At 68.6% G+C, this 57,671-nt stretch carries 52 protein-coding genes (2 of these 52 running past the window's edge); 10 read left to right on the top strand and 42 right to left on the bottom strand.

The window, feature by feature from the left end; translation table 11 throughout:
- Window positions 1–1,083 carry the 3' portion of a lycopene cyclase family protein gene (locus tag FS507_RS01355; RefSeq protein WP_260853088.1) on the top strand. The gene continues 189 nt to the left of window position 1, outside the view, so the window shows 1,083 of its 1,272 coding nt (coding positions 190–1,272); its start codon lies off the left edge, out of view; it ends in the stop codon at window positions 1,081–1,083.
- Window positions 1,084–1,182: 99 nt separating this feature from the next.
- Here the strand turns inward: FS507_RS01355 and FS507_RS01350 are convergent, their stop codons facing one another.
- The 7 genes from FS507_RS01350 to FS507_RS01320 are packed head-to-tail and all read right to left on the bottom strand — an operon-like array spanning window position 1,183 to window position 7,494.
- Window positions 1,183–1,632 (bottom strand): metal-sulfur cluster assembly factor, encoded by a 450-nt coding sequence (locus FS507_RS01350; protein WP_145941035.1) that lies wholly within the window; start codon window positions 1,630–1,632, stop codon window positions 1,183–1,185.
- Between the two features lie 9 nt (window positions 1,633–1,641).
- Complete coding sequence (gene sufU / locus FS507_RS01345; protein WP_075815994.1) at window positions 1,642–2,088, bottom strand: Fe-S cluster assembly sulfur transfer protein SufU; 447 nt, start codon at window positions 2,086–2,088, stop codon at window positions 1,642–1,644.
- Window positions 2,085–3,362 (bottom strand): cysteine desulfurase, encoded by a 1,278-nt coding sequence (locus FS507_RS01340; RefSeq protein WP_145941034.1) that lies wholly within the window; start codon window positions 3,360–3,362, stop codon window positions 2,085–2,087. Before FS507_RS01340 ends, sufU begins: the two co-directional genes overlap by 4 nt.
- 6 nt (window positions 3,363–3,368) lie before the next feature.
- On the bottom strand, window positions 3,369–4,133 hold the full coding sequence (gene sufC, locus FS507_RS01335; RefSeq protein ID WP_038548577.1) for a Fe-S cluster assembly ATPase SufC: 765 nt from the start codon (window positions 4,131–4,133) through the stop codon (window positions 3,369–3,371).
- Between the two features lie 48 nt (window positions 4,134–4,181).
- Window positions 4,182–5,375: a Fe-S cluster assembly protein SufD gene (gene sufD / locus FS507_RS01330; protein ID WP_145941033.1), complete on the bottom strand. Its 1,194-nt coding sequence runs from the start codon at window positions 5,373–5,375 to the stop codon at window positions 4,182–4,184.
- A gap of 3 nt (window positions 5,376–5,378) precedes the next feature.
- Entirely contained in the window at window positions 5,379–6,833 is a 1,455-nt protein-coding gene (gene sufB, locus FS507_RS01325; protein ID WP_145941032.1) for a Fe-S cluster assembly protein SufB, read from the bottom strand.
- Between the two features lies 1 nt (window position 6,834).
- Window positions 6,835–7,494 (bottom strand): helix-turn-helix transcriptional regulator, encoded by a 660-nt coding sequence (locus FS507_RS01320; protein WP_145941031.1) that lies wholly within the window; start codon window positions 7,492–7,494, stop codon window positions 6,835–6,837.
- 190 nt (window positions 7,495–7,684) lie between these two features.
- Between FS507_RS01320 and mptB the strand changes: the two genes are divergently transcribed.
- The 4 genes from mptB (at window position 7,685) to FS507_RS01300 (ending at window position 12,303) form a co-directional block, all read left to right on the top strand.
- The gene (gene mptB, locus FS507_RS01315; protein ID WP_313958062.1) at window positions 7,685–9,364 is read left to right on the top strand and encodes a polyprenol phosphomannose-dependent alpha 1,6 mannosyltransferase MptB; all 1,680 of its coding nucleotides are present in this window, start codon (window positions 7,685–7,687) and stop codon (window positions 9,362–9,364) included.
- 26 nt (window positions 9,365–9,390) lie between these two features.
- Window positions 9,391–10,323, top strand: coding sequence for an ABC transporter ATP-binding protein (locus FS507_RS01310; protein WP_145941154.1), 933 nt, complete (start codon window positions 9,391–9,393; stop codon window positions 10,321–10,323).
- A complete protein-coding gene (locus tag FS507_RS01305; RefSeq protein ID WP_186314505.1) occupies window positions 10,320–11,120 on the top strand; it encodes an ABC transporter permease in 801 nt (266 codons plus the stop codon). The genes FS507_RS01310 and FS507_RS01305 overlap by 4 nt, the downstream gene beginning before the upstream one ends.
- A 139-nt stretch (window positions 11,121–11,259) precedes the next feature.
- Window positions 11,260–12,303 carry a COX15/CtaA family protein gene (locus FS507_RS01300; RefSeq protein WP_145941152.1) on the top strand — a complete coding sequence of 348 codons (1,044 nt, stop codon included), beginning with the start codon at window positions 11,260–11,262 and terminating at the stop codon, window positions 12,301–12,303.
- A gap of 246 nt (window positions 12,304–12,549) precedes the next feature.
- Here the strand turns inward: FS507_RS01300 and FS507_RS01295 are convergent, their stop codons facing one another.
- On the bottom strand, window positions 12,550–13,476 hold the full coding sequence (locus FS507_RS01295; protein ID WP_145941030.1) for a heme o synthase: 927 nt from the start codon (window positions 13,474–13,476) through the stop codon (window positions 12,550–12,552).
- Window positions 13,477–13,723: 247 nt separating this feature from the next.
- On the opposite strand from FS507_RS01295, the gene tkt reads away from it, so the two are divergent.
- The 5 genes from tkt to pgl all read left to right on the top strand — a co-directional run bounded on the left by tkt (window position 13,724) and on the right by pgl (window position 20,393).
- Complete coding sequence (tkt, locus tag FS507_RS01290) at window positions 13,724–15,835, top strand: transketolase (RefSeq protein WP_440130326.1); 2,112 nt, start codon at window positions 13,724–13,726, stop codon at window positions 15,833–15,835.
- A gap of 79 nt (window positions 15,836–15,914) precedes the next feature.
- Window positions 15,915–17,009, top strand: coding sequence for a transaldolase (gene tal, locus FS507_RS01285; RefSeq protein ID WP_145941028.1), 1,095 nt, complete (start codon window positions 15,915–15,917; stop codon window positions 17,007–17,009).
- A complete protein-coding gene (gene zwf / locus FS507_RS01280) occupies window positions 17,006–18,541 on the top strand; it encodes a glucose-6-phosphate dehydrogenase (protein ID WP_145941027.1) in 1,536 nt (511 codons plus the stop codon). Before tal ends, zwf begins: the two co-directional genes overlap by 4 nt.
- On the top strand, window positions 18,541–19,593 hold the full coding sequence (locus FS507_RS01275; protein ID WP_260853087.1) for a glucose-6-phosphate dehydrogenase assembly protein OpcA: 1,053 nt from the start codon (window positions 18,541–18,543) through the stop codon (window positions 19,591–19,593). The genes zwf and FS507_RS01275 overlap by 1 nt, the downstream gene beginning before the upstream one ends.
- Window positions 19,590–20,393, top strand: a complete 804-nt coding sequence (gene pgl / locus FS507_RS01270) for a 6-phosphogluconolactonase (protein WP_145941025.1) — start codon at window positions 19,590–19,592, stop codon at window positions 20,391–20,393. Before FS507_RS01275 ends, pgl begins: the two co-directional genes overlap by 4 nt.
- 214 nt (window positions 20,394–20,607) lie before the next feature.
- Here pgl and secG read toward each other — a convergent pair whose 3' ends face one another.
- The 34 genes from secG to aroQ form a co-directional block, all read right to left on the bottom strand.
- Window positions 20,608–20,847 carry a preprotein translocase subunit SecG gene (gene secG / locus FS507_RS01265; protein ID WP_145941024.1) on the bottom strand — a complete coding sequence of 80 codons (240 nt, stop codon included), beginning with the start codon at window positions 20,845–20,847 and terminating at the stop codon, window positions 20,608–20,610.
- Window positions 20,848–20,928: 81 nt separating this feature from the next.
- Entirely contained in the window at window positions 20,929–23,724 is a 2,796-nt protein-coding gene (gene ppc, locus FS507_RS01260) for a phosphoenolpyruvate carboxylase (RefSeq protein WP_186314512.1), read from the bottom strand.
- Between the two features lie 99 nt (window positions 23,725–23,823).
- Window positions 23,824–24,606 carry a triose-phosphate isomerase gene (gene tpiA, locus FS507_RS01255; protein ID WP_145941022.1) on the bottom strand — a complete coding sequence of 261 codons (783 nt, stop codon included), beginning with the start codon at window positions 24,604–24,606 and terminating at the stop codon, window positions 23,824–23,826.
- Window positions 24,607–24,618: 12 nt separating this feature from the next.
- Complete coding sequence (locus FS507_RS01250) at window positions 24,619–25,830, bottom strand: phosphoglycerate kinase (RefSeq protein ID WP_145941021.1); 1,212 nt, start codon at window positions 25,828–25,830, stop codon at window positions 24,619–24,621.
- Window positions 25,831–25,971: 141 nt separating this feature from the next.
- Window positions 25,972–26,979, bottom strand: coding sequence for a type I glyceraldehyde-3-phosphate dehydrogenase (gene gap, locus FS507_RS01245; protein ID WP_145941020.1), 1,008 nt, complete (start codon window positions 26,977–26,979; stop codon window positions 25,972–25,974).
- A 77-nt stretch (window positions 26,980–27,056) separates the two neighbouring features.
- Window positions 27,057–28,130, bottom strand: a complete 1,074-nt coding sequence (whiA, locus tag FS507_RS01240; protein ID WP_145941019.1) for a DNA-binding protein WhiA — start codon at window positions 28,128–28,130, stop codon at window positions 27,057–27,059.
- A complete protein-coding gene (locus FS507_RS01235; RefSeq protein ID WP_145941018.1) occupies window positions 28,114–29,226 on the bottom strand; it encodes a gluconeogenesis factor YvcK family protein in 1,113 nt (370 codons plus the stop codon). Before FS507_RS01235 ends, whiA begins: the two co-directional genes overlap by 17 nt.
- Window positions 29,223–30,167: an RNase adapter RapZ gene (rapZ, locus tag FS507_RS01230; RefSeq protein ID WP_075815979.1), complete on the bottom strand. Its 945-nt coding sequence runs from the start codon at window positions 30,165–30,167 to the stop codon at window positions 29,223–29,225. The genes FS507_RS01235 and rapZ overlap by 4 nt, the downstream gene beginning before the upstream one ends.
- Window positions 30,168–30,176: 9 nt before the next feature.
- Window positions 30,177–32,276 (bottom strand): excinuclease ABC subunit UvrC, encoded by a 2,100-nt coding sequence (uvrC, locus tag FS507_RS01225; RefSeq protein ID WP_145941017.1) that lies wholly within the window; start codon window positions 32,274–32,276, stop codon window positions 30,177–30,179.
- 19 nt (window positions 32,277–32,295) lie between these two features.
- Window positions 32,296–32,778: a PH domain-containing protein gene (locus FS507_RS01220; RefSeq protein ID WP_260853112.1), complete on the bottom strand. Its 483-nt coding sequence runs from the start codon at window positions 32,776–32,778 to the stop codon at window positions 32,296–32,298.
- A gap of 119 nt (window positions 32,779–32,897) precedes the next feature.
- A complete protein-coding gene (gene ribH, locus FS507_RS01215) occupies window positions 32,898–33,380 on the bottom strand; it encodes a 6,7-dimethyl-8-ribityllumazine synthase (RefSeq protein WP_145941016.1) in 483 nt (160 codons plus the stop codon).
- Window positions 33,381–33,392: 12 nt separating this feature from the next.
- Window positions 33,393–34,676, bottom strand: a complete 1,284-nt coding sequence (locus FS507_RS01210) for a bifunctional 3,4-dihydroxy-2-butanone-4-phosphate synthase/GTP cyclohydrolase II (protein ID WP_313958061.1) — start codon at window positions 34,674–34,676, stop codon at window positions 33,393–33,395.
- A complete protein-coding gene (locus tag FS507_RS01205) occupies window positions 34,673–35,341 on the bottom strand; it encodes a riboflavin synthase (RefSeq protein WP_075815975.1) in 669 nt (222 codons plus the stop codon). Before FS507_RS01205 ends, FS507_RS01210 begins: the two co-directional genes overlap by 4 nt.
- A gap of 49 nt (window positions 35,342–35,390) precedes the next feature.
- A complete protein-coding gene (ribD, locus tag FS507_RS01200) occupies window positions 35,391–36,458 on the bottom strand; it encodes a bifunctional diaminohydroxyphosphoribosylaminopyrimidine deaminase/5-amino-6-(5-phosphoribosylamino)uracil reductase RibD (RefSeq protein WP_145941015.1) in 1,068 nt (355 codons plus the stop codon).
- Window positions 36,455–37,132 (bottom strand): ribulose-phosphate 3-epimerase, encoded by a 678-nt coding sequence (gene rpe, locus FS507_RS01195; RefSeq protein ID WP_145941014.1) that lies wholly within the window; start codon window positions 37,130–37,132, stop codon window positions 36,455–36,457. The genes ribD and rpe overlap by 4 nt, the downstream gene beginning before the upstream one ends.
- A gap of 36 nt (window positions 37,133–37,168) precedes the next feature.
- Entirely contained in the window at window positions 37,169–38,665 is a 1,497-nt protein-coding gene (locus FS507_RS01190; protein WP_145941013.1) for an RsmB/NOP family class I SAM-dependent RNA methyltransferase, read from the bottom strand.
- A complete protein-coding gene (fmt, locus tag FS507_RS01185) occupies window positions 38,665–39,669 on the bottom strand; it encodes a methionyl-tRNA formyltransferase (protein WP_145941012.1) in 1,005 nt (334 codons plus the stop codon). Before fmt ends, FS507_RS01190 begins: the two co-directional genes overlap by 1 nt.
- Window positions 39,666–40,169, bottom strand: a complete 504-nt coding sequence (gene def, locus FS507_RS01180; RefSeq protein ID WP_145941011.1) for a peptide deformylase — start codon at window positions 40,167–40,169, stop codon at window positions 39,666–39,668. The genes fmt and def overlap by 4 nt, the downstream gene beginning before the upstream one ends.
- Window positions 40,170–40,405: 236 nt before the next feature.
- Complete coding sequence (locus FS507_RS01175; protein ID WP_145941150.1) at window positions 40,406–42,427, bottom strand: primosomal protein N'; 2,022 nt, start codon at window positions 42,425–42,427, stop codon at window positions 40,406–40,408.
- 90 nt (window positions 42,428–42,517) lie between these two features.
- Entirely contained in the window at window positions 42,518–43,777 is a 1,260-nt protein-coding gene (gene metK, locus FS507_RS01170; protein WP_145941010.1) for a methionine adenosyltransferase, read from the bottom strand.
- 141 nt (window positions 43,778–43,918) lie between these two features.
- The gene (coaBC, locus tag FS507_RS01165) at window positions 43,919–45,175 is read right to left on the bottom strand and encodes a bifunctional phosphopantothenoylcysteine decarboxylase/phosphopantothenate--cysteine ligase CoaBC (RefSeq protein WP_145941009.1); all 1,257 of its coding nucleotides are present in this window, start codon (window positions 45,173–45,175) and stop codon (window positions 43,919–43,921) included.
- A gap of 134 nt (window positions 45,176–45,309) precedes the next feature.
- Window positions 45,310–45,582 carry a DNA-directed RNA polymerase subunit omega gene (rpoZ, locus tag FS507_RS01160; protein ID WP_038548496.1) on the bottom strand — a complete coding sequence of 91 codons (273 nt, stop codon included), beginning with the start codon at window positions 45,580–45,582 and terminating at the stop codon, window positions 45,310–45,312.
- A gap of 26 nt (window positions 45,583–45,608) precedes the next feature.
- Window positions 45,609–46,175 (bottom strand): guanylate kinase, encoded by a 567-nt coding sequence (gene gmk / locus FS507_RS01155; protein WP_145941149.1) that lies wholly within the window; start codon window positions 46,173–46,175, stop codon window positions 45,609–45,611.
- Window positions 46,176–46,219: 44 nt separating this feature from the next.
- The gene (gene mihF / locus FS507_RS01150; RefSeq protein WP_038548495.1) at window positions 46,220–46,540 is read right to left on the bottom strand and encodes an integration host factor, actinobacterial type; all 321 of its coding nucleotides are present in this window, start codon (window positions 46,538–46,540) and stop codon (window positions 46,220–46,222) included.
- A gap of 310 nt (window positions 46,541–46,850) precedes the next feature.
- A complete protein-coding gene (gene pyrF / locus FS507_RS01145) occupies window positions 46,851–47,699 on the bottom strand; it encodes an orotidine-5'-phosphate decarboxylase (RefSeq protein ID WP_145941008.1) in 849 nt (282 codons plus the stop codon).
- Complete coding sequence (gene carB / locus FS507_RS01140; RefSeq protein WP_145941007.1) at window positions 47,686–51,036, bottom strand: carbamoyl-phosphate synthase large subunit; 3,351 nt, start codon at window positions 51,034–51,036, stop codon at window positions 47,686–47,688. Before carB ends, pyrF begins: the two co-directional genes overlap by 14 nt.
- The gene (gene carA, locus FS507_RS01135; protein WP_145941006.1) at window positions 51,037–52,212 is read right to left on the bottom strand and encodes a glutamine-hydrolyzing carbamoyl-phosphate synthase small subunit; all 1,176 of its coding nucleotides are present in this window, start codon (window positions 52,210–52,212) and stop codon (window positions 51,037–51,039) included.
- A complete protein-coding gene (locus tag FS507_RS01130) occupies window positions 52,209–53,612 on the bottom strand; it encodes a dihydroorotase (RefSeq protein WP_145941005.1) in 1,404 nt (467 codons plus the stop codon). The genes carA and FS507_RS01130 overlap by 4 nt, the downstream gene beginning before the upstream one ends.
- The gene (locus FS507_RS01125) at window positions 53,609–54,619 is read right to left on the bottom strand and encodes an aspartate carbamoyltransferase catalytic subunit (RefSeq protein WP_145941004.1); all 1,011 of its coding nucleotides are present in this window, start codon (window positions 54,617–54,619) and stop codon (window positions 53,609–53,611) included. The genes FS507_RS01130 and FS507_RS01125 overlap by 4 nt, the downstream gene beginning before the upstream one ends.
- Window positions 54,616–55,212: a bifunctional pyr operon transcriptional regulator/uracil phosphoribosyltransferase PyrR gene (gene pyrR / locus FS507_RS01120; RefSeq protein ID WP_145941003.1), complete on the bottom strand. Its 597-nt coding sequence runs from the start codon at window positions 55,210–55,212 to the stop codon at window positions 54,616–54,618. The genes FS507_RS01125 and pyrR overlap by 4 nt, the downstream gene beginning before the upstream one ends.
- A 104-nt stretch (window positions 55,213–55,316) precedes the next feature.
- The gene (gene nusB / locus FS507_RS01115) at window positions 55,317–55,931 is read right to left on the bottom strand and encodes a transcription antitermination factor NusB (protein WP_145941002.1); all 615 of its coding nucleotides are present in this window, start codon (window positions 55,929–55,931) and stop codon (window positions 55,317–55,319) included.
- Window positions 55,932–55,936: 5 nt separating this feature from the next.
- Window positions 55,937–56,500: an elongation factor P gene (efp, locus tag FS507_RS01110; protein WP_145941001.1), complete on the bottom strand. Its 564-nt coding sequence runs from the start codon at window positions 56,498–56,500 to the stop codon at window positions 55,937–55,939.
- A gap of 59 nt (window positions 56,501–56,559) precedes the next feature.
- Complete coding sequence (locus FS507_RS01105) at window positions 56,560–57,642, bottom strand: M24 family metallopeptidase (protein ID WP_145941000.1); 1,083 nt, start codon at window positions 57,640–57,642, stop codon at window positions 56,560–56,562.
- A gap of 9 nt (window positions 57,643–57,651) precedes the next feature.
- Window positions 57,652–57,671, bottom strand: the final stretch of a protein-coding gene (gene aroQ, locus FS507_RS01100; RefSeq protein ID WP_145940999.1) for a type II 3-dehydroquinate dehydratase. The gene runs 427 nt beyond the window's last position; the window shows 20 of its 447 coding nt (coding positions 428–447); the start codon falls outside the window, past its right edge — the gene reads right to left on this strand; it ends in the stop codon at window positions 57,652–57,654.

The following is a 57,671-nucleotide window of genomic DNA, read 5'->3' as shown; positions in this document are numbered from 1 at the left end:
GACGCCTACGACCCGCGGTGCGAGGTGACCACCACCGGCGACCTCCTGCTTCCCCGGTGGACCAACACCTACGGCGTCTTCCTGGACGATCTTCCCGCGTGGGCGCGTACCGTGCTCACGTTCTCGGCCGTCTCCCCGGCCCTCGAGGTGCACACTCCCCGTCGACGTACACTGACCGGGCGGCGGTACGGCATGATTGACCGGGACGCCACACGGCAGCGGTTGTCCACCGCCGGGAAGCGACTGAACCTGCACCGCAGAAAGATCGACGACCTGGACCCGGGGCTGTTGGAGGCCGATGTCGTCGTCGATTGTCGGGGGGTCGTCGACCGTCCCGGGGCCATCCGTCAGATCGCGTACGGCGTTGTCCTGGAACCTGGTGAACACGACGGCCCCCCGGTTTTCATGGACTGGCGTCCCGCCGCCCCGGACGAGGACCCCGCGGAGCTGCCGGATCCACCCAGTTTCCTGTACGTGCAGCCCGTCGAGGACGGGATGTTGTACGAGGAGACGATCCTGGTGACCAGGGAACAGACCCGGCCGATGACCGACCTTCTGAAGCGACGGCTCACCGCGCGTGTCCCCGCTGTCGGCGCGGGAGTGGAACTGTCGCCCGTCATCACCACCGAGACGGTCCACTTCCCTGTCGACCGCCGGGTGCGCGGCTGGTACACGGGCATCCGTGACGGCGTCGCGGTGTTCGGGGCTGCGGGCGGGATGACACATCCGGCCACCGGATACTCCGTCGCCGAATCAGCGGCCACCGTCGACCGGATGCTGCATCTCCTCGAACACGGCACACTCCCCCGGAGGGAGCGGCTCTCGGCGGCGCTGGCCCACCGGCTCCGACTGTTCGGTGCTGAACTGGTCACTGTTTCCGACGGGCCGACACTACGGCGTTTCTTCGACGCCTTCTTCGACCTGCCGCCACGACTGCAGTCCTCCTACCTGGCCGGGCAGCACGGAGGACGGGTCGCCGTGACGATGCTGTCACTGGCCAGGTATCCGCGGCGGGTGCTGCCGTTCCTCCGTCCGCTGCCCGGGGTGCTGAGGGACATGTTCTTCGCCCGTCGCTCGTCCTGACGGGGGAACCAGAAAAAACCACCACGTGGGGTACGCGTACAGGCCTGTACGCGTACCCCACATGGTGGTTACTTCCGGGTCGAAAGTGTCTGCGTCCCGTTACACGCTGAAACCGAGGTAACGCAGCTGCTCCCGGCCGTCGGCGTTGATCATGTGCGGGCCCCACGGCGGGGACCAGACCCAGTTGATCCGCAGTGCCGAGACCTGTTCGATCCCGTCCACCACGGCAGTGGTGGCCTGGTCCTCGAGCATGTCGGTCAGCGGACACGCCGGCGAGGTCAGCGTCATGTTGATGACCGCCTCGGTGCCCTTGTCGGTGCGCTCTACCCAGACCTGGTACACCAGGCCGAGGTCCACGACGTTGATCCCCAGCTCGGGGTCGATGACGTCGAGCATCGCCTCCTCGATCTGGTCGGAGAGCATCACGTCCTCCTGCGAGATCTCCTTCGGAGGCTCCGGGACGGCGTCCAGCGGATTGGGGTCCATCTGCGGGGACGACGGCTCGGCGGCGGTGCCGGTGGCCGTGTCGGTGGTGGTGTCGTCACTCATGGTGGATCCTTACTTCTTGTTGGTTGACTCGCTCGTGGCGGCCTCGAAGGCCTTCCACCCCAGCAGTGCGCATTTCACGCGGGCGGGGTACTTGGACACGCCGGCGAAGGCCACGCCGTCGCCGATGACGTCCTCGTCACCCTCGACGGTGCCGCGAGAGGTCACCATCTTCTCGAACTCCGCCAGCTTCGCCATGGCCTCGGGCACGCTCAGACCGGTGAGCTCCTCAGCCATCACCGACGTCGCGGCCTGGCTGATCGAGCATCCCGTGGCGTCGTAGGAGATGTCGGTGACCGTGCCGAGGTCGTCCGACAAGGTGACGCGCAGGGTGACCTCGTCGCCGCAGGAGGTGTTCACGTGGTGGACCTCGGCGTTGAACGGCGTCCGGAGCCCCGCGTGCTGCGGATGCTTGTAGTGGTCCAGGATGACCTCCTGGTACATCTGCTCAAGTTTCACTGGGGCTGCCTCACGTTCTGGTCCTCCTCGGCGACGGTACCGAAGAACCGCTGGGCGGCACGGATCGCGTCGACCAGTGCATCGACCTCGTCGAGCGTGTTGTACAGGTAGAAGCTGGCGCGGGCCGTCGCCTGGACACCGAGGGCACGGTGGGCCGGCCAGGCACAGTGGTGGCCGACCCGGATGCACACACCGTTGTCGTCGAGAACCTGTCCGAGGTCGTGCGGGTGGATTCCGTCGACGACGAAACTGACCGCGCAGCCCCGGTCCACGTTCTCGGTCGGTCCGATGATCCGCAGACCCTCGACCGTGGACAGCCGCTCAAGGGCGTAGCCGGTGATGTCGTGCTCGTGTGCGGCGATGTTGTCCATGCCGATCTTCCGCAGGTACTCGACCGCGGCACCCAGTCCGACGACCTGGGAGGTCATCTGGGTTCCGGCCTCGAAACGCTGCGGAGGAGCCGCATAGGTCGTCTTCTCCATGGTGACGATCTCGATCATCGACCCACCGGTGAGGAACGGCGGCAGGGTCTCCAACAGGTGCGACTTGCCGTAGAGCACGCCGACGCCGTTGGGGCCGAGCATCTTGTGCCCGGAGAACGCGGCGAAGTCGACGTCCAGGGCGTGGAAATCCACCGGCATGTGCGGCACGGACTGGCACGCGTCCAGGACGAAGAGAGCGCCGACGGCCCGGGCACGGCGCACGGCCTCCACGACATCGAGCTGGGCACCGGTCACATTGGACTGGTGGCTCAGCGCGACGACCTTGGTGCGCTCGGAGAGCTCGAGGCTGTCGAGGTCGATGCGCCCGTCCGGGGTGGCCGAATACCACCGCAGGGTGGCACCCGTGCGCTGCGCGAGCTCCTGCCACGGCACGAGGTTGGCGTGGTGCTCGATCTCCGAGATGACGATCTCGTCGCCGGGACCGACCGCCAGGTCACCCGCACGCGGGTCGCCCAGCATGAAGGCGACCTCGTTGAGCGCCTCCGTCGCGTTCTTGGTGAACGCGATCTCCTCGTCAGCGGCACCGACGAACCGTGCGACGGCGTCGCGTGCAGTCTCGTAGGAGTCGGTCGCCTCCTCGGCGATCTCGTAGGCACCACGGTGGACGGGGGCGTTGTGCTCCGTGAGGAAGGTCCGCTCGGCGTCGAGGACCTGGAGCGGCCGTTGCGCGGTCGCACCGGAATCCAGGTACACGAGTGGACGACCGTCCCGTACCGTGCGTGACAGGATCGGGAAGTCCGCCCTGATGGCGGCGGTGTCCAGTGGGGTCATTCGTTATCAGGCCTTTGCGGTGAATCGCTCGTAGCCGTGCTCCTCGAGTTCCTGGGCGAGCTCGGGGCCGCCGGACTCGACGACACGTCCCTTGGCGAAGACGTGGACGAAGTCGGGCTTCACGTAGTTCAGGATGCGCTGGTAGTGGGTGATCATGATCAGGCCACCGTCCTCGCGCTCCTTGTAGCGGTTGATGCCCTCAGAGACGGTGCGCAGGGCGTCGACGTCCAGGCCGGAGTCGGTCTCGTCGAGGATGGCGAACTTCGGCTTCAGCAGGGACAGCTGCAGGATCTCGTGGCGCTTCTTCTCGCCGCCGGAGAACCCCTCGTTGACGGAACGCTCGGAGAAGGCCGGGTCGATCTCCAGCTCGTCCATGGCGGTGCGTGCCTCCTTGACCCACTGGCGCAGCTTCGGGGCCTCGCCGCGCACGGCGGTGGCCGCGGAGCGCAGGAAGTTGGCCATGGAGACCCCGGGGACCTCCACCGGGTACTGCATGGCGAGGAAGAGTCCGGCGCGGGCGCGCTCGGAGACGTCCATGTCCAGCAGGTTCTCGCCGTCGAGGAGGACCTCGCCCTCGGTGATCTCGTACCGGGGGTGGCCGGCGATCGCGTAGGACAGGGTGGACTTGCCGGAGCCGTTCGGGCCCATGATGGCGTGGGTCTCACCGGAGTTCACGGTGAGGTTGACGCCGTGGAGGATCGGCTTGGGATCCTCGTTCTCGTCCTGGGGGACCACCTGTGCGTGGAGGTTCTTGATCTCGAGAGTGCTCATTGTGTGTTCGTTGTTCCTAACCTGGAGTGTGAAGAATATTCAGCTGGATCAGAGGACGGTGTTCGCGAGTTCCTGCTCGACGACGTCCTCGAGGTTCTCGCGGATGCTCTCGACCGGGACGCGGCGGATGACGTCGGTGAAGAAGCCGCGGATGATCAGTCGGCGGGCCTCTTCGTCGGAGATGCCGCGGGACTTCAGGTAGAACATGTGCTCGTCGTCGAAGCGCCCGACGGTGGCGGCGTGGCCGGCACCGACGATCTCACCGGTCTGGATCTCCAGGTTCGGCACGGCATCGGCGCGTGCGCCCTCGGTGAGCACGAGGTTCTTGTTCGTCTCATAGGTGTCCGTGCCGGTTGCCTCGGGCCGGATCAGCACGTCGCCGATCCACACGGTGCGGGCCTCGGAGCCGTGGCGTCCGGTCTCGCCCTGCAGCGCGGACTTGTACAGCACGTTGGAGCGGCAGTTCGGCTCGCTGTGGTCGACCAGCAGGCGCTGCTCGAAGTACTGCCCGGCGTCGGCGAAGGAGACGCCCAACAGTTCCGCGTCCCCGCCGGGGCCGGTGAACCGGACGTGCGGGACGGAGCGCACGACGTCGCCGCCGAAGGTGGCCACGGTGTGCCGTACCGTCGCGTCCCGGCCGACGAGAATGTGCGAGTTGGACAGGTGTACCGCGGTACGGCCCCAGTCCTCCCACACCACGGTGGTCAGGCGGGCGCCGTCGCCGACGACGAACTCCAGGTTGTCGGAGTGGACCCCCTCGCCCTGGTAGCGCAGGACGACGATGGCCTCCGCATGGGCCTCGAGCTCGATGACGGTCGTGCCGTAGGTGGTCACGTCGTCGCCGGAACCGGTGAGGGTGACGATGACCGGTGCATCGAGGACGGTGTCCTTCGCCACGAGCACGTGGTCGGCCACGGTGCTGTTGACCCACGCCTCGGCGGCGGGGCGGTCGACGGGAAGTCCGGCGCGGCCGGTGCGCTCGTCGTCCATGGCGAGCTCGGTGTAGCTCACACCGGCCTGGTCACCGGTGTCCACGGTGACGGTCGGGCGGGCAGCCGGGGCCGCCTTCCCGGCCGAGGTGTCCTCGAGGCCGCGCAGACGGCGCAGCGGGGTGAAACGCCAGTCCTCGTCCTTGCCGTGCGGGACCGGGAATGCCGCCGGGTCGGCGGACTGGAACCGGTCGCCCTTCGTGGGCATGCTGTTGGCGGGGGTGGTCGCCGGGGTTGTTACGGGAGTGGTCATCGGTTAACCCACCGATCCTTCCATCTGCAGTTCGATCAGGCGGTTGAGCTCCAGGGCGTACTCCATCGGGAGCTCCTTGGCGATGGGCTCGACGAAGCCGCGGACGATCATCGCCATCGCCTCGTCCTCCTCGAGCCCACGGCTCATGAGGTAGAACAGCTGGTCCTCGGACACCTGGGAGACGGTGGCCTCGTGACCGAGGGTGACGTGGTCGTTGCGGATGTCGTTGTACGGGTACGTGTCGGACCGCGAGATCGAGTCGACCAGGAGGGCGTCACACTCCACGTTCGCCTTGGAGTGGTGGGCCTCCTTGTTGATCTGGACCAGGCCGCGGTAGGCGGCACGACCACCGGAGCGGGCCACCGACTTCGAGACGATGTTGCTGGAGGTGTACGGCGCCATGTGCACCATCTTCGCGCCGGTGTCCTGCACCTGGTTCTCGCCGGCGAAGGCGACGGAGAGGACCTCACCCTTGGCCTGCGGTCCGGTCATCCACACGGCCGGGTACTTCATGGTGACCTTGGAACCGATGTTGCCGTCGACCCACTCCATGGTGGCGCCCTCCTCGGCACGGGTGCGCTTGGTGACGAGGTTGTAGACGTTGTTCGACCAGTTCTGGATGGTCGTGTAGCGGCACCGGCCGCCCTTCTTGACGACGATCTCCACCACGGCGGAGTGCAGGGAGTCCGACTTGTAGATCGGGGCGGTGCAGCCCTCGACGTAGTGGACGTAGGCGTCCTCGTCGACGATGATGAGCGTGCGCTCGAACTGGCCCATGTTCTCGGTGTTGATCCGGAAGTAGGCCTGCAGCGGGATGTCCACGTGCACGCCCTTGGGCACGTAGATGAACGACCCGCCGGACCACACGGCGGTGTTCAGGGCGGAGAACTTGTTGTCGCCCGCCGGGATGACCGTGCCGAAGTGCTCCTTGAACAGCTCCGGGTACTCCTTGAGCGCCGTGTCGGTGTCCAGGAAGATCACGCCCTGGCTCTCCAGGTCCTCACGGATCTGGTGGTAGACGACCTCGGACTCGTACTGGGCGGCGACACCGGCGACCAGTCGCTGCTTCTCCGCCTCGGGGATGCCGAGCTTGTCGTAGGTCTCCTTGATGTCCTCGGGCAGGTCCTCCCACGTCTGCGCCTGCTTCTCCGTGGACCGGACGAAGTACTTGATGTTGTCGAAGTCGATGCCGTCGAGGTCGGCGCCCCAGGTCGGCATCGGCTTGCGGTCGAAGGTGCTCAGGGCCTTGAGACGGCGCTCGAGCATCCACTCGGGCTCGTTCTTCTTGGCCGAGATGTCCCGGACGACGGCCTCTGACAAGCCTCGCTCGGCAGCGGCGCCGGCGGCGTCGGAGTCGTGCCAGCCGTAGCCGTATGCGCCGATGGAGTCGATGATCTCGTCATCGGTCTTCGGCGCGTTCTGGGCCTTGTTGTCGGGTAATTGTGCAGCTTGAGTCATGTCAGCTCTCCTTCGTGGATGAAGGGTGGATTGTGGTCAGCGGGATATGTGTCGTGCAGATGCCGTTACCGTCGGCGATCGTCGCCAGCGGTTGGGTGTGGTGGCCGAGGAGTTCGGTGACCACCCGGTGCTCCGCCGCGCAGAGTTCGGGGAACTCGTGGGCGACATCCTGAATCGGACAATGGTGACGGCAGATCTGGACGCCGGTCGCCGCCTCGTCGACCGTGGCGGCGTAGCCGCGATCGGTCAACGCCTCGGCGATGCGTTCCGCCCGGTCCACGACGGTCTCCGGGACGGAGTCGTCGACTGATCCGAACAGGTCCTGCATCCGCTGGTCGGCGAATTCGGCGACCGCGTCATCACCGCCCGTCTCCCGGAGGGCCCGGAGGGCCAGGAGCGCGAGTGTGTCGTAATCATGGCCGAAACGTCCTCGTCCGGCGTCGGTCAGCCGGTACAGCCTGGCCGGGCGACCCCGGGCGCGCCCTCCGACGGACCGGGGCGCCTCGACTGTCTCGGCGAGTCCGTCGGAGACGATGTTGTCGAGGTGCCGACGGACACCGGCAGCGCTCAGACCGAGCGCCTCGCTGATGTCGGTGGCACTGACCGGACCGTTCCGGAGGATCTGCGCCAGAACTTCACGGCGGGTGTCCCGTTCGCTCATGAGCTGTTCCCTCCTCGACGACAGTTGTGACAGCGGGTCATGATTAGACAACACGAGTGTCGCGTAAATCATTCCCGTTGTCCAATAAGGGCAGGCTGACCTGTTGTTTCTCTGCTCTACCGAACCCGGCATTTTCGCAACAGACGGGTGTCCTTCCCGCCGCGGGCACCCCGGCCCGTAGAATGCCGGTGTGACCCAGCCACCCCCCTCAGACAGCACCGTCGCCGCCGACGGAGGTCGACGGACCCGCGGCCTCGGGGGCATGTTCGGTCTCCTGCCGAACATCGGCACCGCCGGCTCACGCAGCGCCCTGCTGCACACCGACAGTCCCGTCGGTACCGCACGTCCTTTCACGGGTGCGGAACTGCTGCGGCTGCGGCTCGGGATCTTCACCGGGATCGTGGGATCGGTCCTGATCGGTGTGGGAGGGGTCGGCGCAGGTGCGCTCCCGGTCGTCGGCAACTCACTGTGGTCGCTGCCGGTGAGTGGTTTCCTCTCCCGCATGCTGCACACCACCACCGTCGCGGTGTTCGTCGGTATCAGTCTGCTCATCGTGGGCTGGCTGCTGCTCTGGCGGTACTGTGTGCCCTCCAGGGTGCCTTCCAGGGACGAGTCCTCTCCCCTGCTGCCGATGGCCTCACTGGTCCGTGTCGGCGTGCTCTGGGTACTTCCACTGCTGGTCACGGCACCGATGTTCACCCAGGACATCTACTCCTATCTCGCCCAGGGATCGATCGCCGCCCAGGGGATGGACCCTTACTCCGCCGGGCCGGTCGACCTGCTCGGGGTGGACAACGACCTCGCCCGGTCGGTGCCGTTCGAGTGGTCGCACTCCCCCGCCCCGTACGGTCCGGTGGCAGTCGGCATGGCGGCGGTCATCTCGAAACTGACCGGGGACGTCATCGCCGCCGGGGTGATCATCCACCGGCTGATCTCGGTGGCCGGGGTCTTCGTCGCCGCCTGGGCAGTCGTCCGGTTGGCGCGACGCTGCGGTGTGCAGCCGCAGGCGGCCCTGTGGCTCGGCATCCTGAACCCGCTGGTGTACCTGCACCTGGTGGCGGGCGTCCACAACGAGGCGATCATGATGGGACTGCTCCTCGCCGGGGTGGAGTGCGGCCTGCGTGCCGTGGACCCGGACCGCAGCTCCGTGTCCGGACGTTGGCTGTGGGGAGCGGCCGGCGTCGTCCTGATCAGCGCTGCGGGGATGGTGAAGGTCACCGCATTCCTGGCGCTCGGCTTCGTGGGTGTCGCCCTCGCCCGGTATCTCGGCGGACGGTTCCGCGACCTTGTCGCCGCGGCGCTGGTGTACGCCGCCGGGACGGCCGCGGTGGTCGTTGCGGTCTCGCTGGGGACAGGCCTGGGCTTCGGATGGATCCTGGTCCAGGGCGGTGCGACCGAGGTGATCAGCTGGATGTCGGTGACCACCGACATCGGGCTGCTCACCGCGAACAGCGGATCGTGGCTGGGACTGGGCGACCACACGGACGCGGCCCTGTCGACCGCCCGGATGATCGGTCTGCTGATCGGCGGTTTCTGGGTGGTGCGTATGCTGTGGGCCTCGTTCCGCGGTCGCGTCCACCCTGTCGGCGGCCTGGGCGTGGCCACCTTTTTCCTCGTGGTGTTCTTCCCGGTCGTCCACCCGTGGTACGTGCTCTGGGCGGTCATGCCGCTTGCGGCGTGGGCCAACCGCAGCACCTTCCGGGTGGCGGTCGTGGCGTACTCGGTGATCCTCAGCTACTTCATCCTGCCCAGGGGCCTGAACCTCCCGCCGTCGACCGTGTCGGTGATGTACCTGATGTCGGCGTTGTTCTCGGTGGTGTTCATCATCATCGGCTGGCTGCTTTACCAACGCCGGAAGACCACCGGCTAGACTCTGGGACCGTGGTTAGCGCAGGGATGGACGCGGGCAGTCGATCTGCACTCCGCTTGCGGGGCGTCGTCAAACGGTACGGGGACGTCACCGCGGTCAACGGTCTCGACCTGACGGTCGGACAGGCCGAGGTGCTCGCGCTCCTCGGCCCCAACGGTGCGGGGAAGACGACGACCGTCGAGATGTGCGAGGGATTCCTCGTGCCCGATGAAGGCACCGTCGAGGTGCTCGGCACCGATCCCAGCCAGGACACCGACCGGCTGCGGGGACGTATCGGGGTGATGCTCCAGGGCGGTGGGGCCTACCCGGGGATTCGCGTCGGCGAGATGCTCGAACTCGCCGCGTCCTACTCCGCAGACCCGCTGGATCCGGCGTGGTTGCTGGAGACGGTGGGACTCAGCGGCCATGAGAAAGCCAACTACCGCCGTCTGTCCGGCGGACAGCAGCAGCGTCTCTCCCTGGCACTGGCCCTGGTGGGACGTCCCGAACTCGTCTTCCTCGATGAACCCACCGCCGGGCTGGACGCACAGTCGCGCCTGGCGGTGTGGGACCTGATCTCCGCGTTGCGGAACGACGGGGTGTCCGTGGTCCTCACCACCCACCTGATGGACGAGGCGGAGGCACTGGCCGACCAGGTCGTGATCATCGACCACGGCCAGGCTGTGGCGCAGGGGACGATCAGCGAACTCACCAGCAGTGCCGACCCCCGTGTGGCTGTGTCCACCGACCGGGAGATCGATCTTGACGCGATGGCCGCCCGACTGGCACCGCTGGGTGCCACGGTCTCGGTCACCCGTCCGACCCTGGTCTCGGTCTCCGCGACCGTCACCCCGGCGTTGATCAGCGAGATCACCGCGGAAGCGGCCCGCCAGGAGGTGCTCGTCACCTCACTGGACGTCGATCAGCGCAGTCTCGAGAGCGTTTTCCTCGACATCACCGGAAGGGAGATCCGGGCATGAACCGGTCCCGACAGACCATGGGGCGTTTCACCCCCGGTCAGTTCACCCCCCGCCCCCGCCAGGCGCCCACCGGACGCATGCTCCTGGCCCAGGCCAGGATCGAGACGCTGCTGTTCCTGCGCCACGGTGAACAGCAGCTGCTGTCGTTGGTGATTCCGCTGGGGCTGCTGATCGCACTGAGTCTGATCCCGATGGTCCCGTTGGACGACCCCGTGCAGCAGGTCTACCCGATGACGGTGGGGATCGCGTTGATGAGCGCGGGATTCACCGGCCAGGCCATCGCCGTGGCCTTCGACCGGCGCTACGGCGCCCTGAAACGTATCGGCGCCTGTGGCGTCCCCCGCCGGATCCTGATCAGCGGAAAGGTCATGGCCGTCGGGGCCGCCGTGCTCGTCCAGCTCGTCGTCCTGACGCTCGTGGCCCTGCTGCTCGGATGGACGCCGAGCGCCGCGGGTTTCCTGCCGGCCCTGGTGTTCATCCTGATCGGCGTCGCCACCTTCACCTCGCTCGGTCTGCTGCTCGGCGGGACGCTGAGCTCCGAACTCGTCCTGGCACTGGGCAACACCATCTGGTTCGTCCTGATGGGTGCCGCCGTCCTGACGGCCCTGGACACCGACATTCCGGGCCCTGTGCATGCCGTACTCCGGGCGCTGCCGTCCGTGGCTCTGACTGACGGGCTGGTCGACGCCGCCTCCGGGACGCTGAATGTCGCGGCTCTTCTCGTCCTGGCCGCCTGGGGCGCGGTCGGCGGTGCGCTGGCGGTGCGGTTCTTCTCCTTCACCATGGACGACGACTGATCGCTGATTACGGACGGCGCGTCCGGGAGCGATAGACTGGACGACCGTGATGGTCTCGCAGAAAACCCAGGACGACAGCCCGACGGCCAGTGAAAACCCGGCCCCCGCACCCAGGGTGAGAGACACCACCCTGATCCGGATGCGGGAGCGGGTGTCCACCACCACCCACCCCGTCAACCGGTTCTTCCTCCGGCTCTACACCGCGATCCTGGTGCTGTGCGCCCGGACCCCCGTGCCCACCGTGCGTCGGCAGCGGTTGTACGCGGTCATCCTGATGGTGTGCCAGGGCGGGATCACCTTCACCGGTTCGCTGGTCCGGGTCACCGGCTCAGGGCTGGGGTGCCCGACCTGGCCCCAGTGCCACCCGGGGTCCCTGGTCCCGGAGTCCGGGACGACGCCGGGCATCCACCAGGCCATCGAGTTCGGCAACCGCATGCTCACCTTCGTGCTCATCATCGCCGCGCTGGTGGCGTTCCTCGCCGTCCTGCGGGCCGCTCGGCGAAACACCATCCTGCACATCGCCTTCCTCCAGGGAATCGGCATCATCGCGCAGGCGGTCATCGGCGGTATCACGGTGCACCTGGACCTGGCGTGGTGGATCGTGATGGCGCACTTCCTGCCGTCCATGGTGCTCGTGTTCTTCGCCGCGGTGATGGTGGTCAAGATCGGTGAGGACGACGACGCCCCCCGCCGGGCGACCATGCCGAAGCCGCTGCGGTGGGCGACGTGGGGCTCGGCGCTGGGACTGGCCGTGACCCTGGTGACCGGCACCATGACCACCAGTTCCGGCCCGCATGCCGGGGATGAGGCCATCAAGGAGGGCGACCGCCTGCAGATCGCCCTTTTCGAGATCGCGAACATGCACGCCCACGCGATGTACCTCTACATGGGCATCACGATCGGCCTGCTGGCGGGCCTGCTGGCCGTGCATGTGGATCGTCGGATCAAGACGGCGGCGCTGGTGCTGATCGCCGGGATCATCGTGCAGGGCATTGTCGGGGTCGTCCAGTACAACCTGGGTGTCCCCCGCTGGACCGTGCCGCTGCACGTGGTCGGCTCGGCCATCGTCACGGCGGCGACCGGTCTACTCTGGGCGATGCGATTCCGGCGCGGGGAGGCTGCCGCCGACCGCGACTACGACATCGAGGACGCCGTCAGTGAGGAGGCCGCAGCGACCAGCTGATCACCGCGCCACTCACTCAGGGGGCCGGGGCGGGAACTGGGCTGGGACTGGGAGATTCTGGGACGGTAACTGCAGGGTGGTCGCATGGGGGTGGATCCACCCTGGAACGTCGATCCGGGTCGCGGGAGCGGATGTCGCTGTACGCAGACCCGCTGACACGGCAATCCCAGGGTGATTTCAGACGCGTGCGACACCCTGGGGTTTCGCTGCTGCACGGCGGACGGACGGTGGCGGATCGGCCTGTCTTCAGAGGCCGAGCATCCCGGAGACCGTCTCCAGCCCGAGCACAGCGTCGACGGACAGGCCGACGAACAGCACGGAGAGGTAGTTGTTGGACAGGAAGAAGAGGTTCATCGGCTTGACCTTGACCCCCTTCTTCACCCCGTTGTGCAGTCCGTGGGCGCGCAGGATGAACCAGGCGCCGCTGAGGAGCGCCACCACGGCGTAGACCCAGCCGGTGGCGGGAACCAGCAGCAGTGAGGTGATCACGGTCGCCCAGGTGTACCAGAGGATCTGGCGGGTGACCTCCAGCGGTGGTTTGACGACGGGCATCATCGGCACGCCGGCGGCCTCGTAGTCCTCGCGGTAACGCATGCCCAGGGCCCAGGTGTGTGGCGGGGTCCAGAAGAAGATGATGAGGAACAGCAGCAGCGCCTGGCCCCAGGACGCCCATCCCGCGTTGAAGGATCCGCCGTTGGCCTCGGTCACGGTGGCCCAGCCGACCATGACCGGCATGCAGCCTGCGGCTCCGCCCCAGATCACGTTCTGCCAGGTCCGACGCTTGAGCCACTTGGTGTAGACGAAGATGTAGAACCAGATGGTCAGCAGGATGAACCCGGCCGCCAGCCACGAGCTGCACAGGAACCCGAGCCACAGCACGCTGGCGACCGTCAGCGACCAGGCGAAGATCCTGGCCTCCGTCTTGTTGACGGTGTGCTTGGCGAGGGGGCGGCGGTGTGTACGGCGCATCTTCTGGTCGATGTCGTAGTCGGCGACCATGTTGAAGGTGTTGGCCGCCGCCGCACCCATCCACCCGCCGACCAGTGTCAGCAGGATCAGCCCGAGGTTGATCTCCCCCCGCTGTGCCTGGAGCATCGACGGGATGGCGGCGACAAGCAGCAGCTCGATGACTCGGGGTTTCGTCAGCGCGATATACGCCTTGATCTTGTCCACCGGTCAGTCCGCCTCCATAAACGCCATAGGTCACCGTGGGTACTGGAACGCCAGAAACCCCACGGATCTGCCAAACGGACAGGTTACCTGAGCCGGTGGTGGGACCGAAAACCGTTGTTCCCCCTCCCGGCGACCGGTGACCCACCTGATCCACCAGTGACACGGTCGACCTCGGGACACTACACTGGTCCGGGTTACACGGGCCGCGTCCTGCGACCAGCTGTGGTCACTGCGCCCGTGTCCTCTTATGTCCCAGACGACAGGAAGGCTACCCAGCGTGACACTCCCCAAGGACCTCGAAGCCCGCACGGTCCGGAAGTACCCGGATGACTGGACTGAGCTGGATACCCGTGCAGTGGACACGGTCCGCGTCCTCGCGGCCGACGCTGTGGAGAAGTGCGGTTCGGGGCACCCCGGTACCGCGATGTCCCTCGCCCCGCTGGCCTACACGCTCTACCAGCGCGTGATGCGCCATGATCCCTCGGACCACAACTGGCCGGGCCGCGACCGGTTCGTGCTGTCCGCCGGTCACAGCTCGCTGACGCAGTACATCCAGCTGTACCTCGGCGGGTTCGGGCTCGAGTTGGACGACATCAAGGCGCTGCGCACCTGGGGGTCGAAGACCCCGGGACACCCCGAGGTCGGTCACACCGACGGTGTGGAGATCACCACCGGTCCCCTGGGGCAGGGTCTCGCGTCGGCGGTGGGGATGGCCGTCGCGTCCCGTCGTGAGCGTGGCCTGTTCGACCCGGAGACCGCCGAGGGCGAGTCGCCTTTCGACCACCACATCTACGTCATCGCCTCCGACGGCGACCTGCAGGAGGGTGTCACCTCCGAGGCGTCGTCCTTCGCCGGTACCCAGCAGCTGGGCAATCTCATCGTCTTCTGGGACGACAACAGCATCTCCATCGAGGACAACACCGACATCGCCTTCGGCGAGGACGTCGTCGCCCGCTACGAGGCCTACGGTTGGCAGACCCTCGAGGTCAACGCCGAGGACGTCACGGCGATCCTCGACGCCGTGGAGAAGGCGAAGTCGGACACGGGGCGGCCGAGTTTCATCCGGGTCCGTTCGGTGATCGGCTACCCGGCGCCGACGAAGATGAACACCGGTGCCGCCCACGGTGCCGCCCTCGGTGGCGACGAGGTCGCCGCCGTCAAGGAGGCACTGGGCTTCCCCACAGACGAGGACTTCCCCGTCGAGAAGGAGGTCTTCGACCACGCCCGTGAGCTCGTCGCGCGCGGCCGTGAGGCACACAGTGCGTGGCAGAGCGAGTTCGACGCCTGGTCGGAGAAGAACCCCGAGGCCCGTGCGCTGCACGACCGTATCGCCGCCCGCGAGCTGCCGGAGGGCTTCGACGCTGACCTGCCGTCCTGGGACGCCGGCGACAACCTCGCGACCAGGAAGGCCTCGGAGGCCACCCTCCAGGTACTGGGTGCGACCCTGCCTGAGCTGTGGGGCGGGTCCGCCGACCTCGCCGGCTCCACGAACACGATCATCAAGGGCGACAAGAGCGTCGGGCCGGAGTCCATCTCCACCGACGCCTGGTCGGCCCACCCCTACGGACGTAACCTGCACTTCGGTATCCGTGAGCACGGTATGGCCGCGATCCTCAACGGTATCGCCCTGCACGGCGCGACCCGCCCCTACGGCGCGACGTTCCTGCAGTTCTCGGACTACGCCCGTGGTGCGGTGCGCCTGGGCGCCCTGATGAGCAGCGACGTCTACCACGTCTGGACCCATGACTCGATCGGGTTGGGCGAGGACGGCCCGACCCACCAGCCGGTCGAGCATCTCGCGGCGCTGCGGGCGATCCCGAACTTCTCGGTGATCCGTCCGGCGGACGCCAATGAGACGGCGCAGGCCTGGTCCGCCGCGCTCAAGGCCCCGGCTGCACCGAAGGCTCTCGTGCTCACCCGCCAGGGTGTGCCGGTGCTCGACGGTACGCAGGAGAAGGCCGCCGAGGGCGTCGCACGCGGCGCCTACGTCCTGGCAGAGTCCTCCACCGACACCCCGCAGGTCATCCTGATGGGGTCGGGTTCCGAGGTGCAGCTCGCCGTCGATGCCGCCGCGGCGCTCGAGGCCGAGGGCATCGGGACCCGCGTGGTCTCCGTCCCCTGCATGGAATGGTTCGACCAGCAGGACGCCGACTACCGTGAGTCCGTCCTCCCCTCCTCGGTCACCGCCCGGGTGTCCGTCGAGGCCGGTATCGCCATGCCGTGGAAGGGCTACACCGGTACCGCGGGACGCAATGTCTCCCTGGAGCACTTCGGCGCGTCCGCCGACTACAAGACGCTGTACCGCGAGTTCGGCATCACCGCTGAGGCCGTCGCCGCCGCCGCACGCGAGATTCTCTGACCCGCATCACCCACACCACCATCACCACACCTCTGACACCCTCAGAACCCCCCACGCACAGAAAGCTGGTTGAACACCCGTGAACCACGTAACCGAACTCGCCGCCGCCGGTACCTCCGTGTGGCTGGACGACCTGTCCCGCGACCGCCTCACCACCGGTAACCTCGCCGAGCTGATCAGGGACTCCGGCATCGTCGGGGTCACCACCAACCCGGCGATCTTCGGCAAGGCCATGTCCGCCGGCACCGCCTACGACGCCCAGGTCGGCGAACTCAAAACCGCCGGTGCCGACGTCACCGACGCCGTGTTCGCCATGGCCGTCGAGGACGTCCGCAACGCCTGCGACGCCTTCGCCGCGGTCCACTCGGCCTCCGACGGCGTCGACGGACGGGTCTCCATCGAGGTCGACCCCCGGCTCGCCGACGACCGCGGGGCCACGGTGGCGCAGGCCAAGAAGCTGCACGCGGACGTCGGACGCGACAACGTGATGATCAAGATCCCGGCCACCGAGGCGTGCCTGCCGGCGATCACCGAGGTGCTGGCCGCCGGGATCAGCGTGAACGTCACACTGATCTTCAGTGTCGACCGCTACCGTCAGGTCATCAACGCCTTCATCGAGGGCATTACCCAGGCACAGGCCAACGGGCACGACCTCACGACGATCCACTCCGTCGCCAGCTTCTTCGTCTCCCGCGTCGACACCGAGATCGACCGCCGACTCGACGAGATCGGCACCGCAGCCGCCCTGGCGGTACGCGGCAAGGCGGGGTTGGCCAACGCCCGGCTGGCCTACGAGGCGTTCACCGTTGACCTGCTGCAGGATTCGCGCTGGCAGCAGCTGGCGGCCGCCGGTGCCCACCCGCAGCGTCCCCTGTGGGCGTCCACCGGCGTCAAGAACCCCGACTACCCCGACACCCTGTACGTCACCGGTCTCGTCGGCCCGCAGACGGTGAACACGATGCCGGAGGACACCCTCAACGCCACCATCGACCACGCCACGGTCTCCGGTGACACCCTCAGCGGCACCGGGGACGACGCCCGCGAGGTCTTCGCCGCACTGGAGGACCTGGGTGTCGACCTCAACGACGTCTTCGTCGTCCTCGAGCACGAGGGCGTCGACAAGTTCGTCGGCTCCTGGCAGGAGCTGCTCGACACCATCGGGGAGCGTCTGTGAGTTCCGGATCCCCCCTGTGGGAGAACCCTCTGCGCGATTCGGCGGACCGTCGTGTCCCGCGGATCGCCGGGCCCAGCGGCCTGGTGATCTTCGGAGTGACCGGCGACCTCGCTCGCCGCAAGCTGCTGCCGGCGGTCTACGACCTGGCCAACCGTGGCCTGCTGCCCGCGGGCTTCAGCCTCATCGGCTACGGACGCCGCGACTGGACCAAGGAGGAGTTCGAGGCCGAGGTGCTCGACGCGGTCCGTGACCGGGTCCGCACTCCGTGGCGGCATGCGGTTTGGGAGCAGCTCGCCGTCGGCATCCAGTTCGTCAAGGGCGATTTCGTCACCGACTCCGCCTTCGACGACCTGGCGGCCATGACCCGCCGGATGGACGAGGAACGGGGCACCGGCGGCAACTGGGCCTACTACCTCTCAGTACCACCCCAGTACTTTTCGGAGGTCTGCAACCAGCTTGAACGTTCAGGACTGGCGGACTCCACCGACGGCTGGAAGCGTGTGGTCATCGAGAAGCCCTTCGGGCATGACGAGGATTCGGCCACCGAGCTCAACCGCATCGTCAACTCCGTCTTCCCGGAGTCCTCGGTCTTCCGGATCGACCACTACCTGGGCAAGGAGACCGTCCAGAACATCCTGGTGCTGCGTTTCGCCAACCAGATGTTCGAGCCGCTGTTCAGTTCCGGCTACATCGACCACGTGCAGATCACCATGGCCGAGGACATCGGCCTGGGCGGCCGGGCCGGCTACTACGACGGCATCGGTGCAGCCCGCGACGTGATGCAGAACCACCTGCTGCAGCTGCTTGCGTTGGTGGCGATGGACGAACCGGTGACCTTCTCCCCCGACGAACTCAAGGCGGAGAAACTGAAGGTCCTCAAGGCGACCCGCCCGGTCGGCCCGTTCGCGCAGACCACCGCACGGGGCCAGTACACGGCCGGGTGGCAGGGCTCCGAGTACGTGCCCGGCCTCCGTGAGGAGGAGGGTTTCGACCCCGCCTCCACCACGGAGACCTACGCCGCCGCCACCTTCGAGATCAACTCCCGCCGGTGGGCGGGCGTGCCGTTCCACCTGCGCACCGGTAAGCGGCTGGGCCGCCGGGTCACGGAGATCGCCCTGGTCTTCAAGGACGCCCCGCACCAGTCCTTCAGCCCGGAACAGACCGAGGCACAGAAGTCGAATGTCCTGGTCATCCGGGTCCAGCCTGATGAAGGTGTGCTGCTGCGCTTCGGCTCGAAGGTGCCGGGCTCCGCGATGGACGTCCGCGACGTGAACATGGACTTCTCCTACTCCGAGGCCTTCACCGAGCAGTCGCCGGAAGCCTATGAGCGTCTCATCCTCGACGCGCTGTTGGACGAGGCCAGCCTCTTCCCCACCAACGAGGAGGTCGAGGAGTCCTGGCGGATCCTGGACCCGGTGCTGAACTACTGGGCCACCGCAGGACGTCCCGAAGACTACGAGTCCGGTACCTGGGGGCCCTCCGGTGCCGACCGGATGCTGTCCCGACACGGCAGGAAATGGAGGCGTCCCTGATGCCATCGACCACATTCACCGACGCCGGCGACCACGCCGCCGTCGTCGACCTGGGCACCACGACCACCCACGAGCTGACCGACCAGCTGCACCGGCTGCGTGAAGAGCGCGGTGAGATCGCCACCGGCCGTGTCCTGACGCTCATCGTCTCGGTGCGTTCCGAAGAGGACCTCGACACCGTGGTCAACGCCACCGTCGAGGCCTCCCGTGAGCATCCGGCCCGGGTGATCTTCGTCGTCCACGACCGGTCGACCTCTGAGGTCAGCATGGACGCCGCTATCCACCTGGGTGGTACCGCCGGTGCCTCCGAGATGATCCTCATGCGGCTGCACGGCGCACTGGCCGACCATGCCGACAATGCGGTCACCCCCCTGCTGCTCCCGGACACCCCGGTGGTTGTCTGGTGGCCGTTCACCTCCCCCCGGAACCCGACCGCCGATTCGCTGGGCGCTCTGGCGACCCGTCGTATCACCGACAGCTTCGCCGACGCTGCGGCGGGACGGGGCACCGAGGCGATCTTCCGTCGCCGTATCGGCTACGCTCTGGGCGACTCGGACCTGGTGTGGAGCCGGATCACCCCGTGGCGTGGGCTGCTGTCCAGCGCGCTCGACCAGCGTGCCGGGGACACCATCACGTCGGCGGAGGTCTCCGGCCCCGCCGATGATCCGGCCGTCGACATCGCGGCCGGCTGGCTCGCGGACCGTCTCAACGTCCCGGTCACCCGCTGCGCCGACGGTTCGCCCGCCGTGCCGCTCGACGACGAGGGGGAACCGATGTCGCCGATCCAGCGCACCGTCATCTACTGCTCGGGGGGCACGGTGGAGCTCACCGTGGTCAACCACCGCTCCGTGCGGGTGAGCACCGGTGTGGGGACGGACACGACGGTGAACCTCTCCCGGCGCCACGTCGGTGACTGCCTCGCCGAGGAGCTGCGGCACCTGGAACCCGACCGTGCCTTCGGCCAGGCGTTGCACGGTCTGCCCCGGGTCCGGACCCCGCGGGACGGCATGAGTGCCTCGATCCCCTTCTCCGCACAGGAGAGCACCCGATGAACGACACCCGCCACCTCGAGGTCAGACGATGGGACTCCGGTGACGGTCTTGCCCAGGGCGTCGCCCGGCAGATCGTCGAGCTGCTGGCCGGCGTTCAGCGCGACGGTGGAGTCAGCGACGACGGCTATGCCCGGATCGTGCTCACCGGTGGCGGTGCCGGTGGAGCGGTGCTCCGGGAGCTTGCCGCCCTGGACCACGCGGCGCGCCTCGCCGCGGACTCCTTCCCCGTCACCACGGTCGACTGGACGAAGGTGCACGTCTTCTTCGGTGATGAACGATTCGTCCCCGCAGGCACGACCGGCGCCACCGCCCGGAACGACGAGCTGGCCGACGCCGAGCTACTCAGCCACGTGGACATTCCCGAGACCAACGTCCACCGGGTGGGCGTCCCCGGTGACGACGGGCCTGCCGACGGGTCCGGCCTCGACGCCGCCGCCGTCGACTACGCCGAGGCCGTGGCGGCGTTCGCCCCTGACGGTTTTGACCTGCATCTGCTGGGGATGGGGCCGGAGGGGCACGTCAACTCCCTCTTCCCGCATACCGGTGAGCTCACCCCGGAACCCGGGACGCTGGTGGTCGCCGTGCGTGACTGCCCCAAGCCCCCGGCCGAGCGGGTGTCACTGACCCGCGAGGCGATCCACACGGCGACGGAGGTCTGGCTGCTGGTCACCGGTGACGCCAAGCGTGAGGCCGCCGGGGAGGTCGTCAGCGGTGCGGATCCTGCCCGGTGGCCCGCCGCCGGGGTGTCCGGCGCCCGCCGCACCGTCCTGCACGTCGATGCGGCGGCTGATCCCCGCTGAGACGGTGGGACGTCGGGACGCTCCTCGGACGTTTCAGGGGTGGTGTCACCGATTACGTCTCTGACCGACAGTCACTCGGGGAAACACCAGGTCGCAGACGAGTCGAGGCGTAATCCGTGACCTGCCCGCCCGGTGACCGTCCCGGGGCTGACATGACGGAAGGCCGCTCCCCTTTCTCGGGGGAACGGCCTTCGTCGCGTACAGGTCGGTCGGGTCAGCCCACGTTGTAGTGGACGACCAGGTTCAACCCGACGATGGCGGCGATCCAGACCACGGCGGTGGTGACCGTCAGCCGGTCGAGGTTCTTCTCCACGACCGTGGACCCGGAGAGACTGGACTGCATACCGCCCCCGAAGAGGCTGGACAGACCGCCGCCCTTCCCCTTGTGGAGAAGAACGGACAGCCCCAGGATGAGGCTGGTGACCACCAGAACGATCTGGAGGGTGAGTACCATGCGAACTGCCTTACGTCGGTCGGGGCCATGCGATAACCACACCATCATAGCCCAACTCAGGTGTACGGGACACCTGCGACACTACCCGGAGTTACGCAGCCCGGTCGCCAGGCCGTTCATCGTCAACCGGATACCGTCGAGGACGTCTTCGCTGCGGTCACCGGCACGGTAACGGCGCAGTAGCTCCAGCTGCAGCAGGTTGAGCGGGAGCAGGTACGGGAAGCGGTTACGCACCGAGAGGGCCAGCGCCGGGTTGTCGGCGAGCAGGCTGTCCTGGCCCGTGATCTCCAGGCACATCTGCAGGGTCAGGTGGAACTCGTCGACGATGGTGTCGTAGATGCGCTCGGCGTCGTCGGCGTCCGGCACCAGCCGGGAGTAGAGCTTCGCCACCGACAGGTCCGCCTTGGCTATCACCTGCGCCATATTCGACAGTACCGAGCGGAAGAAAGGCCAGGTGCGGTGAAGCTCCCGCAGGTACTCCAACCGGTCCCCGGAGTCTTCGCTGTCCCCGCCGTCCCCGCCGTCCTTCCCGGCGGCGATCCAGTCCCGTAGGGCCGAACCCACCCCGAACCAGCCCGGCAGCATGATGCGTGACTGCGACCAGGACAGCACCCACGGGATGGCACGCAGGTCGGCGATGCTGGTGGTCTGCTTGCGTGAACTGGGCCGCGAGCCGATGTTGAGGTTGCCGATCTCCGCCAGTGGCGTCGAGGTGGTGAAGTAGTCGATGAACCCCTCGTCCTCGTGCATCAGTGAGGAGTAGGCGGACCGCGAGAGTTCGGCGATCTCCCGCATCGCCGTGTAGGCGCTGTCGGGGTCGTCGATGCGGTCGACGGGCAGCAGGCTGGCCTCCAGGGTCGCAGACACCAGGGCCTCGAGGTTGCGACGGGCGACGGACGGCACACCGTACTTGGCGGAGATGATCTCCCCCTGCTCGGTGATCCGCACGCTGCCCTGCACCGCGCCCTCCGGCTGGGCGAGGATCGCCTCGTGGCTGGGGCCACCGCCACGTCCGACCGTGCCGCCGCGTCCGTGGAACAGCCGCAGTCCGACTCCTGCCTCGCGGGCGGCTGCGACGAGGGACAGTTCGGCGTCGTAGAGGCCCCAGTTCGCCGCGAAGTACCCGCCGTCCTTGTTGGAGTCGGAGTAGCCGAGCATGATCTCCTGGACCCCTCCGCGCTGGGTCACGTAGTCACGGTAGAACCGGTGCCCCCACAGTTCCTCCATGACCGCGGCACCGTGGGCGAGGTCGTCGATGGTCTCGAAGAGGGGGATCACGTCCACCCCACCGGTGACCGCCCCGTCGGTGACGTCGATGAGACCGACCTCCTTGAGCAGGATCATCGGCTCGAGGATGTCGGAGACGCTGGACGCCATGGAGATGATGCAGTGCGGGACGGCCTCGGGGCCGAACCGGTCGACGGCGTCGGCGGCGGCGCGGAAGATCCCGAGTTCGCGGTCCGTCGCCTCGCTCCAGCGGGCCCGCGGGTCGGTGAGCGGGCGCGGCGAATGCAGCTCCCGGGTCAGCAGGTCGACGCGTTCACTCTCGTCGAGGGTGCCGTAGTCGGCGTCGTGATCGGTGACTCCGGCGCGGGTGAACATCTCGGTGAGGATGCTCTCGAAGCTCTCGGAGTTCTGCCGCAGGTCGAGGCTGTTGAGGTGGAACCCGAAGGACCGGGCGGCCGCGATGACGGTCGCCAGCCGGTGGTCGGCGATCAGGTCGTCGGCGCTGGCCCGCAGGGACGCGTCGACGGTGTGCAGGTCGGCGAGGAAGTCGGCGGCATCCGTGTAGGGCTCATGGGGACCCAGGGTGTCGGTCTCCGGGTGGACGATGTCGCTGAGCCGGGCGGTGGCTGTCGCGGCGATGCGGCCGCGGATGCCGTGGACGGCACGCCGGTAGGGTTCGTCGACGCGCGACGGTACGTCGTTGTGCCCCTGCTCGGCGAGTTCGTCGAGCTCCGGGGTGACGCTGGCGAGCCGGCTGGAGAGGCTGAGTTCGTGTTCGAGGTCGTGGAGCTGGCCGAGGTACCAGTCGAAGACGGTCTGCGCGGCCCGCGAGGTGGCGTAGTCGACGGTGTCGCCGGTGACGAAGGGGTTGCCGTCGTGGTCGCCGCCGATCCAGCTGCCGGGGCGTACCACCGGGGTCGAGGGGACGCCGGCACCGTAGCGTTCGCGCAGTTCGGTGGTGACACGCCGGTTGATCTGCGGGATCTCCTGCAGCAGGCTGATGGTGAAGTACCGCAGCCCGACGTTGATCTCGTCCTCGATGCGGGGACGTACCGACCGGATCAGTGCGGTCTGCCACAGGATCGTGACACGACGACGGATGTTGCGGTCGATACCGGCGAGGCGTTCATCGCTGCGTGCGGTCCGTCCGGCGTTGAGGATGCGCCCACGGTTGCGCATCAGGCGCGTGATGTCCCACTGCACGTCGAAGACGGTGCGGCGACGTGTCTCGGTGGGGTGGGCGGTGAGCACCGGGGCAACGTGGGCGGACTGCATCACCGCGGAGACCTCCTCGGCGGTCACCCCGCCGTCGTCGAGGGACTGCCAGGCGGCCTGCAGAGTGGCGCGGTGCGGGGGCTCGCCTTCGTCGGCGAGGCGCTCCCGCAGGCGTTCCTCGTGGAGGTCCTCGGCGAGGTTGGCCAGCAGTGCGAAGTGGGAGAACGCCCGGATGAGCGGGAGGGACCGGTCCGCCGGGAGATCCTGGAGCCGGTCGGCGAGGTCGGTGAGGTTGCCCTCGCCGTGGCGGACGCTGAACGCGGCCTTGCGTGTCTCTTCGACGAGGGCGAGTACGTCCTCCCCCTCCTGCTCGCGGATGACGTCGCCGAGGATGGCGCCGAGATAGCGCAGGTCCTGCCGCAGCCCGGGGACGATCTCCGGCTCGTCCCGGGACGGCGGGACGACGGGGATGGCGGTGCCGGGCACCGTCGTGTCAGAATCATCGAAGGGGGAAGTCATTCCCCCATTGTGCCTCTAGCTGCCGGCCTTCGCAGCGGCAGCGCACAGGCGTGCGAAATCCTCACCGTCGAGGCTGGCGCCTCCGACGAGCCCGCCGTCCACGTCGGGCTGGCCGACGATCTCGGCGACGGAGTCGGTCTTCACCGATCCGCCGTAGAGGATGCGCATGCCATCGGCGGTCGCCTGGTCGGCCAGCTCGGCGACGAGCCCACGGATCGCCGCGCAGACCTCCTGGGCGTCGGCGGCGGAGGCGACCTTGCCGGTGCCGATGGCCCACACCGGCTCATAGGCGATGACGACGGTACCGAGGTCGGCGGCGGAGAGGCCCTCCAGCGAGGCGCGGGTCTGGTCGACGACGTAGCTGACGTGCTCACCGGACTCGCGGACCTCCAGGGGCTCACCGACACACACGATCGGGGCGAGGCCGGAGCCGAGGGCGGCCTTGGCCTTCGCGGCCACGGTGGCGTCGTCCTCCCCGTGGTACTGACGCCGCTCAGAGTGGCCGACCACGGCCCAGCTGCAGCCGAGCTTCGCGAGCATGGCGGCGGAGACCTCGCCGGTGTAGGCGCCGGACTCGTGCACCGACACGTCCTGGGCACCGTAGGTCAGCGGGATCTTCTCACCGTCGACGACGGTCTGCACGCTGCGGATGTCGGTGAACGGCGGGATCACGGCGACATCGACGTGCTCGTAGTAGTCCTTGGGCAGGGCGAAGGCGAACTTCTGGACCACCTGGATGGCCTCCAGGTGGTTGAGGTTCATCTTCCAGTTGCCGGCGATCAGGGGGGTGCGTGACATGGTGGGTGCTCCTCAGTTCTCGAGAACGGTGATACCGGGCAGTTCCTTGCCCTCGAGAAACTCGAGGGAGGCGCCGCCACCGGTGGAGATGTGGCTGAAGCCGTCCTCGTCGAGACCGAGGGTGCGCACGGCGGCGGCGGAGTCGCCACCACCGACGACGGAGAAGGCCCCTGCGCCGGTGGCGGAGATGATGGCTTCGGCCACTCCCCTGGTGCCGTCGGCGAAGGCGGGGAACTCGAAGACGCCCATCGGGCCGTTCCAGAAGACGGTCCTGGCCGCACCGAGGGTCTCGGCGAAGGCGGCGACGGAGTCCGGTCCGATGTCGAGGCCCATCTGGCCGTCGGGGATGGCGTCGGCGGCGACGGTGGTGGCGGGTGCGTCCGCCGCGAACTCGGGTGCGACGACGACGTCGGTGGGCAGGGAGATGACGTCACCGAAGCGTGACAGCAGGTCGCGGCAGGTGTCGACCATGTCTTCCTGCAGCAGCGAGGTGCCCACGGAGTGGCCCTGCGCGGCGAGGAAGGTGAAGCACATGCCGCCCCCGATGATCAGGGTGTCGACCTTGGGCGCGAGCGCCTCGATGACCCCGAGCTTGTCGGAGACCTTCGAGCCACCGAGCACCACGGCGTAGGGCTGTGCCGGGTCCTCCGAGACCTTCCTGAGTACCTCGAGCTCGGACTGGACCAGGCCGCCGGCGTAGTGCGGCAGCAGTGCCGCCACATCGTAGACCGAGGCCTGCCGACGGTGCACCACACCGAAACCGTCGGAGACGAAGGCGCCGTTGTCACCGGTCAGCGCGGCGAGTTCGCTGGCGAAGGCCTGGCGCTCGGCCTCGTCCTTGGAGGTCTCCCGGGCATCGAAACGGACGTTCTCCAGCAGCAGGATGTCGCCGTCGTTGAGGCCGTTGGCACGCTCGTGGGCGTCTTCGCCGGTGACGTCCTGGGCCAGGGGCACCCACTGGTCGAGACGCTCGGCCAGTGCCTCGGCGACCGGCGCCAGGGAGAACTCGGGGTTGGTCTCGCCCTTCGGCCGGCCGAGGTGGGCGGTGACGATGACGCGGGCTCCGGCGTCGATCAGGCGGCGCAACGTCGGGACGGAGGCGTCGATGCGGCCGGGGTCGGTGATGTCGCCGTCCTTGAGGGGGACGTTCAGGTCGGCGCGGACGAGGACGTGTCGTCCCTCGACGCCGTCGGCGATGAGGTCGTCGATGGTCTTCACGGTCATGGGTCAGTCTCCTGGGGTAAGTGGTTGACGGGAAGGACGGGAGGTCAGGACGTGCGGACAGGGTGACGGCGGGTCGGCATGTGCCGACCCGCCGTGGGACCGGTGGAACCGGCCGGTACTGCTACCAGACTACTGGACGACCTAGAGACGCTCACCGACATAGGCGGCGAGATCCACGAGGCGGCGGGAGTAGCCCCACTCGTTGTCGTACCAGGAGACGACCTTGACCTGGTTGCCGATGACCTTGGTCAGCCCGGAGTCGAAGATCGACGAGTGGGAGTCGCCCACGATGTCGGTGGACACCAGCGGCTCATCGTCGGAGTACGCCAGCACGCCCTTGAGCTCACCCTCGGCGTGCTTCTTGATCGCGGCGTTGACCTGCTCGACGGTGACCTCGGAGGACGCCTCGAAGGTCAGGTCGGTGACCGAGCCGGTGGGCACCGGCACGCGCAGGGCGTAGCCGTCGAGCTTGCCCTTGAGCTGCGGGAGCACCAGGGACACGGCCTTGGCCGCACCGGTGGAGGTCGGCACGATGTTCAGGGCCGCGGCACGGGCTCGACGCAGGTCCTTGTGGGGCGCGTCGTGCAGACGCTGGTCGCCGGTGTAGGCGTGGATGGTGGTCATCAGACCCTTGACGATGCCGAACTCCTCGTCGAGCACCTTCGCCATCGGCGCCAGGCAGTTGGTGGTGCACGAGGCGTTGGAGATGATGGTGTGCTTCGCCGGGTCGTAGTCGGTGTGGTTCACACCGACGACGAAGGTCGCGTCCTCGTTCTTCGCCGGCGCGGAGATGATGACCTTCTTCGCGCCGGCGTCGATGTGCGCCTTGGCGGCGGTCGCGTCGGTGAAGAAGCCGGTCGACTCGATGACGATGTCGACGTCCAACTCGCCCCACGTGAGGTTCTGGGGGTCGCGCTCGGCGGTGACCACGATGCGCTTGCCGTCCACGGTGATGGACTCGTCGTCATAGCTGACCTCGGCGTCCAGACGACCCAGGATGGAGTCGTACTTCAGCAGGTTGGCCAGGGTCTTGTTGTCGGTGAGGTCGTTGAAGGCGACGACCTCGAGGTCAGCGCCGCTTTCGCGGAGAGCGCGGAAGAAGTTGCGGCCGATCCTGCCGAACCCGTTGATTCCTACCCGTACCGTCACGATGAAGCTCCTGTTCTCGATGAGTGGTGAGTTGCCGATGTCCAGACTACAGCGGAATCGGGCAGGGTGCCGGGGACCTATTCCCCGTCGGGGTTGTCGGAGGTGATCCGCTTATCGCTGTCATCGGCCCTGGCGTCAGCGTCGTCAGCGTCGTCAGCGTCGACACCGTCGTCGAGGTCGAAGATGTCATCGGTCACGGCGGCGTGGGTGTCGGGGATGTCGAGCTCCGCGGCACGCTGGTCGGCCATGGTGAGCAGGCGGCGGATCCGGCCGGCGACGGCGTCCTTGGTCATCTGCGGGTCGGCGAGCTGGCCGAGCTCCTCCAGGGACGCCTGACGGTGCTGGACCCGCAGCGTCCCTGCCTGCACCAGGTGGTCGGGCACGTCGTCGCCGAGGATGGTCAGCGCCCGGTCCACCCGGGCTGCGGCGACGACGGCCGCGCGGGCGGACCGGCGCAGGTTGGCGTCGTCGAAGTTGGCCAGGCGGTTGGCGGTGGCCCGCACCTCGCGGCGCATGCGCTGCTCCTCCCAGTCCAGGCGGGTGCGCTGGGCACCCATCCGGGTGAGCAGGTCGCCGATGGTCTCCCCGTCCCGGATGAGCACGCGGATGACCCCGCGGGTCTCCTTCGTCTTCGCGGTGACGCCGATCCGGCGTGCCGCCCCCACCAGGGCGAGTGCGGCCTCGTTGCCGGGGGTGGTGACCTCCAGCGAGGATGAGCGGCCCGGCTCGGTCAACGACCCCCGGGCCAGGAACGCGCCCCGCCACGCGGCGGTGCACTGGTCGGCGGTCCCGCCGATGATGTACGGGGGCAGCCCGCGTACCGGACGTCCCGCCCGGTCGATCAGGCCGGTGCGGCGGGCCAGTTCGGTGCCTCCGTGGGCCCAGCGCAGGACGTAGCGTGAGGAGTTGCGCAGGTTCCCTCCCCCGACGACCTGCAGTTCGGCGGTGAGGTCGAAGAGCTCCTCGACGAAGCGGGAGACCCGTCGGGCGGTGGCGCCGCTGTCGACCTCCGCCTCCACGACGATCTGTCCGGCCACCAGGTGCAGCCCCGCGCAGTAGCGCAGCAGGCCGGAGACCTCGGCGGTCATGACTTCCAGCCGGGTCTCGGTGACCCTTGCCAGCTCATCCTTCACCTCAGACGTCAGTGCCACTGTGGCTGTCGCCCCTTTCCTCCGGGTGCCCCGGCTCGTCGTGTGTACCGGGTGATCCTACCGTGGCGGTGGTGGGACGTTCCCAGTCGGCGAGCTCACGCAGCACACCGGCGAGCTTCTCCGAGGAGTGCCGGTCGGTCCACCGGCCGCGGTCATCGTCCTCACGCACGTCGCGGTAGAGCACCGTGGCGCCCAGCCGTGCGGCGGCGCGTTCCATGTGGCGGCGCTCATTGCCGGGCAGCAGGACGGAGGTGTCGACGACGACGACGTCGACGGTGAGGGTGGGACAGTGCTGCAGCAGCATGTGGATGTGCCGTTCCATGGAGAACCCGCTGGTCTCCCCCGGCTCGGCGACGAGGTTCATGATCACCGCACGGGTGGCGGTGGTTTCGGCGAGGGCTTCGACGATGCCGGGCATCAGCAGGTGCGGGATCACCGAGGAGAACCAGGAGCCGGGTCCGAGGGTGACCAGGTCGGCGTCGAGGATCGCCTGGACGGCCTCGGGTGAGGCCTCGGGGTTCTGCGGGATCAGCCGGACCCGGCGGACCTGCCCCAGCGTGGAGGCGACGGCGACCTGGCCGCGTACGGAGTTGACCTCCCGCGGGTCGTCGCCGATGCCCTGGACCTCGGCCTCCAGATCGAGCGGTTCCGGGGACATGGGCAGGACGCGCCCGCGGATACCGAGCAGGTCACTGAGTTCGTCGAGGGCCTCGATGCTGGAGCCCAGGACCTCGGAGAGCCCGGTGAGCACCAGGTTCCCCACAGCGTGTCCGGCCAGCGCCCCGTGGCCGGAGAACCGGTGCTGGAGGGTGCGTTCCCACAGGTGGCCACGCGGGGTGTCACGGACCAGCGCGGCCAGGGCCATCCGTAGGTCACCCGGGGGCAGGGAGCCGAGTTCGCGGCGCATCCGGCCCGAGGAGCCGCCGTCGTCGGCGACGGTGACGACGGCGGTGACGTAGTCGGCGGCCGCGCGTGCCGAGCGCAGCGTGGCGAACAGGCCGTGGCCACCGCCCAGTGCGGTGATCCGGCCGAGGGGGATGTCGGTGGAGCCGTTGGATCCGGTGGATCCGGTGGATCCGGTGGTTGTCTCGCTCATGCGGTGGCTCCCGTCCCGGCACTGGTCCGTCCGGGGCGCCCGGGTTCGAGGTCACGGTGGATGGTGCGGACGTCCAGGTCCGGATTCGCCGTGAGGCGTGCGGCGATGGCCTCGGCCACCGCCGGGCTGCGGTGCTGGCCCCCGGTGCAGCCGATGGCCAGGGTGATGAAACGCTTGCCTTCGCGGCGGTAGCCGGGCAGGGCGGTGTTCACCAGGCGTTCGATGACGTCGAGGTACTCCACCGCCTCGGGTCGGGACAGGACGAACTCGGCGACGGGGGTGTCGAGTCCGCTGTAGTCCCGCAGGTCCTCCTCCCAGTGCGGGTTCGGCAGGAAGCGTGCGTCCAGCATGATGTCGACGTCGCGCGGGGCGCCGTTCTTGAAGCCGAAGGACTGCACGGTGATGTGCTCGCGCCGGTCGGACAGGGCCTCGAAGTACCCTTCGAGGTTGCGGCGCAGGTCGTGCACGCTGGTTCCGGAGGTGTCGACGACGAGGTCGGCGCGCTGGCGGATGCCCTCCATCATCTCGCGTTCCCGGTCGATGCCGGCCTGCAGCGTCTCGTCGCCCTGCAGCGGGTGGGTGCGGCGGACGCGCCCGTAGCGGCGGATGAGGGTCCTGTCGTCGGCGTCGAGGTAGAGCACCACGGGGCGCCGGCCGGAGTCGTGCAGGCTGGTGAGTACCTCGGTCAGTGAGCCGACGAAGTCGCGGGAGCGCACGTCGGTGACCACGGCCAGGCGTTCCACCGGGGAGTCGGACTCGAAGCTGAGCTCGACCATGCGCATGATCAGTTCCGGCGGGAGGTTGTCGGCGACGTACCAGCCCAGCTCCTCCAGGACGGTGGCGGCCTCCTTACGGCCGGCCCCCGACATCCCGGTGATGAGGACCAGCGACGCCTCCTGCTGGTCAGGTCGCGTTCCCGTGTCTCGGGTGGCATCGTTCATGCCACGATTCTAGACCGAACCCTCCGGCTCCGTCAGGGCGTCGATGATGGCCTCGGCCAGTGCCGGTCCGAAGCCCGGTACCTGGGATATCCCCTCCACCCCGGCGTCGCGGACCTTGGCCACCGAGCCGAAGGTCTTCACCAGCTCGGCACGACGTTTCGGGCCCAGGCCTTTGACCTCGTCGAGGGCGGACCGGGTCATCCTCTTGCCGCGGCTGGCGCGGTGGAAGGTGATGGCGAAACGGTGGGCCTCATCGCGCAACTGCTGGATGAGGTACAGCGCCTGCGAGTTGCGGGGCAGGATCACCGGGTACTCGTCACCGGGCACCCACAGTTCCTCGAGACGCTTGGCCACCCCGACCAGGGTGACGTCGGTGACCCCGAGTTCGTCGAGGACCTCCTGTGCCGCGTTGACCTGTGGTTTTCCGCCGTCGACCACGAAGAGCTGCGGCGGGTAGGCGAACTTCCTCGATCCGGCCTCGGCCTGTTCCACGGTGACCTCGCCGTCGAGCAGGTCGCCGCCGTCGTCACCTTCGGGCACGGCGGTGCGGTCCTTGTGGTGACGTTTGAACCGGCGCCGGACGACCTCGGCGATCGAGGCGACGTCATCGGAGTGCCCGTCGCCGGCGGCCTCCCGGATCCGGTAGCGGCGGTAGTCGGACTTCCGCGGCAACCCGTCCTCGAAGACCACGAGACTGGCCACCACGTCGGTGCCCTGGATGTGGGAGATGTCGGTGCACTCGATGCGCAGCGGGGAATCGTCCATCCACAGGGCCTCCTGCAGCTCCTGCAGGGCCGCCGAGCGGGTGGTGAGGTCACCGGCGCGGGCGATCTTGTGCTGGCGCAGTGCCTGGGTGGCGTTGGTGGTGGCGGTCTCCATGAGCGAGCGCTTGTCGCCGCGCTGCGGGACGCGCAGAGTCACCCGTGCGCCGCGCAGGACGGTGAGCCAGTCGGTGAGCCGGTCACGGTTGGTGGGCAGGACCGGCACGAGGATCTCGCGGGGCACCGGCTCCAGTGAGACGCCGTCGGGTTCGCTGACGCGGGAGTTTCCGCCCACCGCGGATTCGGTGGCGTCGGCCAGTTCGGCGTTCTCGCCGTAGAACTGGGTGAGGAAGTCCTCCAGCAGGGTGGGCCAGGTGGCGTCACCGGCACTGTCGGCAGTGTCCGTGCTGTCGGCACTGTCGATGCTGTCGGCGCCGCCGAGACCCTCGGCGGTGTCGGCGGTGGACGCCTTCTTCTCGACGACCCAGCCGCGCTGGCCGCGGATACGTCCCCCGCGGACGTGGAAGACCTGCACGGCGGCCTCGAGTTCGTCGCTGGCGACGGCGACCAGGTCGGCGTCGGTGTCGTCGGAGAACACCACGGACTGCTTCTCCACGGTCTTCTCCATCGCGCCGAGCTGGTCACGCAGGGACGCGGCACGTTCGAAGTCGAGGTTCTCGGCGGCATCGGACATCTCGCCCCGGACCTCACGGATCACCCTGTCGGTGTTGCCGCCGGCGAGGAAGGAGCAGAACCCGTCGACCAGTTCACGGTGCTCCGACGGCGAGACCCGGCCGACGCACGGGGCCGAACAGCGGTCGATGTAGCCGAGCAGACACGGCCGCCCCAGCTGTTCATGGCGCCGGTACACCCCGGCGGTGCAGGTGCGGACGGGGAAGACACGGGTCAGCGACTCCAGGGTGTCCCGGATCGCCCACGCCTTGGGGTACGGACCGAAGTACCGCACGCCCTTCTTACGGGGCCCGCGGTAGAGGAACGCCCGGGGGAACGTCTCCTTCACGCTCACGGCGAGCATGGGGTAGGTCTTGTCGTCCCGGTACATCACGTTGAACCGGGGGGCGAACTTCTTGATCCAGGTGTACTCGAGGTTCAATGCCTCGATCTCGCTGCCGACGACGGTCCACTGGACGTGGTCGGCGGTGTGCACCATGGTGCGGATCCGCGGTTCGAGGTGGCCGGGGTCCTGGAAGTAGTTGGACAGCCTGCTACGCAGGTTCTTTGCCTTGCCGACGTAGATGACCCGGTCATCGGAGTCGCGGAAGGTGTAGACCCCCGGGCTGGTGGGGATCGTTCCGGGGGCGGGACGGTAGGAGGCGGGGTCGGCCATGAACTTGGAGCCTACCCTCCTACTCGTCGGGCATGTAACGGTCCTCCAGGACCCGGAAGTCCTCCACCTTCGTGGCGATCGTGGACTTGTCGGCGACCTGGAAGGCCATCATGGGGACGAACTCGAAGTCCGGGAGCTCCAGCCGTGCCCAGCGGGCGTTACGGGGGAAGGACAGGCCGTGGATGATCGACCAGCGGTAGAACTGGGCACCGAAGATATTGCGCACCTCGACGCCCTCCTCGTTGACGCGCACCCGGGGGCGCAGCAGCATCAGGACGATCCCGGAGATGATCACACCGATACCGATGAACGCCCACTGGTCGACGGCGCTGACGGTGGCTCCGGTGTCCCCCACGCCGGAGACGACCGCCATGAAGACGTGCACCGCCATGACCACCACCGCGCCGATGACCGCCCACCAGCGCAGGCTGGTGGAGGTGACGGTCAGCAGCCACTCCCCCTGCTGGTTCTTCCGGCCCTGGTGTGCGCTACCGGACGCCACAGCGGCGTCCTGTCCGGGAACGGACTCGGCGGTCTTGGACACTGATTCAGAGCTGCTCACGGCTCACCAGCCTACCCCTGTGGTTCGACGACGACGAAACTGAACGCCCCCGTCGGCGCTTACCGTGCCGAGCGGATGTCACGCAGCACGAGCAGGGAGTGCAGGGCGGCGCGGGCGGCGTCGGCGCCCTTGTCCTCCACCGCCCCGGTGCCCCCGGCCCGGGCGACGGCCTGTTCCTGGTTCTCGACGGTGAGCACGCCGTTGCCGACGGGTTTGCCGGAGTCCAGCGACACCCGGGTCAGACCGTAGGTCACGGCGTTGCAGACGTGGTCGAAGTGGGCGGTCTCGCCGCGGATCACGCATCCGTTGGCGACGACGGCGTCGAAGTTCTTGGCGGCCTCGGCCGCGACGACGGGCAGTTCCACGGCGCCGGCCACCCGCCACTGTCCGACGAAGGCACCGGTGTCGCGCAGTGCGCTGACGGCGTGGTCGTGCAACCGGTCGGTGATCTCGGCGTTCCAGGACGCGGTGATCACGGCGATGCGGTATCCGGCACCGGAGTCACGGGTGAGGGTGATGTCGGCGAGTCCGTCCGAGGGCATGATGTCTCCTTCTCAGGGCGCGGCAGGGGTCAGCGAGTCGATTTGGTGGCCCATCCGGTCGCGCTTGGTACGAAGGTAGGCCTCGTTCTCCGGATTGGCGGGCAGCTCCACGGGGACCCGGCGGGTCACCGGGATGCCGTGGCGTTCCAGGTCCAGGCGTTTGCCCGGGTTGTTGGACAGCAGGGCCACCGAGGTGACGCCCAGGTCCCGGAGAATCTGGGCCGCCGCACTGTACTCGCGCGAATCGACGGGCAGCCCCTGGGCCGTGTTGGCGTCGACGGTGTCCAGGCCGGTGTCCTGCAGGTTGTAGGCCTTGAGTTTGGGCACCAGTCCGATGCCGCGGCCCTCCTGGCCACGCAGGTACACCAGCACTCCCCTGCCGGCCTCGGTGATCAGGTCGAGGGAGGCGGAGAGTTGCTCACCGCAGTCGCAGCGCAGCGAACCGAAGATGTCCCCGGTGAGGCATTCGGAGTGCACGCGCACCAGCACGTCCTCACCGTTGTCGGCACGCAGGTCTCCGGCGACGAGGGCGACGTGTTCGACCCCGTCGACGAGACCGTTGTAGGCCACGGCGTGGAAGTTGCCGAAACGGGTGGGCAGCCGTGCCTCCACACTGCGGGCGACGACAGGGGTGTGCACCCGGCGCCATTCGGCGAGTTGCTCGATGGAGATCAGCGACAGACCGTGTTCGTCGCAGAACCGGCGCAGCTCCGGCAGGCGGGCCATGCCGGTCGGGTCGTCCTCGGAGACGACCTCGCAGAGCACACCCGCCGGACGCAGACCCGCGGCGCGGGCCAGGTCCACGGATGCCTCGGTGTGGCCGCCGCGTTGGAGCACGCCACCCTTCTTGGCACGGAGCGGTACGACGTGGCCGGGGCGGTTGAAGGATTCGCGGGTGGCGTCGGGGTCGGCGAGCAGGCGCAGGGTGTGGGCACGGTCGGTGGCGCTGATGCCCGTGGTGATGCCCGCGGCGGCGTCGACGGTGACGGTGTAGGCGGTGCCACGGACATCCTCGTTGCGGGCGACCATCGGCGGCAGGCCGAGACGGTCGGCCTCCTCGTCGGGCACCGCGGCGCAGATGTAGCCCGAGGAGTGCCGGACGGTGAAGGCGACCGTTTCCGGGGTGGCCTTCTCGGCGGCGAAGATGATGTCGCCTTCGTTCTCCCGGTCCTCGTCGTCGACGACCACGACCGGCTTACCGGCGGCGATGTCGGTGATGGCGTCCTCGACGGGGTCGAGCAGACTGGTGCGGTCGCCGGATGCCGCAGGGTTGGAGGTGTCGTTCTGATCGCTCACTGGACGTCTCCCTCTGATCCTTCTGATCGTGCTGGTCCTGCTGCCTCTGCGAGCCGTTCGAGGTACTTGGCCAGGACGTCGCACTCGATGTTGACGGTGTCGCCGGTGGCGAGGTCGCCGAGCATGGTGTCGGCCAGGGTCGTGGGGATCAGGGAGACCTCGAACCACGGGTCGGTGACGTCACCGACTTCGGCGACGGTCAGCGAGACACCGTTGACAGCGATGCTGCCCTTCTTGGCGATGTAGCGGGCGAGGCTGGTGCTGTCGGTGTTGTTGGTGCTGTCACCGTCGGCGAGTGCGAAGCGGAAGACCTCCCACTCGCTGCCCGCCGTGCGGGAGACCAGGGTGGCGGTGCCGTCGACGTGGCCCTGGACGATGTGGCCGCCGAGCCGTCCGCCGGTCGGGGTGGCGCGCTCCAGGTTGACCCGGTCACCGGGTCGGGCGGACCCGAGGGCTGTGTAGTCGAGCGTGACCTTCATGCAGTCGGCCCAGAAGCCGGTGCTGTCGAACTCTGTGACGGTGAGACAGACCCCGTTGACCGAGATGGAGGCGCCGTGGGTGGCGTCCTGCAGGACCTGGCGGCAGGAGATGCGTATGCGCTGGGCGTCTGAGGTGCTGTCGACCTCGGCGACCGTGCCCGTCTCCTCGACGATTCCGGTGAACATAACTGTTCAGTGTAGGACAGGACGAGGGGCTGGTGTACAGCGGGGCCGGTCAGTTTTCTTCAGCGCGGACTCCCCTGGGTGGTAGCCACCGACGCGTCACCACAGCAAGTACGTCTCCCCCAGCTGTTGCAGTCTCCCGCAACGTGAAACGCTGAATGCCGCCGATGGTGGTCTGCACTGCAGCCCCTGCAGCCACGGCGGGTAGCCCTGCCCCCAGCAGTGCCGGGGCGGTGTACGCCTCCACCGCATCCACGAACCCGGCGTCGATGAACGCAGCCGCCAGATGCGGGCCGCCCTCCACGAGAACATCCACTACTCCCCTGTTCGCCAACTCACGCAGAACCTCCTGCAGATCACGGGTCGGCATGTGCAGCGCCGGTCTGACTGCCGCGTCCTCGCGAAGCTCCGTCGCACCGACGACCACCCGCAAGGGCTGGTGATCGTAGAGTGATCCGTCGGGTCGTCGGGCCGTGAGACGCGGATTGTCCGCCGCCGCCGTCCCGGAACCCACCAGGATCGCATCCCGCCGCGACCGGTCCAGATGCACGCGCTCACGCGCCTGCACTCCCGTGATCCACTGCGACGTCCCGTCCGTCGCGGCGGCGAAACCGTCCATCGTTGCCGCGTACTTCACGGTCACATGCGGGCGGCCCAGGCGCTGCGCGGCCAACCACGGCTCCACGCTGAACACCGGAACCCCGGCTGGCATGTCCGTGGGATCATACAGCGGCCCGGTGACCTCGACTCCGTGGCCCCTCAAGAACTCGGCCCCACCACCCTCGACCTTTCCCGGATCAGCGAAGACGAAGATGACTCGGGCGATCCCCGCCGCCACCAGGGCACGGCTGCACGGGCCGGTACGTCCGGTGTGGTTGCACGGCTCCAACGTGACCACCACCGTCCCGCCCCGCGCCCGCTCCCCCGCGTCGGCCAAGGCATTGACCTCCGCATGGGCACCACCGGGCGGACTCGTGGCGCCGACACCGACCACCGCGCCGTGACTATTAAGTACGACCGCCCCCACCGGCGGGTTCGGCGACGTTGTCCCCCGGACCGTATGTCCGGCAGCATCCGCCCGGCGCACCGCGTCCTCGAGAACCCTGTCGAGCGGGATCATGCCCCGGCGACCGCCTGTACCGCCGCGTGCCGCAGCCCGGTGACCAACGCCTCAGGATTCTCCGCACCGAAGACACTCGAACCGGCCACGAAGACATCCACCCCGGCCTCCGCGCTGACCCCCACGGTGTCCGGCCCGATACCACCGTCGATCTCGATGAGGGTGTCCAGGCCGTCGGCGTCGATCCGGGCGCGCAGGGCACGGACGTTGTCCAGGACCTCGGGCATGAACGACTGGCCGCCGAAGCCCGGCTCGACGCTCATCACCAGGATCGTGTCGAAGGACCCCAGGTGATCCAGCAACGGCTCCACCGCCGTGCCCGGCTTGATGCTCACCCCGGCCTTGGTACCCGCCTCGCGCAGCGTGGTTGCCAGAGCGACCGCGGCGTCGAGGTCCTCCACGGCCTCCAGGTGGAACGTCACGTTGCCGAAGGCGGCGTAATCCGGGGCCCACCGTGCGGGATCCTCGATCATCAGGTGCACGTCCAGGAAGGTGTCCGTGGAACGGCGCACAGCCTCGGCCACCGGCAGACCGAAGCTGAGGTTCGGGACGAAGTGCCCGTCCATCACGTCGATGTGCAACCAGTCCGCCCCCGGCACCAGGGCGATGCTGCCCCTGATGTCCGCGAAATCAGCGGCGAGGATGGACGGGGCGATCTGAGGTTGTCTTCTCATGCCGTCCATCGTATCGCGGGTCGGTGTGGACTCGGCTCAGGACCGTCGCAGCACCGCGAAGAACATCGCGTCCGTGCCGTGGCGGTGCGGCCACAGCTGCACGAACGGGCCGTCATTGTGGGTCAGGCCGGGGAACAGTGCCGCAGCGTCCTCGATGGCCGCCCCCGTCTCCTCGGCGACGGCACGCACCACCTCCGTGGTCTCCGCCGGATGCGGTGAACATGTCGAGTACACGGTCACACCGCCGGGTCTGGTCGCCCCCACCGCCGAGCGCAGCAGATCCCGCTGCAGGGACACCAACGGTGCGACGTCGTCCGGGGACTTGCGCCATCGGGCCTCCGGACGCCGACGCAGCGCACCCAGACCGGTACACGGTGCATCCACCAGGACCCGGTCGTAGCCGTCGTCGGGAGTCTGCAACCCGTTGATGCCCGCCAGGTCGCGGCCGTCGCCGACATGGACACTCACCGGCAGGCCCCGGGTGGCCTTACGGACCAGCTCCGCCCGGTGCCCGGCCGACTCCACCGCATCCACCCGGGCGCCGTCACCCATCCCCCATGACGCCAGGAACGCCGTCTTGCCGCCCGGACCCGAACACAGGTCCAGCCAGCGACCCCGGTCGCCGGCGACCTCGGCACGCAGCATCGCCAGAGCAATGAGCTGGCTGCCCTCGTCCTGCACCGACGCCAGTCCCTCCTGCACCGGCTCCAGCTTGCCCGGGTCCCCTTCCGACAGGTACACCGCGTAGGGAGACCACCGGCCCTCCTCCCCACCGGTGACCAGCGCGAGTTCCTCGGCGGAGATCTGCCCCGGTCGTGCCGCCAGGTGCACCACCGGACGTCGGTCGTCCGCAGACAACGCCTCCTCCAGCTCCGCGGCGGGCGCATCCGGGGCACCGCCGAGCGCACGGTTGAACACCTCGGCGATCCACGCCGGATGCGCATGCCGCAACGCCAGGGCACCGACCGGATCCTCGACGCCGGAGGTGACCGTCTCCAACCACTGCTCCGGGGTCGACCGGGTGATCCGTCGCAGTACACCGTTGGTGAACCCGGCGGCCTTCTCCTCACCGTTGGCCTTCACCAGCTCCACCGTGGTGTTCACCGCGGCATGGTCGTCGACCCGGGTCCGCAGAATCTGGTAGGCGCCCAGACGCAGCGCATCCAGCACCGTCTCGTCGATCTTGCCCACCGGACGGCCCGCCGCCTCGGCGACGACGGCGTCCAGCAGCCCCCGGGCGCGCAGCGTGCCGTAGGTCAGCTCGGTGGCGAAGGCGGCGTCGCGGCCGGTCAACCCGGCGGAGGTCAACGCACCCGGCAACACCAGGTTGGCGTACGCGTCCTGTGCACTGACCTGTCGCAGTACGGCGAAGACAGCATCACGCACCCGGTCGCCAGAGCCTTTCGCCGACTGCTTCTCGGCGTACTCCTGCCGGTGCGACTCACTGCGGCGACGGTAGCCGGAGTTGCTCTTCTGCCCGGGGCGGCCCTTCGGGGGCTCCCCCGAGGTTGACCGTGCGCGGAAACCTGCCATCAGGACTCTCCCTCTGCTGTGCTCTCGAATACCACCGTACGACCGTCCCCGAACAGGTCGGCCCGGCCACGGGCCCAGTCGGCGGCGGCCATCATCTTCCTGCCCGGCGGCTGGATCCGGGTGATCTCCAGGACGCCGTCCCCCGTGCCGACGAACAGTGCCTCCTTCGTCGCGTGGAGTTGGCCGGGTCGGAGACCGCTGGCCGGACCCACGGTGCCACCGTCACCGACCGGCAGCATGAGGCCCAACTTGTAGCGCTCCCCGTCCATCACCGTCCATGGCCCCGGTGCCGGCGTGTGGGCACGCGCGGTGCGCTGGACCACCATCGCCGGCCCGCGCCAGTCGATCCGGGCGTCGGCACTGCTGATCTTCGCCGCGTAGGTCGACTCCTCGTCCGCCTGCTCCACGGGCACTACCGCACCGGACTCCAGCCCGGTCAAGGTGTCTGCAAGCAGTACCCGACCGGCGTAGGTCAGACGGGTCAGCAGGTCATCGGCGGTGTCCTCGAGCCCGATGGTCTCGGTGACCTCGCCGGTGACCGGACCCGCGTCCAGCTCCGGGACGATGCGGAACGTCGTCGCCCCGGTCGCGTCGTCCCCCGCGGCAATCGCCGCCTGCACCGGAGCCGCACCACGCCACCGGGGCAACAGGGAGAAGTGCAGGTTGATCCACCCGTGGGTGAAGATCCCCAGCACATCCCCCGGCAGGATCTGCCCGTAGGCCACCACGGCCACCGCCCCGACACCGTCCTCGGCGTAGCCGCGCAGGATGTCGCGGACCTGCCCGGCGTCCTCACGGTCCGGTTTCAACGAGGTGAACTTGTGCACCGGCACCCCGTGGGCGTCGGCGACCTCCGCCACCCTCGACGGATGCAGGCTCCGGCCTCGGCCACGGCGGGCGTCCGGCTGGGTCAGCACGGCCACCACCTCGTGCTCCGACCCGGTGAGCAGGTACTCCAGGGTGACCGCGGCGGGTTCCGGGGTGCCGGCGAACAGGATCTTCATCGGTTGAACCACTCGCTTCCCCGGATGTCGCCCATCACGGCGCGCCGGTCGGCCGGCTCCATGCGCTGGAAGAACATCACCCCGTCCAGATGATCGGTCTCATGCTGCACGCACCGCGCCATCAGGTCGCTGACCTCACGGTCCACCGGCTCGCCGTCGACGGTGACACCGGTGACGCGTACGCGGTTGTACCTGGTCACCTGGCCACCCGTCTCCGGGACCGACAGGCAGCCCTCCCGTCCGGTCTGGACCTCCTCGCCGAGCGCCTCCCACACCGGGTTGATGATGTGGCCCCTGTCGCCGTCACAGTCGTAGACGAAGATCCGGCGGGTCACGCCGACCTGGTTGGCCGCCAGGCCGACTCCCCCGGCGGAATCCATGGTCTCCAGCATGTCGTCGATGAGGGTGGGCAGGGCATCGTCACCGGTGGGGTCGGCCACCGGGTCGGCGACCGTGCGCAGCACGGGGTCACCGAAGAGACGGATATCGAGAACGGTCATGACGTCACAGTCTACTCATGGGGTCACCGGTACCGACGAGACGTGTGGGCGGCCCCGGCGGCGGTTCCGGAAGTGTTACCACTTCAACATGGTAATATTTTTCACGACCTGGGGTTTTGCCGCTGTGGCGGAGCCTGACGTGGTAACACTTCCCCGGAGCCGGTGGCGACCCCACCATCCAGCCCTGCTCAGGCATTACCACCGGGCACCGGACGCCGGCTCCCGCGGCAGGACCGCTACCCCACCCGGACCGGGTCGACGACGATACGCAGCGGGTCGGACTGACGACGCGTGGCACGTAACGACTGCGCCGCCCGTAGCGACGCACCCAGGGCCTCGACCGTCTCTCCCGCGGCCCCCGGAGGCACCGGCACCCGGATGATCAGCCGTCGGGCCTGATCGGCCTCCGGCTCCCCCAGTCCGGCCGGGAGACGCACCCCCGGGGGAAGTTCCACCGGTCCCAGACGCTCCACGCCGCCGAGCTGATCCGGTGTGGTCCAGGCGTCCTCGAACTGCTCGAGGGACGTCGACGTCCCGTCCACCGCAACCAGCGTCACCGCGGGCGGGAATCCGGCGTCGTGGCGTCCCGCCAGCTCACGGGCGGCGGCACCCTCCGGATCCCACCGGATCAGTGCCTGCACCGTCGGGTCGTCCGGCGCCACGGCGACCACCATCTCACCACCACTGTCACGGGGGACCGCCAGGCACGCGGCCTCCATCCACTGCCGGAGGGCGTTCTCCCCGGCCCGCAGGTCCTCGCGGCCCAGTGTCAGCCAGGTGTCGAGGACGACGACCGCACCGTAACCGCCACCGTCCTCGACCACCGGCTCCGACCCCGGTGTGGCCACCACCAGACCGGGCCGGTCAGGGACGTGGGTGCGCATCTGGCCACCGCCGGAGACCACCACCGGCACCCCGGTGAACGCCCGGCCCAGCTCCTCGGCGGTACGCTCCTGGCCGACCACCGACATCCGCAATGCATGACCACCGCAGGTCCCGCAGGTGAAATGGCCCTCCAACGCGCCGCACCAGCGGCACCGGGGTGCTGCCGCCGCACCGTCGGACGGGCCTGCCGGCAACTCCAGGGGGCCGTTGCAACGACGGCACCGGGCCGGCGTCCGACAGCTCGAACACGCCACCGCCGGGGCGTAACCACGCCGCGGGACCTGCACCAGGCACGGCATCCCCGCATCCAGACTGCGTCGCATCGCCTTCACCGCGGCAGACGGCAGGCGGGCGTGACCGGAATGGGGGTCATGGATGTCGTCGAGGGCGTGGATCCACGGCATCCGCTCCCGGAGCAGCTCAGGCTCCGGACGCAGGGACGGGGTGAAACCCTCCTCCACCCACTGCTGGACCTCCGCCGACCGGTGCGCCCCGCCGACCAGCAGGGCCGTGGCCTCCAACTCCGAGCGCAGACGCAGCACCTCACGGGAATGCAGGTAGGGAGAGCGCGGGTCGACGAGGTTGTCGTCGGCCTCGCCCACCAGCACGATCAGACGCAGGTCCTTCACCGGGGCGCTGGCCGCCGACCGGGTACCGACCACCACCCGCCCCTGGCCCGCCAGCACCGACAGGTACCGCCGGTAGCGAGCCGCCGGACCGACCTTCGCCGTCAGTTCGGTGATCTGCGCCGCGGAGAGGAACACCCGTAGCGCGCCGACGAGACGGTCCACGTCACGCTGGTCCGGCGCCACCACCAGCACCCCGCCACCGTCCCAGGCCACCGAGGCCGCCGCCTCGGCGACCCGTGCCGACCAGTCCTCCCCCGGGGTCCACAGCCACGACGCCCTCGCCGGGCGTCCGTCGTGCACAGCACGCAGGAAACTGTCGGCATGGCGGTACCCCGCCCATCCGGCGGCGGCAGCCTGACGCGGTGCCTCCACCAGGTCCTCCCGGGACACCAGGGAGCCGTAGAGCTCCTCCCAGTCGGCACCCCCACCGAACAGGCCGTCCTTCTCCGCCGAAGCGTGGCGGGCGGGCACCAGCGCCCGGATCACGTCTGAGCGGGTGCCCGCGTACCGGTCGGCGAGATGGTTCACCAGCGACCACAGGTGCGGTGGGACGAGCTGCAGTGGGCTGATCACCCGGTTCAGCGGGGCGAGCGTGCCCACATGGTCGGTGGTCCGACGCCGTTCCACCAGCAGGGCGTCCACCAGGCGACCGGCGAACCGCACCCGGACCTTCACACCCGGGCGGGCCTCCTCGGCGAGTTTCGCCGGGACGGCGTAGTCGAAGAGCCGGTCCAGGTGCGGCATGCCCAGCAACGGCAGCACCCGGGCGACCGGGTCGTCGACCTCAGGGACGGCAGCTGCCGCAGCGTCGGAAACGTCGGCCACCGGCGGAACCTACTGCGCGACGTTCGCCGCGACGATCTCCTCGACCGCCGCGGTCAGTGCCTCGGCGCGGTCGGTGTTCTCCCACGGCAGGTCGATGTCCGTGCGGCCGAAGTGGCCGTAGGCGGCGGTCTGCGCGTAGATCGGACGCAGCAGGTCCAGGTCCCGGATGATCGCCCCGGGCCGCAGGTCGAAGACCTCACTGACCGCCTGCTGGATCTGCTCGTCGGTCAGCCCGTGCTGGGCGGTGCCGAAGGTCTCCACGTACAGGCCGACCGGGCGGGCCCGGCCGATGGCGTAGGCCACCTGCACCTCGGCGCGGTGGGCCAGTCCGGCGGCGACGATGTTCTTGGCGACCCACCGCATCGCGTACGCGGCGGACCGGTCGACCTTGCTCGGGTCCTTGCCGGAGAAGGCGCCGCCGCCGTGCCGGGCCATGCCACCGTAGGTGTCCACGATGATCTTGCGGCCGGTCAGGCCCGCGTCGCCCATGGGCCCGCCGAGGATGAAGGACCCCGACGGGTTGATCAGCAGCGTCAGTTCACCGGTGACGAAGTCCTGCAGCCCGGCGTCCTCGACGACCCAGTCGACCACGTGGGTGCGCAGTTGCTCGGTGAGCTCCGCCTGGCTGATCTCCTCGTCGTGCTGGGTGGAGATGACCACGGTGTCCAGGTGGGAGGGGCGGCCGTCGGCGTCGTAGGCGAAGGTGACCTGCGTCTTGCCGTCCGGACGGAGGTGGTTGACGATGCCTTCCTTACGCACCTGGGTCAGCCGACGCGACAGACGGTGGGCCGTGGCGATCGGCAGCGGCATCAGCTCCGGGGTCTCGTCGGTGGCGTACCCGAACATCAGACCCTGGTCGCCCGCGCCGGCCTGGTCGACGTCCTCGTACTTGTCGTCGGCGGTGCCGCTGCGGATCTCGTGGGAGGTGTCGACACCGTCGCCGATCTCCTGCGACTGCTCGCCGATGGCGATGTTCACCCCGCAGGTGCGGCCGTCGAAGCCCACAGAGGAGGAGGTGAAACCGATGCTCAGCAGCGTCTCACGGACCAGCTTGGGGATCTCGACGTAGGCGTCGGAGCGGACCTCACCGGCCACGTGGACCTGGCCGGTGGTGACCATGGTCTCCACGGCGACATGCGAGCGCGGGTCCTTCTGCAACAGTGCGTCGAGAATGGTGTCGGAGATGGCGTCACAGATCTTGTCGGGGTGGCCTTCGGTCACGGACTCACTGGTGAAGAGGCGGGGGCTTGCATTGGACGAAGTGGTCACTGTCCTGAACTTCCTGACTTCCTGTCGTGATGTAACTTGTGCTTCCTGAGCGTGGTGCGCGCCCGAACGTCACCATCCTAGACCAAGCAGTCTGGAAGGCGGTGACGGCGGGCCCGGCCCCGTCGCGTGACTAATCCTGGGTCAGCCGGGCAACAGCTCCTCGACCGCGTCGACGATGTACGAGGCGACCACGAGTTTCGAGGACGCCGGAACCTCGGTGACCTCCTCGGCGCCCGGGCGGTCCCCGGGGGTGAGGATCCAGCCCTGGCTGTCGTGCTGACCGAACACCACCCCGTCGCCGACGGCGTTGCACATCAACAGGTCGCAGCCCTTACGCTCCAGTTTCGCCCGGGCGTGGTCCAGAGGGCTGTGGTGCTCGTCGCCGGTTTCCGCGGCGAATCCGGCGATCACCAGGTCCTCCGGAAGCCCGCCGGCCCGACGTCGCTCCACCAGCCCCTGCAGGATGTCCGGGTTCTCCGCCAACGCCAGGGTGGACAGGTCGTCCTCCCCACCCTTCTTCAGCTTGGCGCCGGCCTCGCTCGCCGGACGGAAGTCCGCCACCGCGGCGGCCATGACCACCGCGTCCACCCCGCCGGCCAGTTCACCGACGGCGGCCTCCAGGTCACGGGCGCTTCTGATCCGGGTGAGGCGGGCCCCTGACGGGACCGGGAGATCCTCGGTGACTCCGGCGACCAGCTCCACCTGGGCACCCCGTTGCACGGCGACGTCGGCCAGCGCGAACCCCTGGCGGCCCGAGGACGCGTTGCCCAGGTAGCGCACCGGATCGAGCGCCTCATGCGTACCACCGGCGGTGACCAGGATCCGACGGCCCGCCAGCGACTGCCGGAAGATGCCGAACCGGTCCTGCGCCGCCGTGGCCAGCGCACCGATGTGCTCCGGTTCCGGCAGCCGCCCGGCACCCGAGTCGGTACCGGTCAACCGGCCGTGGGCGGGCTCCAGCACCGTGACGCCGCGACGACGCAGTGTGGCCACGTTCTCCCGGGTGGCGGGATTCTGCCACATCTCCGTGTGCATCGCCGGGGCCAGGACCACCGGGCAGGTGGCCACCAGCACGCTGGCGGTCAGCAGGTCGTCCGCCCGGCCGTGGGCCAGACGGGCGAGCAGGTCCGCCGTCGCCGGGGCGATCACGATCAGGTCGGCGTCCTGCCCCAGTCGGACGTGGCGGACCTCGTCGACGCCCTCGAACACGGTGGTGGACACCGGGTTACCGGACAGGGCCTCGAACGTGGAGGCCCCGACGAACCGCAGCGCCGACTCCGTCGGGATGACGTGGACGTCGTGCCCGGCCTCGGTGAAGTAGCGCACCAGTGCGCCGGACTTGTAGGCGGCGATACCGCCGCCCACGCCGACGAGCACGTTCAGATTGTTTTCACTCACGGGAAACCAGCCTAGCCCACAGCGTCAGCCCGCTGTGGACCGGGAACGGGTCAGGCCCGTCACCCGACGTCCGGCCACAGTGGAAGTTCTGTGGCCACGGACGTCGCGTGACGGGCCTGACGCGGTGGGGTCGATCAGCCTTCGGTGTGCTCCAGCAGATCGCCCTCGATCTCACGCAGAGCCACCGACAGCGGCTTCTCGTGTGCTTCCGGGGTGACCAGCGGGCCGACGAACTCGAACACGCCGTCACCGACGGTCTGGAAGTAGTTGTTGATCTGGCGCGCACGCTTGGCCGCGAAGATCACCAGGGCGTACTTCGAGGACACCTTGGTCAGCAGATCGTCGATCGGCGGGTTCGTGATGCCGACCGCCGGGTCGAAGACGGTTGAGTTGTCGTTGGTTTCCACTCCACACCTTTGTTTCTCGAATAGTCTTACTGTGCGTGCCCGGTCAGCAGTGCGCTGATCTCGGCGACGGCCTCGGTGACGTCCCGGTTGACGACGACCCGGTCGAACTCCTCCTTGGAGGCGAGCTCTTCACGGGCGGTCTCCAGGCGACGCCGGATGACGTCCTCACTCTCGGTGCCACGGCCGGTCAACCGCTCCACCAGGTCCTCCCAGGTGGGAGGGGCCAGGAACACCGTGAGTGCCTCGGGCATCATCCGCTTGATGTTGCGGGCCCCGGCCAGGTCAACCTCGACCAGGACCGGGCGGCCTGCCTGGAGCGCCTCGGTGACCGGCTGCCGGGGGGTACCCGACAACTGCAGCCCTCCGTGGATCTCCGCCCACTCGAGCATGAGGCCACTGTCCACCTCGTCCCGGAAGCGTTCCCGCGTGACGTAGTGGTAGTCCTGCCCGTCGACCTCACCGGGACGAGGGGCCCGGGTGGTCCACGACACGCTGAAGAACAGGTCCGGGACCGACGCCTTCAACTGTGCGACGACCGTTGACTTCCCGACCGCCGACGGTCCCGCCAGGACGACCAGGTGCGGACCGGACACGTCCGTGCCCTGCGCTTCGGCCTGCACTTGCGGGGTCAAGGCTCCTAGACCTCGAAACCGAAGCGCTCCAGCAGGGCGCGACGCTGACGGTCGCCGAGGCCGCGGAGGCGACGGGTGGGGGCGATCTCCAGCTCGGTCATGATCTCCTGCGCCTTGACCTTGCCGACCTTGGGCATGGCCTCGAGAAGGGCGGACACCTTCATCTTGCCGATGATCGGGTCTTCGTCGGCGTCAGCAAGGACCTGCTTGAGGTCGGTGCCTCCACGCTTGAGCTTCTCCTTGAGCTCGGCACGGGCCTTACGGGCCTCGGCGGCCTTCTTCAGGGCTTCTGCACGCTGCTCCGGGGTCAACTGGGGAAGGGCCACGGGTTCCTCCGTCTTGTTCTGTGGTTCGATGTCACTTGCTTGGGGTACTTCAGGTGTTTCAGTCGGCCGGACCTGTGCCCGACCGTCAACCTCGACGAATCCTAGCGACGGGCTGTGCTGAATAGCAACAGCCCCGCACGGAAAGTACGCGCCTGGTGTCTGTTGGACGTCCTGCACCGCCCCCACGTTCACACGGGAGAAGCGTCGCAGGTCGCGACCATGAAACAACGCGCCAAGTGTAGCACTACGACCCGGGGATGTTGAACAAACCCCCAGTTCGCGCTCCTCGGCGCGTCGACAGGCCGGACGTTCAGAGCTGCGGGAACGCTGCTGAGGAGTCTGCGACGGCCTGTCGCAGGTCCCCAACATCCGGGCCTGCTGAGAGCACCGACCGCGAGATGTTGGGGCTGGCCCACTTCTCCGCGGCTCCGGCGATCCGGCGGATGTCGTCGGCCGCACCGCCCTGGGCGCCGACGCCGGGCATCAGGACGACGCCGCCGACGTCGGTGAGATCCGGCGGGTCAGCGACGGTTGCGCCGACGACGACGCCGACATTCCCGCCGCCGGGGTGGACCGCATTGTGCTCCGCGGCCCAGTCGACGACCGTCTGGGCCACGCTGCGCCCACCGTCGGTGGCCAGGGCCTGGAACTGCGGGCCCTCCGGGTTCGAGGTCGCCGAGAGCACGATCACTCCCCTGCCGGTGGCGTCACCGGCCTCCAGCGCCGGGGCCAGGGAGTCGAGGCCGAGATAAGGCGAGACAGTGACGGCGTCGGCGCACAGCGGTGAATCATCGGACAACCACGCACGGGCGTACCCGGCCATGGTGGTGCCGATGTCCCCGCGTTTGGCGTCGGCGATCACCAGGGTGCCCGCCCGGCTCAGCTCCGCCAGCGCCTGCTCGAGGACGGCGAGCCCGGCTGACCCGAAGGCCTCGTAGAAGGCGACCTGGGGTTTGACCACACAGGCGGTGTCGGCGAAGGCCTCCACGCAGATACGTGAGAAAGCCTCCAGCCCGGCCACGTCGACCCCCAGGCCCCAGGACTCCAGGATGCCCGCATGCGGGTCCATGCCCACACACAACCGTCCCAGGTCCCGGGAACGCTCCAGGTAACGCTCGCCGAAGGTGCCGGAGGACACCGGGTTGTCAGTAGTTGTCATGGTTGACGTCCTGGATGGCCCGCACCACGGTGGTGGAGCCCTTGAGCGCCTCGATGCCCTGCACGGCGGCGACGGCACCCTGCACGGTCGTGACGCAGGAGACGCCCTGGCGCACGGCGGCGGCACGGATGTCGTAGCCGTCCCCGCGGGCCGCGGCGGTGCCGGCCGGGGTGTTGAGGATGAAGTCGATCGACCCCTCGTCGATGAGGTCGACCACCGAGCGTGCCCCGGACGTGGCGGCGCCGGACTCGATGTCGGTCTGCTTGGCCACGACCTCGCACTCCAGTCCGTTGCGCCGCAGCATCGCCGCGGTGCCCTCGGTGGCGACCAGGTCGAAACCGAGGGAGGCCAGACGCTGGATGGGCAGGATCATGGTCCGCTTGTCGCGGTTGGCGACCGAGACGAACACCCGGCCGCTGGTCGGCAGGGAGCCGGTGGCGGCCTCCTGGGACTTGGCGAAGGCCGTGCCGAAGTCGGAGTCCAGCCCCATGACCTCACCGGTGGACTTCATCTCCGGGCTGAGCAGGCTGTCGAGCATCTCGCCCTCCGGGCTGCGGAAGCGGTTGAAGGGCATGACCGCCTCCTTGACCGCGATGGGGTGGCCCAGCGGCAGCGAACCGCCGTCCCGGTCGCCCGGGATCAGGCCCTCGGCGATCAGCTCCCGGATCGGGGTGTCGGTCATGATCCGCGAGGCTGCCTTGGCCAACGGCACGCCGGTGGCCTTCGAGACGAACGGCACGGTGCGCGATGCCCGCGGGTTGGCCTCGATGACGTAGAGGATGTCGTCCTTCAGGGCGAACTGGATGTTCATCAGGCCCTTGACGCCGATACCGTGGGCCAGGGCGGCGGTGGAGCGGCGCACGTTCTCGATGTCGCCCTCTCCCAGTGTCATCGGCGGCAGAGCGCAGGCGGAGTCGCCGGAGTGGATGCCGGCCTCCTCGATGTGCTCCATCACGCCGGCGAGGTAGACCTCCTCGCCGTCGCACAGGGCGTCGACGTCGATCTCGATGGCGTTGTCCAGGAACCGGTCGACCAGCACCGGGTGGTCCGAGGTGATCTCCGTCGCACGGTCGATGTAGTCCTCCAGGGAGGGCTCGTCGTAGACGATCTCCATGCCACGGCCGCCCAGCACGTAGGACGGGCGGACCAGCACCGGGTAGCCGATGCGGGAGGCGACGTCGCGGGCCTCGGCGAAGGTGGTGGCGGTGCCGAAGGCCGGGGCGGGCAGGCCGGCCTTCTCCAGCACGGTGCCGAACTCGCCGCGGTCCTCGGCCAGGTTGATGGCCTCGGAGGTCGTGCCGATCACCGGGACACCGGCGTCGGTGAGGCGCTGCGCCAGGCCCAGCGGGGTCTGCCCGCCGAGCTGGACGATCACCCCGGCCACGGTGCCGGACTGCGTCTCGGCGTGGTAGACCTCCATGACGTCCTCGAAGGTCAGCGGCTCGAAGTAGAGACGGTCGGCGGTGTCGTAGTCGGTGGAGACGGTCTCAGGGTTGCAGTTGACCATCACGGTCTCGTAGCCCACCCGGGACAGCTCCAGTGCGGCGTGCACGCAGGAGTAGTCGAACTCGATGCCCTGGCCGATACGGTTCGGCCCGGAGCCGAGGATGATGATCTTGTCGCGGTCACGCTGCTCGGCGACCTCGGACTCCGCCTCCGGGTCCAGCTCGTAGGCCGAGTAGTGGTACGGGGTCTGCGCCTCGAACTCCGCGGCACAGGTGTCCACCGTCTTGAAGACCGGACGGATCCCCAGCGACCAGCGCAGCGAGCGCACGCCGTCCTCGCCGGCCAGCTCGGGGCGCAGCGCGGCGATCTGGGCGTCGGACAGGCCCAGGTACTTCGCCTCGCGCAGCAGCTCCTCGGAGAGCACCGGGGCGTCCTCGAGCTCGGCACGGAAGTCCACCAGCGCCTTGAGTTCGTGCAGGAACCAGGGGTCCACCCCGACCGAGGCGCGGTGGACCTGGTCCACGGTGGCGCCGAGGCGCAGCGCGAGCTCCATGTCGTACATCCGGCCCTCGGTGGGCCGTCCCAGGTCGTCCAGGACGGCGGCCAGGTCGGTGGCACGTTCACCGGCGAAGTACTCGTCGCTGGTGGTCCAGAACCCGGCGGGTTTGGTCTCCAGCGAGCGCAGCACCTTGTTCAGTGCGGCGATGTAGTTGCGGCCCACCGACATGGCCTCGCCCACGGCCTTCATGGTGGTGGTCAGGGTGTCGTCGGCGCCGGGGAACTTCTCGAAGGCGAAACGCGGGGCCTTGACGATCACGTAGTCCAGTGTCGGCTCGAACGCGGCCGGGGTGCCCTGGGTGATGTCGTTGCGCAGTTCGTCGAGGGTGTAGCCGATGGCCAGCAGGGCGGCGATCTTGGCGATCGGGAAGCCGGTGGCCTTGGAGGCCAGGGCCGAGGACCGCGAGACCCGCGGGTTCATCTCGATGGTGATCAGGCGGCCGTCCTCGGGGTTGACGGCGAACTGGATGTTGCAGCCACCGGTGTCGACACCGACGGCGCGCAGGATGGCGATGCCCTGGTCGCGCATGATCTGGTACTCGCGGTCGGTCAGCGTCATCGACGGTGCGACGGTCATCGAGTCACCGGTGTGCACGCCGAGGGCGTCGACGTTCTCGATGGAGCAGATGACCACGGCGTTGTCGTCGCCGTCGCGCATGAGCTCCAGCTCGTACTCCTTCCAGCCGAGGATGGACTCCTCGATGAGCACGTTGGCCTCCGGGGAGGCGGCGAGTCCACCACCGGCGATGCGGTCGAGGTCCTCGTAGGTGAACGCCAGGCCGGAGCCCAGCCCACCCATGGTGAACGACGGGCGGACCACGACGGGCAGCCCGAGCTCGGCGACGGCGTCGTGGACCTCGTCCATGTCATGGCAGACGGCGGAGCGGGCCGAGTCGCCGCCGATGGAGGCGACGATGTCCTTGAACTTCTGCCGGTCCTCGCCGCGCTCGATGGCGTCGATGTCGGCGCCGATGAGCTCGACGTCGTACTTGGCGAGGATGCCGGCCCGGTCGAGCTGGATCGCGGCGTTCAGTGCTGTCTGTCCACCCAGGGTGGCCAGTACGGCGTCGACCGGGTGCCCGGCCTCCTTCTCCGCGGCGAAGATCTTCTCGATGTACTCGGGCTGGATCGGCTCGATGTAGGTGTGGTCGGCGAACTCCGGGTCGGTCATGATGGTGGCCGGGTTGGAGTTGATCAGCGAGACGCGCAGGCCCTCGGCCTTCAGTGCGCGGCAGGCCTGGGTGCCGGAGTAGTCGAACTCGCAGGCCTGGCCGATGACGATCGGGCCGGAGCCGATGACGAGGACGTGGTTGATGTCGGTGCGCTTCGGCATTTAGTTGTTCCCTTCCATCAGTTCGATGAACTGGTCGAACAGCGGATTGGCGTCGTGAGGACCGGCGGCGGCCTCGGGGTGATACTGGACGGAGAAGGCGAGGCCGTTGTCGAGGGCGACGCCCTCGACACAGTCGTCGTTGAGGCAGGTGTGGGTGACCTGGGCGGTGCCGAAGTCGGTGTCGAAGGGTTCACCGGCGCGGCCCTTCAGCGCGAACCCGTGGTTCTGCGAGGTGATGTCGATCTTCCCGGTGAGGTGGTTGAGCACCGGCACGTTGATGCCGCGGTGGCCGAACTTCAGCTTGTAGGTGTCCATGCCCAGCGCACGGCCGAGGATCTGGTTGCCGAAGCAGATGCCGAAGAGCGGGATCTTCTTCGCCAGCACGGTACGGACCTGCTCGACCATGACGTCGGCGGTGGCGGGGTCGCCGGGGCCGTTGGAGATGAACACGCCGTCCGGCGAGTACTGCTCGATGAGCGGCTCCACCGGGCTGTTGGCGGGGACGACGACGGTACGGATGCCACGGGAGACGAAGTTGCGCGGGGTGTTGGTCTTGATCCCCATGTCGTAGGCCAGGACGGTGAAGCGGGCATCTTCCCCACCCTCGGGCTCCAGGACGTAGGTCTCGTCTGTGGAGACCTCGGTGGCCAGGTCGGCCCCGGCCATGGACTGCTGGGCGTTGACCTCGGCGACGAGGTCCTCGACCGGGCGTCCGGCGGCCTCACCGCTGAAGACGCCGGCGGCGACGGAACCCTTGTCGCGCAGGTGGCGCACGATCGCACGGGTGTCGACCCCCTGGATGCCGATGACACCCTGCTTCTCCATCTCCTCGGACAGGCTGCGGTCGGCGCGCCAGTTGGAGACGGTGCGCGACAGGTCACGGATGACCAGACCGGCGACCCAGATCCGGTCGCCGTGGGACTCGCCGTCCTCGTCGTTCCACCCGGTGTTGCCGATCTGCGGGGCGGTGGCCACCACGATCTGCCGGTGGTAGGACGGGTCGGTCATCGTCTCCTGGTAGCCGGTCATGCCGGTGGTGAACACGGCTTCACCGAGGGTGGTGCCGGTGGCACCGAAGGCCCGGCCACGGAACACCCGTCCGTCGCCGAGCACCAGCAGCGCGGGGGTGCGGGAGGAAGTCACAGCAGTACTCTTCTCTGTCGTATTGTCGGTCATTTGTCGCTCACCTTGCCGTCACGGCAGGTCACCCGGCCACGCAGCAGCGTGGTGGTGACCTTCACGGGCAGGTCCATCCCTTCGTAGGGGGTGTTGGAGGATTTCGAGGCCATGTCCCCGCCGTGGGCGGTCCACCCGTGCCCCGGGTCGACCACACACAGGTTCGCCGGCTCGCCGACCGCCACCGGACGGCCGTGTCCCGGCAGCTTGAGGATCTCGGCGGGACGCTCCGACATCACCCGGGCCACGAACCGCCAGTCCTGGCGTTCCTGGTCCTCCGGCGGATCGGTGACGAACAGCTGGGCGATGATGGCCAGGGACGTCTCCAGGCCCAGCATCCCGGGGCGTGCCTTGTCGAACTCGCAGCACTTCTCCTCCGAACCGTGGGGGGCGTGGTCGGTGGCCACGCAGTCCACGGTTCCGTCGATCAGTGCCTGTCGCAGGGCGAGGGTGTCGCGGGTCTCGCGCAGCGGCGGGTTGACCCGGTAGTGCCCGTCGTAGGTCTCCAGCTTCTCGTCGGTGAGGATGAGATGGTGCGGGGTGACCTCCGCGGACAGGGGGATGCCGTGGTCGCGGGCCCAGCCGAGCAGCCCGACGGTGCCCTCGGTGGAGGCGTGGCAGATGTGCAGGCGTCCGCCGTAGTCGCGGGCCAACAGGGCGTCGCGGATGACGATCGACTCTTCCGCCACGCGCGGCCAGCCCCGCAGGCCCAGGCGTGCGGCGGTCTCGCCCTCGTGGGCGACGGCGCCCTCGGTGAGGCGGGGCTCCTCGCAGTGCTGGGCGAGCAGGACGTCCAGCCCGCCGGCGTACTCGACGGCGCGGCGCATCAGGCGGGGGTCGTCGACGCACTTTCCGTCGTCGGAGAACATCCGGACCTTGGCGTCCGAGTCGGCCATCATGCCGAACTCGGTGAGTTCCCGGCCCTCGAGCCCACGGCTGATGGAGCCGACCGGGTGGACGTCACACAGGTTCTTCTGCTGGCCTTTGAGCCAGACCATCTCGGCGATGGCGGGGGTGTCGGTGACCGGGTCGGTGTTGGCCATGGTGAACACGGCGGTGAACCCGCCACGGGCCGCGGCGGCGGAGCCGGTGGCGATGGTCTCGGTGTCTTCACGGCCGGGCTCGCGCATGTGCACGTGCATGTCGACCAGCCCCGGCAGCAGGACCTGGCCGTCGAGGTCCAGGATCTCGACGGCCCCTGCGCTGTCGCCGGGGTCGACGGTACCTGCGGGCGCGATCTCGACGATGACGCCGTCGCGGACCAGGACGTCCTGCGGGTCACCTTCGCCGTAAGGCAGGACGCCGCGCAGCAGCACCTCACCCTCGGCGGCGGGGTGCAGGGCACCAGTGGCCGGGTAGTCGTTCACGTTCTTCTCCTCCGGGGTGGGTGTGGTCGTCATCGGTGGTCCCCCGATGCACTCGCGGCGCTGGCCGTGTTGTCGGTACCGTCGGTGCCGACCAGCAGCGTGAACAGGGCGGCCATGCGCACGTGCACGCCGGCGGTGACCTGGTCGAGGACCACGGTCTGCGGCGCGTCGGCCACGGCGTCGTTGATCTCCATGCCGCGCAGCATCGGACCGGGGTGCAGGACGACCACGTCATCCTTCAGCGCATCCAGGCGCGCCGGCGACAGCCCGTAGCGGGTGGCGTACTCGCGGTGCGAGGGGAAGAATCCGCCGTCCATACGTTCGGCCTGGACACGCAGCATCATCACCGCATCGGCGCCGGCGATCGCCTCGTCCATGTCATGGCTGATCCGGACGGTGCCGGTGCTGGGGGCACCGCCGTGCGGGTTCACCCAGTGTTCGATCCCGGGGGCCAGCAGGGTGCGCGGTGCCACGAAGGTCACGTCCACACCCAGTGCGGTGAGCAGCAGCGCATTCGACCGTGCCACGCGCGAATGCAGGATGTCGCCGACGATCACCACGTGGCTTCCCTCGAGGGTGCCGAGTCTGTTGCGCAGGGTCACCGCGTCGAGCAGAGCCTGGGTGGGGTGCTCGTGGGAGCCGTCGCCGGCGTTGAGGACGCTGATGCCCCCACGGCCGGTCCCGACCCAGTCGGCGACCTGGCGCGCCGCACCGGAGGACGGGTGGCGCATGATGATCGCGTCCGCGCCGACGGCACGCAGCGTCAGGGCCGTGTCCTTGAGTGACTCGCCCTTCTTCACCGAGGACGACGACGCCGAGATGTTGATGACGTCGGCGCTCATCCACTTGCCGGCGGTCTCGAAGCTCGAGCGGGTGCGGGTCGAGTTCTCGTAGAACAGGGTGAACACCGTGCGGCCACGCAGTGTCGGCAGTTTCTTGACCTCACGGTCGCGCAGGGAATCGGCGAAACGGTCCGCCTCGTCCAGCAGCAGGGTGATCTCGGAGGCGTCGAGGTCGGCGATACTCAGCAGGTGCTTCATGCGTGGTCTCCTTCGGGCGCGTTGTCCGCCGGGCGCAGGAGCTCCACGCTGTCGGCGCCGTCGATCTCGGCGAGGGAGACACGGACGTCTTCACTCGTGGAGGTGGGGATGTTCTTGCCCACGTAGTCGGCACGGATCGGCAGTTCCCGGTGTCCGCGGTCGACGAGGACGGCGAGCTGGACGATGTGGGCCCGGCCCACGTCCTGGAGGGCGTCCAGGGCAGCACGGATCGTCCGGCCCGAAAACAGGACGTCGTCGACGAGGAGGACGGTCGCGCCGTCGATACCCTCGCGTGGGACGCTGGTCGGTTTCAGGGCGCGGTGCGGTGTCGACGTCAGGTCGTCCCGGTAGAGCGTCGCGTCCACGGAGCCGTGGAAGACGCTGACCCCGCTGAACTCCTCGATCCGGGCCGCCAGTCGCGCCGCCAACGGCACGCCCCCCGACGGGATCCCCAGGAGCACGACCCGGTCCGAACCGGGCGCATCCAACGCTGTCTTCTCGATGATCTGGTGCGCGATGCGTGCGACAGTACGTCCGACGTCGTCCGCGCCCATGAGGGCGACGGTGGTTCCGTCGGAATGCTGTGTGCTCATCGTGACCTCCTTCCCCGCCTCACTGGACGGATCGTTAAAGGTGGTCGGATGCCGGCCAGGGACCGGATCCATGTTCCGTGCTGAAGTCTAGCACGGGCGGGGAGCTACCTCTCCCCGGTCTCCCCCGAAGGATCCGGGGTGTCAGGCGTCTCGTCGACGATGTGGTCGATCAGGGAATCCGCCTCGGCGCGTTCGGCGTCCTGCACCCGCCTCGCCTCGGCGGCGTCCTGCTCGGCCCGGGCCGCTGCGGCCGCTTCGTCGGCGAGACGCTTGTCCCGGGCGATGCCGTCGAGGACGGCGTTGACGTATCCGGGGGCCTTGTCATGGGAGTACTCCGAGGCGAGCTCGATGCCCTCCTTGAGCGCCACCCTGGCCGGGACTTCCTCGTTGTAGAGCAGCTCCCAGGCCGAGACACGCAGCACGGCACGGTCCACCGCGGGAAGTCGGTCCAGACGCCAGGTACTGCTCAGGTGTGCGGCGATGGCCTCGTCGATCTCGTCGAGAGCCGAGGCCACCCCGGGCACGATCCGGGCGGCGTACTCCGGGACCGGCTTGACCTGGTTCGACTCGTCCCTGGCCAGTTCGACACGGTCCTCCACGATCTCGACGGGGTCGATGTCCCGGAACTCCGCCTCGAAGAGGATGTCGACGGCGCGCTGTCGGGCCTTGTAGCGGGCCCCGTGGCGGCGATAGGACTCGCCGGATTCTTTGTCTGCCATGAGGTCTAGTTGTTGACGCGGGAGAGGTACTCGCCGGTGCGGGTGTCTACCTTGACGACGTTGCCCGTCTCCAGGAACAACGGCACCTGGATCTCGGCACCGGTCTCCAGGGTGGCCGGCTTGCTGCCACCGGTGGAGCGGTCGCCCTGCAGGCCCGGGTCGGTGTGCTCGATGGCCAGGTCGACGGACACCGGCAGCTCGCCGAAGAGGATCTCGCCGTCGTGGAAGGACAGCTGGACACGCATGTTCTCCAGCAGGAAACGGCCCGCGTCGCCGAACTTGGCGGAGGGCACCTCGAACTGCTCGAAGTCCTTGTCGTCCATGACCACGAAGTTCTCGCCGTCGTGGTACAGGTAGGTCATGTCACGGCGGTCCACGGTGGCGGTCTCGACCTTCACACCGGCGTTGAAGGTCTTGTCGATGGTCTTGCCGGAGACGACGTCCTTGAGCTTCGTCCGGACGAAAGCAGGGCCCTTGCCCGGCTTGACGTGCTGGAACTCAATGATCTGCTGCAGCTTGTTGTCGATCTTCAGCACGAGACCGTTCTTGAAATCCGCGGTTGTCGCCACGTGTATGCTCCCTGGATATCTTGGTTGGGTGGTCAGCCGAACAGTCTAGCAGCCCGCCGTCAGACCACCCGTAACCCGGTGGACGAGGGATTGACCGACTCCGCGCCCTCTGCCGTGACGATGTACGTGTTCTCGATGCGCAGCCCCGTGCGCCCCGGGAGGTAGACACCGGGCTCGACCGTCAGGGTCATCGACTCCGCGAGGGTCTTGTCCCGGGGTGTGCGCGACGCGGCGTACGGGGCCTCGTGCACGTCGAGGCCCACTCCGTGTCCGGTGGAGTGGACGAAGTACTCGCCGTACCCGGCCTCGTCGATGATGTCCCGGCAGACCTTGTCGACGTCGAAGAGCCCCGCACCGGGACGTACCGCCTCCACACCGGCACTGAAGGAGCGGTGGACCAGGTCGTAGAGTTCCGCGGACAGCGTGTCCGGCTCCCCCACACACACCGTCCGGGTCTGGTCTGAGGCGTAACCGTCCAGCCATACGCCGAAGTCCACGGTGACCAGGCCCGGGACGATGACGTCACGGGACACCCCGGCATGGGGTTTGGCGGCGTTGACGCCGGAGGCCAGGATCGTGTCGAAGCTCAGCCCGTCGGCGCCGGCCGAGCGTAGCCGGTGCTCCAGGTCCGCGGCCGCCTCGATCTCGGTGATCCCCTCGCGGATCCCCCCTGCGGCGATGAAGTCGGAGAACACGGAGTCCGCCAGGCGCCCGGCCTCACGCAGTGCGTCGAGCTCTGCGGCGTCCTTGACCAGACGTGCGGCCTCCACCGCCCCCTCCAGGATCGGCGGGTCACCCAGGCCGCGTGCATCGGCGACGGTCATGCCCGGCTCAACGGCGACACCGCTCTCCCCCGCGACCGACCGCAGTTCCCCGAGCAGGTCACGGGTGATCCGGATGTCCACCCCGGGCGTCCCGGACGTCTCCTGTCGCACCTGCGTGTCGTAGCGGCCGTCAGTGGCCAGGGTGACGGCCGCTTCAGAACCTTCAGGGCCCCCTGAGTCGAGGAGCAGGGCGGCGTTGGAGCCGCTGAACCCGGTGAGATAGCGGACGTTCTTCAGATCGGTGACCAGAAGAAACCGGTGACCTGCAGTGGAGAGGGTGTCGGCGACGGCCTGACGGCGGCTGAGGAAGTCTGTCATGCCCCCAGGCTACGCCCCGGTACTCTCCT

This window comes from Corynebacterium glyciniphilum AJ 3170 (assembly GCF_007673095.1).
Taxonomy (GTDB): Bacteria; Actinomycetota; Actinomycetes; order Mycobacteriales; family Mycobacteriaceae; genus Corynebacterium.
This window is presented reverse-complemented; position numbering and strand designations above follow the sequence as displayed.

Coding starts and splice junctions, on each gene's coding strand:
- FS507_RS01350 (WP_145941035.1), bottom strand. CDS start 1,632: ATGAGTGACGACACCACCACCGACACGGCCACCGGCACCGCCGCCGAG.
- FS507_RS01340 (WP_145941034.1), bottom strand. CDS start 3,362: ATGACCCCACTGGACACCGCCGCCATCAGGGCGGACTTCCCGATCCTG.
- sufC (WP_038548577.1), bottom strand. CDS start 4,133: ATGAGCACTCTCGAGATCAAGAACCTCCACGCACAGGTGGTCCCCCAG.
- sufD (WP_145941033.1), bottom strand. CDS start 5,375: ATGACCACTCCCGTAACAACCCCGGCGACCACCCCCGCCAACAGCATG.
- sufB (WP_145941032.1), bottom strand. CDS start 6,833: ATGACTCAAGCTGCACAATTACCCGACAACAAGGCCCAGAACGCGCCG.
- FS507_RS01320 (WP_145941031.1), bottom strand. CDS start 7,494: ATGAGCGAACGGGACACCCGCCGTGAAGTTCTGGCGCAGATCCTCCGG.
- FS507_RS01310 (WP_145941154.1), top strand. CDS start 9,391: ATGGACGCGGGCAGTCGATCTGCACTCCGCTTGCGGGGCGTCGTCAAA.
- FS507_RS01305 (WP_186314505.1), top strand. CDS start 10,320: ATGAACCGGTCCCGACAGACCATGGGGCGTTTCACCCCCGGTCAGTTC.
- FS507_RS01300 (WP_145941152.1), top strand. CDS start 11,260: ATGCGGGAGCGGGTGTCCACCACCACCCACCCCGTCAACCGGTTCTTC.
- tkt (WP_440130326.1), top strand. CDS start 13,724: ATGTCCCAGACGACAGGAAGGCTACCCAGCGTGACACTCCCCAAGGAC.
- FS507_RS01275 (WP_260853087.1), top strand. CDS start 18,541: ATGCCATCGACCACATTCACCGACGCCGGCGACCACGCCGCCGTCGTC.
- pgl (WP_145941025.1), top strand. CDS start 19,590: ATGAACGACACCCGCCACCTCGAGGTCAGACGATGGGACTCCGGTGAC.
- secG (WP_145941024.1), bottom strand. CDS start 20,847: ATGGTACTCACCCTCCAGATCGTTCTGGTGGTCACCAGCCTCATCCTG.
- tpiA (WP_145941022.1), bottom strand. CDS start 24,606: ATGTCACGCACCCCCCTGATCGCCGGCAACTGGAAGATGAACCTCAAC.
- FS507_RS01250 (WP_145941021.1), bottom strand. CDS start 25,830: ATGACCGTGAAGACCATCGACGACCTCATCGCCGACGGCGTCGAGGGA.
- FS507_RS01235 (WP_145941018.1), bottom strand. CDS start 29,226: ATGAGCGAGACAACCACCGGATCCACCGGATCCACCGGATCCAACGGC.
- rapZ (WP_075815979.1), bottom strand. CDS start 30,167: ATGAACGATGCCACCCGAGACACGGGAACGCGACCTGACCAGCAGGAG.
- uvrC (WP_145941017.1), bottom strand. CDS start 32,276: ATGGCCGACCCCGCCTCCTACCGTCCCGCCCCCGGAACGATCCCCACC.
- ribH (WP_145941016.1), bottom strand. CDS start 33,380: ATGCCCTCGGACGGACTCGCCGACATCACCCTCACCCGTGACTCCGGT.
- FS507_RS01205 (WP_075815975.1), bottom strand. CDS start 35,341: ATGTTCACCGGAATCGTCGAGGAGACGGGCACGGTCGCCGAGGTCGAC.
- ribD (WP_145941015.1), bottom strand. CDS start 36,458: ATGATCCCGCTCGACAGGGTTCTCGAGGACGCGGTGCGCCGGGCGGAT.
- rpe (WP_145941014.1), bottom strand. CDS start 37,132: ATGAGAAGACAACCTCAGATCGCCCCGTCCATCCTCGCCGCTGATTTC.
- FS507_RS01190 (WP_145941013.1), bottom strand. CDS start 38,665: ATGGCAGGTTTCCGCGCACGGTCAACCTCGGGGGAGCCCCCGAAGGGC.
- fmt (WP_145941012.1), bottom strand. CDS start 39,669: ATGAAGATCCTGTTCGCCGGCACCCCGGAACCCGCCGCGGTCACCCTG.
- def (WP_145941011.1), bottom strand. CDS start 40,169: ATGACCGTTCTCGATATCCGTCTCTTCGGTGACCCCGTGCTGCGCACG.
- FS507_RS01175 (WP_145941150.1), bottom strand. CDS start 42,427: ATGCCGCACCTGGACCGGCTCTTCGACTACGCCGTCCCGGCGAAACTC.
- pyrF (WP_145941008.1), bottom strand. CDS start 47,699: ATGACAACTACTGACAACCCGGTGTCCTCCGGCACCTTCGGCGAGCGT.
- carB (WP_145941007.1), bottom strand. CDS start 51,036: ATGCCGAAGCGCACCGACATCAACCACGTCCTCGTCATCGGCTCCGGC.
- carA (WP_145941006.1), bottom strand. CDS start 52,212: ATGACCGACAATACGACAGAGAAGAGTACTGCTGTGACTTCCTCCCGC.
- FS507_RS01130 (WP_145941005.1), bottom strand. CDS start 53,612: ATGACGACCACACCCACCCCGGAGGAGAAGAACGTGAACGACTACCCG.
- FS507_RS01125 (WP_145941004.1), bottom strand. CDS start 54,619: ATGAAGCACCTGCTGAGTATCGCCGACCTCGACGCCTCCGAGATCACC.
- pyrR (WP_145941003.1), bottom strand. CDS start 55,212: ATGAGCACACAGCATTCCGACGGAACCACCGTCGCCCTCATGGGCGCG.
- nusB (WP_145941002.1), bottom strand. CDS start 55,931: ATGGCAGACAAAGAATCCGGCGAGTCCTATCGCCGCCACGGGGCCCGC.
- FS507_RS01105 (WP_145941000.1), bottom strand. CDS start 57,642: ATGACAGACTTCCTCAGCCGCCGTCAGGCCGTCGCCGACACCCTCTCC.